Raw genomic sequence first — 54,650 nt, forward strand, 5'->3', positions numbered from 1 at the left:
TCAACCCCTACATCGCCCAGAAGTCACCCCTGTTCGCCGAAGCAGCACAGGCCGGATACCTGCTCCGCACACCGGAGGGCGACATCTGGCAGTGGGATCTGTGGCAGGCGGGCATGGGCCTGGTCGACTTCACCAACCCGGACGCGTGCGCCTGGTACCAGAACAAGCTGAAAGTCCTGCTGGACCAGGGCGTCGACGCGTTCAAAACCGACTTCGGGGAGCGGGTGCCCACCGATGTGGTCTGGCATGACCGCTCGGACCCGCAGCGGATGCACAACTACTACACCCACCTCTACAACCAGGCCGTCTTCCAGGTCCTGGAGACCGAGCGGGGTGCGGGTGAGGCGGTCCTCTTCGCCCGCTCGGCGACCGCCGGGGGGCAGCAGTACCCGGTCCACTGGGGCGGGGACTGCTTCTCCTCCTTCGAGGCGATGGCCGAGTCCCTGCGCGGCGGCCTGTCCCTGTCCCTGTCAGGGTTCGGTTTCTGGAGTCATGACATCGGCGGGTTCGAGGGCACCCCTGATCCGGAGGTCTTCACCCGCTGGCTGGCCTTCGGGCTCCTCTCCTCCCACAGCCGCCTGCACGGCTCCTCCTCCTACCGGGTCCCGTGGAACTTCGGCGACCAGGCCGTGGAGGTAGCGGCCCGGTACACGCGGCTCAAGCACCGCCTGATGCCCTACCTCTACACAGCCGCCGCCCAGGCCCAGACCTCTGGTGTGCCGCTGATGCGGCCGATGCTGCTCGAATTCCCCGACGATCCGGGCTGCCGCACCCTGGACCGCCAGTACATGCTGGGCCCCGACCTGCTGGTCGCCCCGGTCTTCACCCACTCCGGACAGGTCGACTACTACCTGCCGGAGGGGACCTGGACGCATCTGCTGACCGGCCAGCGCGCCACCGGCCCGGCCTGGCGCAGTGAGACCCACACCCTGGAGAGCCTGCCCCTGTACGTCCGCACCGGAGCCGTCCTCACCCTCGGTGCTGATGACCAGCGTCCCGACGGTGACTGGCTCCGGGAACCCACCCTGCTGGTCTACCCCACCGACTCCCCCGCCTACAGCGCGCGGGTGACCATCCCCGACCACACCGGCGCCCCGGCCGCGACCTACCGCATCCACCGCGAAGGCGACACCCTGCATATCTCCACGCAGGACACCGGTCTGCCCTTCCACGTCCGGCTACCCGACGGCACCACCACCACCGGCACCCACCACACCACCCTCCCGCTGACTTGTTGACCTCCGGCGGACGCACACCTACCGTTTCGGCGTTCGGGGACACGGATGGTGTGCGAAATGTCGAACAGTCGTGTGTGGGCGAGCCTTTGAGGTCGGTGAGTGAGGTGTCCATGGGCGCGGTGGCCGATGACCCAGCTGCAGAGTTCCACGCCTTCTTCGAGGAGCACTACGCCGAACTCGCCCGCCTCGCCCGCATGCTGACCGGCGACGTCGACGGTGCGGACGATCTCGCGGCGGACGCGCTCCTCGCACTCTGGCACCGCTGGGACCGGGTGCGTGCGGCCGAATACCCGGTCGCGTACGCGCGGGGGGTGGTCGCCAACACGGCGCGCAGCCGTATCCGCAGCGCGGTGCGTGAGCGACGGCGTATCACGCTTTTCTGGTCCAGTCGGAGCGAGCAGGTGGAGGACCCCGACGTCCCCGCCGTGATCGATGTGCAGGAGGCGTTGCGCAAGCTGCCGTTCCGCAAGCGGGCGTGTGTGGTGCTGCGGCACGCCTTCGATCTCTCCGAGCGGGACACCGCGAACGCTCTCGGGGTCTCGGTCGGTACGGTGAAGAGCCAGACGTCGAAGGGGATGGCCCAGTTGCAGCGGCAGTTGGGCCCGGATGCCGGCCTGGTGCGAATTCCGGCGACAGCCGCGGAACCGGAAGGGAGGACGGCATGACGGACGACGAGCTGCGCGGACGGCTGCGCGGTGCGGCGCGGGCACACCGTCCCGACCGGGAGCGGATGCTCGCGCGGGTCGAGCGGGGTATGGCCGAGAGTGAGAACCCGCCCCTGCCGCCCCGCCCCGCCGCCAAGCCGGTGACCTCCTGGCTGCGGGTGGTGAGCGCGACGGCCGCGGTGGCCGGTGTGTGCGCCGTCGGCGGGTACGCGGTCGCCTCCGCCGCGCGTGACGAGGAGCCGCGCCCGCAGTCCGTCGCGAGGGGCAGCGCTCCGGAGGCCACAGCCGAAGCGCCGTCGGTGACGCCCGGCTCGCAGTCCGTTCCCGTCGGGGATCTGCTCTGGGCTGACGGCTCGGTCGACCCGGGCAGCACCGTGCACTGGGCGCAGAGCAACATCACCGTCAAGGTGAAGAAACCGCTGACCGCTCTGACCGTAGAACTGCGCGTCGCCCAGAACGGGAAGGTCGCGGACACCGGCAACTGGCGCTCGCTGCCCGCCGAGGACTTCGACGTCTCGGCGGGGGAGGCGAGCGGCGTCCTCGTCTACCGGTGGACTCTCAAGGACGGGCTGACCGTGCCGCCCGGCGAGTACGTCTTCGCGGGGCAGTACAACCACGCCGAGGGGCAGCGGGACGCGGGCGACGACTCGTACGCGGTCGAGGCGGCCCCCGCGGTGACGCCGGGCGAGAGGGCCGAATGGCGGGGCGACTTCGCGCGCTCCTCTCCGTAATCTCCGTGCGTCATCTCCGTGCGTCCTGCCCGTGTCGGAGTCATTGACGTGTGCGCGGCCCCGTCTTACGGTCTGTCCGAACAGTCGTTCATTGTTCGTAATTTCGAACAATCTGAGCCGCGTTGAGGGAATCATGACCCGTACCGCCCGCTTTGCCCTGCACCCCGACTTCTCCGTCGGCGAGGTGAACCCCCGGCTCTTCGGCTCGTTCGTCGAGCACCTCGGCCGGTGCGTCTACACCGGCATCCACGAGCCGGGCCATCCCGCGGCCGACGAGTCGGGCCTGCGCACCGATGTGCTCGCCCTGATCCGTGAACTCGGCGTGACCGCCATCCGCTACCCGGGCGGGAACTTCGTCTCGGGTTACAAGTGGGAGGACTCCGTCGGCCCGGCGGAAGAGCGGCCACGGCGTCTGGACCTTGCCTGGAGTTCGACCGAGACGAACCGCTTCGGACTCTCCGAGTACATCGCCTTCGTGCGCAAGATCGGCCCGCAGGCGGAGCCGATGATGGCGGTGAACCTCGGCACGCGCGGCGTCGCCGAAGCCTTGGAGCTCCAGGAGTACGTGAACCACCCGTCTGGCACCGCCCTTTCCGACCTGCGTGCCGCGCACGGCAACGAGGCTCCCTTCGGCATCCGCCTGTGGTGCCTGGGCAACGAGATGGACGGACCGTGGCAGACCGGCCACAAGACGGCCGAGGAGTACGGGCGGCTCGCCGCCGAGACGGCACGGGCGATGCGCCAGATCGACCCGGACGTCGAGCTGGTCGCCTGCGGGTCCTCCTCGCAGGCGATGCAGACCTTCGCCGGGTGGGAGGCGACGGTCCTGGCGGAGACCTACGACCTCGTGGATTACATCTCGCTGCACGCCTACTACGAGGAACTGGACGGCGACCGCGATTCGTTCCTCGCCTCGGCCGCCGACATGGAGTCCTTCATCGAGAACGTCGTCGCGACCTGCGACCACGTGGGAGCGCGTCTGAAGTCGAAGAAGAAGATCAACCTCTCCTTCGACGAGTGGAACGTCTGGTACCAGTCCCGGACGGGGCCGAACGCCGGTGGGTGGCCCAGTGGTTGGCCGGAGGCGCCCCGCCTGCTGGAGGACAACTACACCGTCACCGACGCGGTCGTCTTCGGCTCCCTGCTGATCGCGCTGCTGCGGCACGCCGACCGGGTGACCGTCGCCTGCCTCGCCCAGCTGGTCAACGTCATCGCACCGATCATGACGGAGCCCGGCGGCCCGGCCTGGAAGCAGACCACCTTCTTCCCCTTCGCCCAGGCCTCGCGGCACGGCCGGGGCCGCGTCCTTGACGTACGCGTGGAGTCACCCACGCACGAGACGCGGAAGTACGGTGAAGTGCCGCTGCTGCACGCCACAGCCGTGCACGGAGACGACGGCACCGTCACCGTCTTCGCGGTCAACCGCAGCCAGACCGAGGCGCTGCCCCTCGAAGTGGCCCTGCACGGGCTGGAGGTGTCCTCGGTGCTCCAGCACAGCGCGCTGGCGGACGAGGACCCGGAGGCCCGCAACACCCTCGCGGAGCCGGAGCGGGTCATCCCGCACGAGGCGGCGGACACCGTCCTCAAGGCGGGCGTGCTGAGTGCCGTTCTGGAACCGCTTTCCTGGAACGTGATCCGTCTGGGCTGAGGACCCCGGCCCGGGTCAGCGACGGCACCAGGGGCAGGCGAACCAGTCTTCGTACGGTCCTGTCCCCCGTACCCCATCCCCTGCCCCCTCACGCCCCCGCCCCATCAAAGGAGAAGACCGTGATCAGACGCTCCCCCCACGGACGGCGTCACGTCCTGCGCAAGCGCTGCTCCGTCCCCGCCGCCACCGCGATGGCCGCGGTCCTCGCCTTCACACTGATGCCGGGCAGCGCCTCCGCCGCGTATCCGCCGCCGGGGCTGCTCACCGGCGACATCAGCGTGCACGACCCCTCGATGGTGAAGACGGACAGCGGATACGTCCTCTACTCCACCCACAACGGCCTGGAGGCCCGCACCTCCACCGACCGGACCGCCTTCCGCCGCAGTGGCTCGGCCTTCAACCGGCTGCCCGACTGGTGGACGACGTACTCCTCGGAGAAGGACCCGTGGGCGCCCGACGTCTCCCGCCACGGCGGCAGGTACCTGATGTACTACTCCGTCTCCAGCTTCGGCTCGAACCACTCGGCCATCGGTCTCGCCACCTCCGCTACCGGAGAGCCGGGCTCCTGGAGCGATCAGGGCATCCTGCACTCCACGACCGAATCCAGCCACTACAACGCCATCGACCCGAACCTCTTCGTGGACGACGACGGAAAGTGGTGGCTGTCCTTCGGCTCGTGGTCGTCGGGGATCAAGATGATGAGGCTCGACCCGTCGACCGGCAAGCGGCACGCCCAGGACCGGACCCTGCACAGCCTGGCCTCCCGGCCCACCGGCACCAAGGCAGTCGAGGGCCCGGCGGTCGTCAAGCACGGCCGCTACTACTACCTGTTCGCCTCGTACGACCGGTGCTGCGCGGGCACCAGCTCCACGTACAAGATCAAGGTGGGCCGGGCCGGCAGCCCCACGGGCCCGTACACCGACCGCAACGGTGTGCCGATGATGCGGAACGGCGGCACCGAGGTGCTCGGCACGCACGGCAGGTACATCGGCCCCGGCGGCCAGTCGGTGCTGCACGACGAGGACGGCGACCTGCTCGTCTACCACTACTACGACCGTGAGAGGAACGGCGCGCCCACCCTGGGGGTGAACCTGCTGGACTGGAGCAGCGGCTGGCCCGTCGCCTACTGACCGGACCGCAGGGCCCCCGGGAGCGTGCCGGGGGCCACGTTCGGTCAGAGCTTGCCGGTCCCGGCGCCCCCGGTGACGAGCGACTTCACCTCGGCGGCGTCGTCCGCCGAGTACGCGTACGGGATCTCCGCCACCGTGCCGCCGCTCTCCCCCTCGCCCGAGTCGACGAACTGGTTGTCGCGGGCGGCCAGCGCCCCGGGTCCGGAGGAGCCCTCACCGCGGTGGAAGGGGTCCTCGACGTTCTCGAATGAGTTGCACCCCGCCGGTGGTCCCGGCGCCGAAGCCGATCGGCCCGGCCGCGGGTGCCTCGTCTGCGGTCTTCTGCGGCCCGGTGGTCTCGGCGGTGTTGCTGCTCCAGGCCAGGCTGCCGCCGATCATCGCGGCCACCGCCACGGCCGCCACGCTGATGCGTGCCGCTCTCGGGTTCGACCTGTGCTTGCCGTTCGTGCTGTGCATGGGAGGTTCCTCCGTTCGAAGGGGCGGGGGACTTCTCCTCCCCTCGTGTGGTCTCCGCGGAGCGATCCAAAGGTTGCCCCGTCCGATCCGTTGACCTCCCGACAGCAAACGCTTACCTTTTCGACGTTCGACACCGAAGATGATGTACGAGATACCGGACACTGGCCACGAGACGCTGTGTGCACTTGTGCATTTCCCCGGGTGTGTGCGCTTTCCCGAATACGACTCATCAGTCAAGTCGAGAGGCGAACCATTGCGTGTTTCCAGGCAAGTTGAGCGAAGGACCCTCCTGAAGGCGGCCGGTGCCTCGCTGGCGTCTCTCGGTGTGGCGGCTGCCGGCTGCGGTGGCGGAAGCGGTTCCTCCAGCGGCGGTGCCGTCACCATCCGGTACGCGTGGTGGGGAGCCGACGACCGGGCGAAGAGGATCAACGAGACGATCGACCTCTTCGAGAAGAAGCACCCCAAGATCAAGGTGAAGACCGACTTCCAGCCCTACGAGGACTTCTGGAAGAAGTTCAACACCCAGGCGGCGGGCGGGAATCCGCCGGACGTGATCCAGAACGCCGTGACCTTCCTGCGCAAGTACGGCGGGCGCAACGTGCTGATGGACCTGAAGCCCCAGGTGCAGTCAGGGGAGTTGAGCACGGAGGGCTTCCGGTCCGGTCTGGAGAAGTTCGCCGAGATCGACGGCAAGCTGCTCGGGCTCCCGGTGGCCTCCAACTCGATGGCCTACATCATCGACGAGAAGGTCTACGAAAAGGCGGGCGTCACACCCGAGTTCGGCTGGACCTGGGACGACTGGCTGGCCGGCATGGAGCGGATCAGGAGCCGGACGGGTGTCGCGGGCGAAACGGGACCGCACTCGATCATGTACTACTACGACCTGGTCCTCCGCCAGAAGGGCAAGGCCTTCTTCACCGAGGACGGGCTCGGCTTCAGCAAGAGTGATCTCGAAACCGAGTGGGCCGAGGCGGTGAAGCGCATCAAATCCGGCCTCTACACCGACCCGAAGAAGGTCGAGCAGATCAAGCCCAAGTCAGCTACCGCCGCCGGTCTTTCTGCCGGAGAGTTCACCTGGGACAACTTCACCGTCCGCTACGACTCGGAGGGCAAGAGCAGCTATGGCATCGCTCCCATCCCGACCACCGACGGCAGCAAGACCGGTCAGTACCTCGGTTCGCTGATGCTCAGCGGCACCGCCAGGACCAAGCATCCCAAGGAGGTCGCCACCTTCATCAACTTCATGGTCCACGACCCGGAGGTGGGCCGCATCATGGGCTACGACCGGGGAGTCCTGGCGACCACCAAGCAGTTCGAGGCCTTCGAGCCGACGGACAAGGTCAGCAAGCAGATCTCCGAGTACGAGAAGCAGATAGCCGAAAAGGGCGTGCTGGAGACCATCACGCCGCACCCCGCGGGCGCCGACGTCATCGAGGCTGCCTTCCTGCGCGTCGCCACCGAGGTGAGCCTGGACAAGGCATCGCCGGGGGAGGCGGTCGAGAAGTTCTTCTCGGAGGCCGAGACCGCCTTCACCGCGAACTCCTGATGGAGGGCACGGCAGCGACGGACGCCGGACATCAGCGGGGTCCCCGGCTATCCAAGGACGCCAGGCCCGGAGGCCGCCCGCCGGGCAGCGCCCAGGCGCGGAGCAGCGCCCACGCGCGGCGTCGCGGACGCCGCGAGAACCTCTCCGGCTACCTCTTCATGTCGCCCTGGATCGCCGGGTTCCTGCTGCTGACCGCCGGTCCCATGGCCGCCTCGTTCTACTTCGCCTTCACCGACTACAACCTCTTCGACACCCCGCAGTGGGTCGGCCTGAAGAACTTCAGCGACATGTTCGCCGACGCCCGCTGGCAGAAATCGGTGGAGGTGACGAGCAAGTACGTCGTCATCGGCACCCCGCTGAAACTGATCGCCGCGCTCGGCGTCGCCATGCTGCTCGCCCAGAGCCGCCGCGGCCAGGCCTTCTACCGTGCGGCGTTCTACGCTCCCTCGCTGATCGGTGCGAGCGTCTCCGTCGCCATCGTCTGGCGGGCGCTCTTCACCGATGACGCCGTCGTCGACCGTACGCAGCAGCTCTTCGGCATGAACGTCGGCGGCTGGGTCGGCGACCCTGACTGGACCCTGTACGCCCTGGTCGCGCTCACCGTCTGGCAGTTCGGCGCTCCGATGGTCATCTTCCTGGCCGGGCTGAAGCAGGTCCCGCGGGAGCTCTACGAGGCCGCCGAGGTCGACGGCGCCGGACCCTGGCGGCGGTTCTGGAGCATCACGCTGCCGATGATCTCCCCGGTGCTCTTCTTCAACGTCCTGCTGGAGACCATCCACTCCTTCCAGATCTTCGGCTCCGCCTACATCCTCGGCGGGCAGGGAAACCCCTGCGGCCCCGCAGACGCCACGCTCGTCTACACCTGTTACCTCTACCAGCAAGGCTTCGAGAACAGCCGGATGGGCTTCGCCTCCGCCATGGCATGGATGCTGGTGGTGGCCGTCGGTCTGGTGACAGCGGTGCTGTTCTGGTCGCAGAAGCGCTGGGTGCACTACGAGGAGACCGCCCGGTGACACTGTTTCCCCGCAAGCACACCGGCTCCCTTGCCTGGCACCTGGGCGCGCTCGCCGTGCTGGCCGTGGTGCTCTATCCGGTGGTCTGGGTGATCGGCGGCTCGTTCAAGCCCGGCGACGAAATCGTCGGCAGCCTCGAACTCCTGCCGACCGACCCGGTGATGGCCAACTACACCCGGCTCTCCGAGGGCATCGCGGACATCCCCATCTCGACCTTCTTCCTCAACTCGACCGTCCTGGCACTCGGTTCGGTGGGCGGAGTGGTGGTCTCCTGCTCGCTGGCCGCCTATGCCTTCGCCAGGATCAGATTCGCCGGACGCAACCTGATGTTCGGCGTGATGATCGGCACGCTGCTGCTTCCGTACCACGTGGTGATGATTCCGCAGTACGTGCTCTTCCAGAAGCTGGAACTCATCAACACGATGGTTCCGCTGCTGCTCGGCAAGTATCTGGCCGTCGACGCCTTCTTCGTCTTCCTGATGGTGCAGTTCATGCGGAACCTGCCGAAGGAACTGGACGAGGCGGCACGCCTGGACGGCTGCGGCCATCTGCGCATCTACTGGTCCATCGTGCTGCCGCTGTGCAGGCCCGCCCTGATCACCAGCGCGATCTTCACCTTCATCCACGCCTGGAACGACTTCATGGGGCCGCTGCTGTATCTCAACGAGCCCGAGAAGTACACGGTGTCGCTGGGTCTGAAGATGTTCGTCGACCAGGGCGCGGTCGCCGACTACGGCGGCATGATCGCCATGTCGCTGGTCGCCCTGCTGCCCGTGCTGGCGTTCTTCCTGGCCTTCCAGCGCTATCTCATCGACGGCATGGCCACCTCCGGACTGAAGGGCTGAGCGCGCGATGGCGGACCCCAAGGCGCAGGCACCGCCCCGGTTCCCGGGCTTCTACGAGCGGTTCGGGGTGTTCGCGGAGTCGCTGCTCGTCGGGATGTGGGTGGTGCTGGCCTCACTTCCGCTGGTCACCTATCCGGCGGCGTTCGCGGCGGGCGCCCGCCACCTGCGACGCCATCTTGACAACGAGCAGGCGGGCTGGCGGGAGTTCGCTGCCGATGTGCGCACGGCGGGGCGGCGGGGCTGGCTCGTGGGTCTGGCCGGGTGGGCGGCGGTCTGGCTGCTGTGGCTCGACCTCTCCGCCGTGCGGGCCGGACTGCCCGGCGGGCAAGCCGTCGCCGCCGTCGGCGTGCTCGCGTTCCTCGGCTGTGCGGTCGCCGGTGCGCGCGCCGCGGCCGTCTGGCACCCGGGGGCGTCCTGGCGGGCGCTGCTGGGAGCGGCCGGGCGCCGTACCGTCCTCGATCCCGCCGGGTCACTGCTGATCGTGTGCGGCGGCGCGGTGACGGTGGCCTCCGCGTGGTTCGCGGCGCCGCTCGCGATCCCGGTGACCGGTGCGGTGACGGCTGCCGCCGTAGCCGTCGAGAAACGGTACGCGCACCGGTGACCCGCCGTCGGCGTGCCGCTCGCGTCCTTCCCGGCTCCTCCGCCGGGGCCGGCGTCCGGTTGGGCGGGCCAGGGGAGGCCAACTAGGCTGCGCTCATGAAATTCGGCCTGCTCGGTACCGGCCCCTGGGCCGAAATGACCCATGCTCCCGCACTGCAAGCGCACCCCGACGTCCAGCTGACCGGTGTATGGGGCCGCCGCCCCGAAGCAGCGGTATCTCTCGCGGAACGCTTCGGCGCCCGCGCGTACGAGGACGTCGACCTGCTCCTGGCCGACTGCGACGCCGTCGCCATCGCCCTGCCTCCGGACGTACAGGCACCGCTGGCCGTCCGCGCCGCCGAGGCCGGCTGCCACCTCCTGCTGGACAAGCCCGTCGCCACCACTCCCGCCGCCGCCGCCCAGGCGGCCGACGCGGCGGCCCGGAACGGCGTGGCTTCCGTCGTCTTCTTCACCCTGCACTTCAGTGAGCCGACGGCCTCCTGGATCCGCGAACAGGCAAACGTCGAGGGCTGGCTGCTGGGCCGGGCCGACTGGCTCTCGCCGGTCTTCGGCGGCAGCGACTCGCCGTTCGCCGACTCGCCGTGGCGTCGCGAGAAGGGCGCGCTGTGGGACGTCGGGCCGCACGCGCTGTCCGTGCTGACGCCTGTGCTGGGCGAGGTCACCGGCGTGCGCGCCGCCCGCGGCCCCGGCGACACCGTCCACCTCGCGCTGCGCCACGAGAGCGGCGCCTCCAGCACGGTCACGGTCAGCCACACGGTGCCGCCCGCCATGGCCGACGTCACCGCGGAGCTGCGCGGCAGCACGGGCGTGGCCACCCTCCCGGTGCGCGACGAGCCCGCCTCGGACGCCTTCGCCCGCGCCGTGGACGCACTGCTGGAGTCGGCCCGTACGGGCACCGCGCACGCCTGCGACATACGGTATGCGGCCCGTGTCACCGATGTGCTCGCACTCGCGGAGGAGGGGCTGAAGAGCGACTGAGCTCCCGCCCCGGCCGTCCGGTACCGGCAGGATCCCCCGGTCAGTACCGGACGGTGATCCGCCGGGCCGGTCCGTCCACCCTCACGGTGCCCCCGTACGGCACCACCTGCTGGGGATCGGTGTGCCCGAGATCCACGTCGAAGACGGCAACGGCCTCCGGAGCGTACTCGGCCAGCGCCCGCAGCACCGCAGCCCGCTGCGCCTCCCGGTAGGCGCGGCGTTGCCGGCCACCGCGCCGGTCGAACACCGAGGTCGTCTTCGCCCGCCCCATCAGCAGCGCGGGGAACTGGCCCAGCAGACCGCGTTCGCCCATGCTCCGCAGCGTGCGGTAGACCTCCGTTGCCGTGGGCATCTCCTCTGAGGTCTCCAGGAAGAGCACCCGCCCCGCGTACTCCTCCACCGGCCTGACCTCCCGGTCGGCCATCAGCATCCAGGCCAGCACCTCCAGGTTGCCGCCCCAGCTGAGCCCCTCCACCACCCGGTCGGGCCGGTGCCACCGCCAGCCGTCGCAGGGCTCCATCACGGGTTCCCGCGTGAAGGTCTCGGGATCGTCCCAGGGCAGTTCCGCGTCGCCATACGCGCGGGACTCGGCCAGTTCGTAGCTCCCCCAGTCGAAGAGCGCCGCGCGCAGCGAATCCGCCGTGACCGGGTGCATCGCTCCGGGGCGGCCGAGTTCGGCCATCACCGAGATGCCGTGGTAGCCGACGAGGCCGGCGGTGGTGCTGAGCCAGGCGAGCAGATTCGTGCAGTCGCTGTACCCGAAGAACGGCTTCGGATGCGCGCGTACCAGTGCTCCGTCCAGCTCCGGCAGCACGGCGATCTGGTCGTCGCCGCCGATGCTCGCGATCACCGCCTTCACCGACGGGTCGGTGAAGGCCGCATGCAGGTCTGCGGCCCGCTCGCGTGGCGTCGTCCGCAGCCGCCGGGTGCCCGGGTACTCCACCACCTCCAGGCCGAACTCCTCGCGCAGCCGCCGGAGCCCCAGCTCATAGGGCATCGGCAGCAGCTCGGGGAGTCCGCCGGAGGGAGAGACGACGGCGACGCGATCCCCGGGCCGTGGCTTCGGCGGGTACACAGGCGCGGCTGGCAGCATGCACGGAGCTTAGGCCGTCTCGCCCTGCAATCGCGTGTGCCCTTTCCGCTCGTGCGGCCTTCGTTGCTCAGCGGGACAGCGCGTCGCGTACGGCGTCGTCCGTGCGGGCGACTACGGCGGTGCCGTCGTCCGCCGTGATGACCGGGCGCTGGATCAGCTTCGGGTGGGTGGCCAGCGCCGTGATCCAGCGGGGCCGCTCGGCTGCCTCGCGGGGCCAGTCACGCAGGCCCAGCGCCTTCGCGTCCGCTTCTTCGGCCCGCACCAAGTCCCATGGCTCCAGCCCGAGCCGCTCCAGCACCTCCCGCAGTTCGGCCTCCGTCGGCACGTCATCGAGATAGCGGCGGACCGTGTACTCCGCCCCCGCCTCGTCCAGCAGCCGGACGGCTGAGCGGCATTTCGAGCACGCCGGGTTGATCCAGATCTCCATGCCCCCACGGTAGCGACCCCCCGGCCGGAGGGCCGCCCTCGCGGCCTACGACCGGGCGGGCAGCTGCTCCGGGAGACCGAAGAGCTCGAAGAGACGCAGGTCGAAGAAGGCCGCGACATGGGAGACCCGCGCCTCGTCGAGCGTGAGCACCATCAGGTTGAAGGGCCGGAAGACGCCGTCCTCCCCGCGCATGTACATCCCGAACGCGGGCTGGCCGTTCATCCCGGTGGGGATCAGCCGCAGGTCGCCAGGGCCGGCGGGGCACTGGGTGTCGATGAGCGTGCCGATGTCCACCGGGCCCTGGTACCAACCGGTGAAGGGAGGCATCTCCCAGACGGCGTCCTCGGTGAAGAGCTTCACTATCGCGCTCATGTCCTTGACCTCGAAGGCCGCGACATAGCGGTCCAGCAGCTCGCGCTGCTCGGCGCTGGTGGGCTCGGTCACCGAAGTCTCGCTGGGGGCCGCCTTGTCCAGCTGGGCCCGGGCGCGCTGGAGCGCGCTGTTGACGGACGCCGTCGTCGTACCGAGCAGGTCGGCCGCCTCGGCGGCCTTCCACTTCAGCACCTCGCACAGGATCAGCACCGCGCGCTGCCGGGGCGGCAGATGCTGAAGGGCGGCGACGAAGGCCAGCCGGATCGTCTCCCGCGAGCTGACGATCGCGGCGGGGTCGGCCGCTTCGGCACCCACCATGGCGTCAGCGATCGGCTCCAGCCAGGGCACCTCCTGGCCCTCGACCAGGGCGTCGGACGGATCGGCGCTGGGCCCCCCGAGGCCGGTGGGCAGCGGGCGCTTGCTCCGGCTCTCCAGCGCGTCCAGGCAGGTGTTGGTCGCGATCCGGTGCAGCCAGGTGCGCATGGACGAACGGCCCTCGAACTTGTCGTACGCCCGCCAGGCGCGCAGGTAGGTCTCCTGCACCAGGTCTTCCGCGTCATGGACCGAACCCAGCATGCGGTAGCAGTGCGCGAGCAGCTCACGCCGGAACGGGTCGGCCAGTTTCGGGAAGTCCTCGCTCACCTGGTTTTCCGACATGGTCTTGCCCTCTCGTCAGCTGAGCCGTTGCGATGGTTCTCATCCTGGCACCCAGGACTGACAACGGCGCCTCACCGCTGCCCGGGCGGACGCCCGGGCCACCCGCAGCGCGGTGGGCGGCCCCCAGGATCCACCCGGCACGGGCGCGGAATCAGGCAAACGCGGATACTCGCCGTTTTCGCTCCGCGACCGCCCGGCCTCCCTCTGTGACCGCGCCGCCGGGCGCCGCCTGCTCTCCACTTTCCGTGCCGGAGCACGGAGTCGCAAGGGCCGCCGTCACGGTCGCCGTGGCGGCATCAGGAGCAGCGCGAGCAGCGTGGCCACCATCAGGAGCCCGCCTGCCACGGCCGCCGCCGCACGGTAGCCGGCCGCCAGCGCCTCGTCGGCCCCGCCGCCGTGACCGCCGGTGACGCTCGCGGAGACGGTCACCAGGACCGCCAGGCCGATCGAGCCGCCGATCTGCCGGGAGCTGTTGATCAGCCCGGTGGCCATGCCCGCCTCCCGGGGATCGACGTCGGCCGTGGCCGCCGTGCCCAGCGGCACGATGGACATGCCCACACCGATTGAGGTCAGCAGCGAAGGCCCGAGGATCGCGGTGGCGAAACCGCCGTCGGCGGTGAGCACCAGGGCGAACCAGCCGAACCCTGCCGCCCCCAACGCTCCGGCGCTCACCAGCACGCGGCGGGCGCCGAGCCGGGCGAGGCTCCGCGTCGCCGTCACCGAACCGACGACGATCCCGCAGCAGAAGGGCAGGAACGCGAGGCCCGTGGCGGCGGGCCCGTATTCCAGGACCTGCTGGAGATAGAGCGAGACAAAGTAGAAGACGGCGAACTGCGCCGAGGCGAGCAGCAGCATGAACACATTGGCTGCCACCACGGGGCGCCTGGTCAGCAGCCGCATCCGCAGCAGGGGCTCGGCCGTCCGCAGCTCGACGCCGACGAACAGCGTGAGCAGCAGTGCGGCGAGAGCCAGCGTCGCCACGGTCGTCGAGGAGCCCCAGGAAAGGGTCTCGGTGCGCACCACCGCGAGCACCAGCGCGGAGGTGCCCGCTGTCACCAGCAGTGCGCCGCCCAGGTCCAGTCGTGGCGCGGGGCCGTCCCGCCGGTCGCCCGTGATCTTTCGGGCCGCCAGCAGTGTGACCAGCGTGATCGGTACGTTGATCAGCATCACCGAGCGCCAGCCCGCCGACTCGGTCAGCAGGCCGCCGATCAGCACCCCGGCCGCGCCACCGGCCGCCGCGGCCGCGCCCCACAGGCCCAGCGCCCGCGAACGCGCCGGCCCGGCCGGGTAGTTGACGGTGATCAGGGCGAGTGCGACCGGGGCCAGCGCCGCCGCGCCCGCGCCCTGCACCGCTCGGGCGGTGATCAGCTGCCAGGGCTCCTGCGCCAGCGCTCCGGTCGCGCTCGCCGCACCGAACAGCACCAGCCCGGCCAGCAGGGTACGGCGGCGGCCCGCCAGATCGCCGATCCGGCCGCCCAGCATCATCAGCCCGCCGAAGGCGAGGGCGTACGCGTTGACCACCCAGGGCAGCCCGGTGGCGGTGAAGCCGAGGTGGTGACGGATGTCGGGCAGGGCGACGTTCAGGACGGACATGTCCAGCGCCACCGTGAACTGCACGGTGAGAATGACCGCGAGCAGCAGCCGCCCCCGGTCCGGGGCTCCTTGGGGCGGGATCCCTTCGGGCGGGACCCCGGTGCGGGCCGTGGTCGCGGTCATCCCCGGGTCTCCTGCGGGTCCACCTGTTCGGTCCTGGTGCCCGCGGCGCGGGTGAGGGAGAGCAGATCCGTCGGCATGCCGATCTCCAGCCGGTGCCACCGGCCCGCCGGGATCACGAACAGCTCGCCCGCTTGGATTCGTACGGTCTCGGCCGCCGACGTGTCGTCCGCGCTCAGGTGGACGGTTACCGCGCCGGTCAGCGCCGCCAGCAGCTCGTCGGATGCGGAGTGCAGTTCCCACAGGTCGGAGTGGATCTCGGCGTTGTCGCGGATATGGGCGACGGCGAAGGTCCAGCCGTCCAGGCCGACGGCGGCGGCGAAGTCGCGGGCCGTGGGCCGTACGGTGCCGTCGTCGTGGAGCTGGGTCATCGAGGAGTAGAGCGCGAAGGGGGCGGGGGAGGGCGAGGAGGGGCGCACGCCAGGCATGTCTGCGTTCCTTTCGGACGGACGGTCACACACGTCTCGGTCAGGGGGTCTCACAGGTTTGCCCTGTGGACCACATCGCAACTCGAAGTTGCGATAGCCTGAGATCTGAGAGTGCCACGGCGCAGTCGAATAACGCAACTAGGAGTTGCAATGGAGCTCGGATCCACCCCAGCGGATCGCCCCCGACCGGTCGGGCGCGGCCCCAAGATGCACGCTGCCGTCCTGGCGGCGACGGTGGCCGAACTGGCCGAGGGGGGCTATGCCGCGCTCACGGTCGAGCGGGTCGCCCAGCGCGCCGGTGTGCACAAGACGACGGTCTACCGGCGCTGGAAGGACCGCGCGGCCCTCGTCGTCGACGCGCTGGCGGAGCACATCGCGACGGACATTCCGATGCCCGACACCGGCTCGATCGGCGGCGATCTGCGCGAGATGGCGCGGTCACTGGTCGGCTGGCTGGTCAGCCCCACGGGGCGGGCGGTCGAGGCGGCGCTGATCTCGGACGCGGTTCGGCTGCCGGAGATCGCCGAGGCCCGCGCCCGGATCTTCGGCGACCGGTTCCGCCGTGCCGAACCCGTCGTCGCCCGCGCCGTCGCACGGGGCGAACTGCCCGTGGGCACCGATCCGTCCGCGGTGGTGAGCGCGCTGGCCGCGCCGATCCACTTCCGGCTGCTGGTGAGCGGCGGGCCGCTCGACGACACCGTCGCCGAACAGGCGGCCCGCATCACCCTCGCCGCCGCCCGCGCCGGAGTACTGGACACCCCGGCACGGGTGGCCGGGCCAGTGGACAAGGGGTAAGCGGGTAAGCGGGTAGACGCAAGACCGGGGCCCGGCGCCCATGGTGCGGGCGCCGGGCCCCGGTCAGGGCACAGCTGCGTGCTCAGCGTTCAGCGCTACCGTTCAGCGCTGGCGCTCCGTGCGGTGGGACTGGTCAGTCCTGTGCCGCGCGGCGCTTGCGGGCCACCAGCAGCAGCGCACCGCCGGCCGCGACGACGGCGGCCGCGATCCCCGCGATCATGGGAGTGCTGCTGGAGGAGCCCGTCTCGGCCAGGTCGGCCGGGGCGGGGCTGCTCGAACCGGCAGGCTTGGCGGCGGCGGGAGCGGAGCTGCTCGGCGCCTCGGCCGACGGCGACTCAGCGGGCATGCTGGTCGACGGCGCCGCGGTGGGCTCGCTGGGCGACTCAGCAGGCTCGCTGGGCGAGGGCGACTCGGCGGGCGGGCTGGTGGGCGGAGTCGGCTCGGGGGACTCCTCCTCGCAGACCGGCGCGGTCTTGGTCTCGTCCACGTTGTGCTGGTCGCCGTCGTTGGCCTTCACGACGAGCTTGACCGGGAGCTTCTCGTCGTGCGCCGGGAGCTTGAGCTCCTTCTTGAACCCACCGCCGAACGACTCGGAGAGCAGTTCCTTGCCGTCCGCGGTGATGGTCACCGTGTTGGTGGGCTTCTCGCTGTAGCTCGTCAGGTTGACGGAGACCGTGGAGCAGTCGACCGACCACGTCGGCGTGTGGGCCGAAGCGGGGGCGGCGAACATCCCGGTGCCGATCAGCGCGGCGATCCCTGCTGTGGCGAGGGTGGCAGTGTGGCGCCGTCTGTGGTGAATTGCAGACAATGTGACCTCCGAGTCGAGGACTCTTTCATGGGGGTGTTGCGAGCACAGAACCTACTCCCGTGCCCGCCAGAGGTGACATGCGGCCCCACCTCTCCAACAATCGGGCGCATAGGTCCAGTTCAGACTTGTCGTCCCCGGGCGCAGCCGACACCGCCGCGCGCAGGAGGCCGTCACGCGCACGGAGCACGACCGGCCCCGGCGACGGGTGCCGCCGGGGCCGTTGAGTGAATCCTTGCGATCAGGTCTCTACTGCTCGCCGCTCCCGTACGGACGGGTGATGGCTTCCATGCCGTGGCCGGCCGGATCCATGAAGTAGACGCCGCGTCCGCCGTCGTTGTGGTTGATCTCGCCGGGCCGCTTGCCGTGCGGATCGGCGTAGTACGTGATCCCCCCGTCCTGGATCCGCTGGAAGATTTTGTCGAACTCTTCTTCGGTGACCAGGAACGCGTAGTGCTGCATGGTGATCGACTCCGCGGGGATCGTGGCGAAGTCGAGGGTGACGCCGTTGCTCAGTTCGAGGGGGATGAACGGGCCCCACTCGGGGCCTGCCTCCAGTCCCAGGATGTGCGCCAGGAAGTCGGCGGACTCCCGCTTGTCCCGGGAGTGGACGATGGTGTGGTTCAGCTCGATCGACACTGTGGATTGCCTCCGTAAGGCAGTCTCACGGGCACCTCCATGCCTCACCCGGCCGGTGACCGGCACGCGATGCCGTACCAATGATCTTAAACCGGGCTGATCGCCCTGTCATCCGCGCGTCCTCGCGAAGCGCAGGCGAGGTCGTTACCGGCTGACTATGCGCACCGACGGAGTGTGACGTGTCACAGACAATGTGGCGGCGCTGTGGCAACTTCAACTGGATTATTCAGCAGGGGAGTTCGAGGGGAGCCCGGGGTGAGTTCCATATGAGCGCTGCCGAAGCCGAGACGCTGGACGAGATGGTCGACACGCTGCGGTATCCCCTGTCGGAACCGGACGGCCCCGAGGCCCTCGCGGTGGTCTCGCGCGCCCGGCGCGAACTGGCCGACGTCGGCTGCACGGTGCTGCGGGACTTCATCCGCCCCCCGCTGCGCGACGTCCTGCGCCAGGAGTGCTCGGCGCTCGCGCCCCGGGCCCACTTCGACGTCGAGACGGTCAATGTCTACAACATGGCCGTGGACGCCTCACTGCCCGAGGACCACCCGGGCAGGCAGTCGTACCAAAGGGGCAACGCGTTCGTCCCGCGCGACCGCATCCCCGCGGACTCCCTGATCAGCCGCCTCTACTCGCACGAGGGGTTCCGGGCCTTCGTCGCCCGGTGCTTCGAACTGCCGCGGCTCTGCGAGCTGGCGGACCCGCTCTCCGGACTGGTGCTCAATGTCGTCGCCCCCGGCAAGGAGCACCCGTGGCACTTCGACACCAACGAGTTCACCGTCAGCATGCTGACCCAGGACGCGCAGTACGGCGGTGTCTTCGAGTACTGCCCCGGCATCCGGACCGCGCGGGACGAGCACTTCGACGACGTGCGGGACGTACTCGGCGGCCGGGCCGACCCGTTGATCCGGCGGCTCCCGCTGCGGCCGGGCGATCTGCAGCTGTTCAAGGGCCGCTACTCACTGCACCGGGTGAGTCCCGTACGGGGCGAGGTCGCGCGCCACTCGGCGATCTTCGCCTACAGCGAGCGCCCGGGCGTCGTCGGCAGTGTGGCGCGGACCAGGCAGCTCTTCGGCCGGGTACTGCCCGAGCACCTGGCGGCCGAAGGCCGCGCCGTGCGGGGGGACCAGCTTCTCGACTAAGGGCTGTCCCGTGATCCCTGGTGGATCAGCGCGCGGCGTCAGATGCGGTGCTTCGCAAGGCGGAGGGGCGTCCTCATACTGGGCGTATCCGGGCGTTCCGGCAACGCAGCGAGGTGCCGTAACTGTCGTCCTCCGCCCGCCAGGGATTACGGGACAGCCCTTAGGCACCGCCAGCCAGGCCCCGCCGCCCCGCCAACCACCGGCCCCACGGAGGAGTCACCCCGTGCGTTTCGACGCGACCGGAAAAGTCTCGCTCGACCACATCTACACACGCCCCGACCCCCGCGCGTACTTCTCGGTGCTGCGCACGCTCGACTACGGGGTACCGCAGCAGGCCAAGCCCTACTTCGCGAAGCTCATCCAGGAGTACCGGGAGACCCGTCAGGTCGCGGCACCGAAGGTGCTGGACATCGGCTGCTCGTACGGCGTCAACGCCGCCCTGCTGAAGTACGACGTGACGATGGACGAGCTGTACGCCCGCTACGGCGACGCGGGCGCGGACGACGGCGCGGACGACGGCGCGGACGCCGACCCGCTCGCACGCGAGGCGCTGCTCGCGCGCGACCGGGAGCTGGCCCGCTTGCGGCGGCCCGCGCACCGTACCCGCTTCACCGGCCTCGACCCCTCCGGCGCCGCGCTGTCCTACGCGCTGGAGGCGGGCTTCCTCGACGACGCGGTACACGCCGATCTGGAGCAGCACGACCCCACACCCCGGCAGCGGACCCAGCTCGCCGGGACGGACCTGGTGATCTCGACGGGCTGCCTCGGCTATGTCACCGAGCGGACGCTGCTGCGCGTCGTACGGGCGCAGGACGGCAACCGTCCGTGGATGGCGCACTTCGTGCTGCGGATGTTCCCGTTCCACACCGTGGAGCGCGCCCTTGCCGGATTCGGGTACCGCACCGTGCGGGTTGAAGAGGTGTTCAAGCAGCGGCGGTTCGCCTCCGGGGCCGAACAGCGTCTCGTGCTGGACACGATGTCGGCGGCAGGGGTGGATGCGAGGGGCCTGGAGACGGAAGGCTGGCTCTACGCACAGCTCCATCTCTCCCGACCATCCGAAGAGCCCGACAGTCCAGCCCACCGCGGGGACACCACACCTCCCCACGAAGTGAATCGAGAACGGAATTGACCGACCGTCACGCGACCGCCGCCACCGGCAGCGCCGCCGCCACCGACCCCGCGCCGCCACCGCGGACGTTCGCGCATGAGGACACCCTGCCGCGCGTGCCGCTGCCCACCCTGGAGGAGAGCTGCGAACGCTTCCTCACCTGGTGCGCCCCGCTGCTGACGCCCGAGGAGCGGTCCGCCACCGAGGCGGAGGTGGCCGCCTTCCTCCGCCCCGGCGGCCCCGGCCGGGCGCTGCACGCGGCACTGGAGGAGTACGACGCCACGGAGGGCGTGCACAGCTGGCTCGACACCTTCTGGCCGTACCGCTACCTCGGCCGCCGGGACCGGATCGCGCTCAACGCCAACTTCTTCTTCCTCTTCCAGGACAACGGCCAGGCGCAGCTGGAGCGGGCGGCCGGGCTGATCGCCGGAGCCGTCCACTACAAGCGGCAGCTGGACCAGGAGATCATCCCGCCGGTTGCACAGCGCGGGCAGCCCCTGTCGATGGAGCAGAACAAGTACCTGTTCTCGACGACCCGGATTCCCGGAGCGCCGCTGGACACCGTCCGCACCCCCTACACCGGCGCATGGCCGGGTCCCTCGGACGCCCGCCACATCGTGGTGTTCTTCCGGGGCGGCATGTTCCGGATGGACGTGCTGGGCGCGGACGGCGTGCCGCACAGCCTGGAGGATCTCGACGCCGGGCTGCGCGCCGTCATCAAGTCCGGTGCGGAGCCCGCGGGCGCGGACTTCCCGGTGGGCCACCTCACCACCATGGCCCGCGCGCAGTGGGCGGAGACCCGCGACTCCCTGCTCGACTGCCAACCCCGCAACGCGGACGCGCTGGATGATGTCGAGACCGCGCTGTTCTGCCTCTGTCTGGAGGACTTCACACCGGCGAGCACCCAGGAGGCGTGCGACAACCTGCTGTACGGGGACCGCGGCAACCGCTGGTTCGACAAGGCCCTGTCCTTCGTCGTCTTCGGCGACGGCCGTGCGGGCATCAACGTGGAGCACTGCGGGCTGGACGGCACCACCATCCTCAGCTTCGTCGACGCCGTCCTCGGCAGCCCGGCCGAGGAGCAGTCCCGGCTGTCGGGGGCCCGCGCCCAGGGGCTGCCCGCCGTGGAGCCCCTGGTGTTCGAGCTCGATGACGCCCTGCGCGCCCAGGTGCGCTCGGCCGCCGAGGCGTTCGCGCAGTACGGGGCGGACACCGCGACCACCACCGTGTCGTTCGACGACTTCGGCGCCAACGCGGCCAAGGCGCTGGGCGTCTCGCCGGACGCCTTCGTCCAGCTCGCCTACCAGCTCGCACACCAGCGCGCCAAGGGCCGTCTGGGCGCCACGTACGAGTCGATCGCCACCCGCCAGTGGCGGCGCGGACGCACCGAGGCGATGCGGGTGATCACCCCGGAGATCCAGCGGTTCGTGGCCGCGATGGAGGATCCGGCGGCGGACGCGGACACCCGGCGCGCCGCCTTCCGGGCGGCGGCCGGGAAGCATGTGGCGCGTGCGAAGGAGTGCCAGGCCGGGCAGGCACCCGAGCAGCACCTGTGGGAGCTGGAGTTGATCCAGCGGCGGCGCGGGGCGGAGCTGGGAGTGACCGAGCAGCCCGCGCTCTACCGGACGCCGGGGTGGCTGACGATGCGGGACGACTATCTGAGCACCAGCTCAGCACCCTCCGCTCATATCCGGTACTTCGGCTTCGGATCGACGAGCAGCCGCTGTATCGGCGTCGCCTATGTGCTGCTGCCCGAGCAGTTCAACCTCTGCCTCAGTACGCCGATGCCGGTGGCCGACCGGATGCACGACTTCGCCGACCGCCTGCGGGAGGCGATCGGTGAGCTCCGCGAACTGCTGGCCGCCGAGCAGACGGCGGGCTGAGCGAGCGAGCGGAGCTGATTCGATCCGAGCCGGGCCGAATCGAGTCGACCCGACCCGACCCGGCGCTGAGCCTGGGCCGCCACCCCGTACCGGAGTGGCGGCCCAGGCGTCAGCCTCAGCCGGCCTTCGCCGGGTCCTCGCACTTCTTCCACGCGAAGTGGTAGGTGGTGCCTACCGCTCCGTCGGTCGAGTCCATGGTCATGAAGCTCGTCGTCTCTTCCGTGTTCGACGTGCCCGCGTTGACCCGCAACTCGGTGTTGATGTTGAAGTTCCGCAGTTCGCCGCAGGGCGCCCAGACCAGCGAGGCCCACTCGGTCTCGTCCGTCGCCTGCCAGTTGTCGTTGTACGGGCCGTCGTACGTGTGCGTGTAGTCCGTCGTCTCCGGCGAACCCTGGAAGTAGTACGACGCCTTCTGCATGCTGGAGGCGCCGTCCTCCAGGTACGCGTACCCCCGGTAGTCCACGCTGGCGATTGCGTAGGTGAAGCCCTGGGGCACGTGCATGACCAGGTTGAGCTGGCAGTTCTTCCGGAAGTCGATGGGGCTGGAGCCGACGCCCACCTGCGCCAGGTAGTCGGAGTAGGTGACCGTGAAGGCCTTGTTGTCCGGGGAGACGGCGATGGCGGCCGTCCCCTGCGGGCAACCGGACCCGTTGACGGTGGCGACCGTGATCACGATCTCGTCATCGGGTACCTCGTCGAAGTACGGGGGTGAAGCCTGCTGGCTCTGGACGGACAGCGTCGAGGCGAACAGCGCCGCGGCGGCGCCGCTTGCGAGAAGAACACCGGGCATGGTTCTCCCATCGGATGTCGGATGCCTGGGGGAGGGTGGTCAGCATTCCTTCCAGGCGAGCTGGAAGAGGGTGCTCACGCTGCCGTCCGTCGAGTCCATCGTCATGAAGCTTGTGGAGTCCTGGGTGTTCGACGTACCTCCGTTCACCCGCAGTTCGGAGTTGATGTTGAAGTTCTTGTTCTCGCCGCAGGGAGCCCATACCAGCGCGCTGTAGTCGGTGCTGTCGCTGGTCCGCCAGTTGTCGCTGTACGGGCCCGCGAATTCGTGGCTCTGCTTCGAGGTTTCCGGTGAGCCCTGGAAGTAGTAACTCGCCTGCTGCGTACCGCTCGCCCCGTCCTGCAGGTGGGCGAACCCTCGGTAGTCCACCCGGGCGACCGCGTAGGTGAAGCCCTGCGGCACGTGGACGTCCAGGTTGAGCTGGCAGTTCTTCCTCAGGTCGGTGGGGTCGGCACCCGCGCCCACCTGGGCGAGATAGTCGCTGTACGTCACCGTGAACGCGGTGTTGTCGCCCGCGACGGCGACCGCGGCCGTACCCTGCGGGCAGCCTGAGCCGTTCACCGTCCGTACTCCGATCTCGATTCTTGTCGACGGCACCTCGGTGGCTGTCGGCGCGCTTTGCACGGCGAATGTCGAGGCGAACAACGCCGCGACCGCGCCGCCTGCGAGAAGAGCACCTGGCATGGTTTCTCCTTCCGAGCGTGAGTGGGCGACGCGCGGCGTCCAGCGGAATGCCCATGCCGCCCACGGGGGAGATTGATGGTTCACCTCTGCGCAGTCGGGGAGGCGCAGAGATCATGGCGATCGCACGTTGCTGTGCGAATTCCGGGAGCGTCTGCAGTGCACGCAGTCGAGCTGGTGTGGCAGTCCCTCACGGTGTCCCGGGCCAGGGTTTCGCCCGTACCTGTGAGGAGGGGATTGCACTCCCGACGGCTGTGACCATAGCGCTGGAATTACCCCCCTGCCAGAATTCCGACCGTTTCCGGGAGTGGGTGTTCAGGCCATATATTGAAGTGCTCCCGCAAAGTCGAATTTCCGTCGAAGGCGCAGGCCCGGAGGTCCGTGTCCTCTTTGAGCGGCATTGCGGAGAACGGCGCGAACACCGGGCGCGGCGGGGCGCTGACGTGCGAAGGGAGGCGCACCGGGGGTGCGCAGGACATTGCCGCGCGCTGTCTTGTGCGCGCGTAGAAACGCCCGGTGCCATGCCCACCGCATGTGCCCTGGTCCCACCCCAAGGCGACCCCGCTCGGACGGGACGCGTGAAGCCGGGCGAACGCGGTACCCGGCAGCCGTACCCGTGCTCAAAAGGAGGATCCCGTGTCGATCGCAACCGTGAACCCGGCCACCGGCGAGACGCTCCAGACCTTCGCGGCCCTCACCAAGGAGGAGATCGAGGAGCGGATCCTCGCGGCGGACGCCGCCTACCGTGGCTACCGTACGACATCCTTCGCACACCGGCAGGAACGGATGCGCCAGGCGGCCAGGCTGCTGGAGGAGGACTTGGAGGCCGTCGCCCGCATGATGACCCTGGAGATGGGCAAGACCCTGGTCGCGGCGCGGGCGGAGGCCGCCAAGTGCGTCAAGGCCATGCGCTGGTACGCCGAGCACGCCGAGGAACTGCTCGCGGACGAGCACCCCTCTCTGGCCGACGTGAAGGACTCCGGCGGTGCCCGCGTCCTCGTGCGCTACCGGCCGCTGGGCCCGGTACTCGCGGTCATGCCGTGGAACTTCCCGCTGTGGCAGGTGGTCCGCTTCGCCGCCCCGGCGCTGATGGCGGGGAACGTCGGACTGCTGAAGCACGCCTCGAACGTGCCGCAGACCGCGGTGTACCTGGAGGACCTCTTCCGGCGGGCAGGCTTCGCCGACGGCTGCTTCCAGACGCTGCTGATCGGCACGGGAGCGGTCGAGGAGGTCCTGCGGGACCCGCGGGTCGTCGCCGCGACGCTTACCGGCAGCGAGCCCGCGGGCCGCTCCGTCGCCTCGGTGGCCGGCGACGAGATCAAGAAGACCGTGCTCGAACTGGGTGGCAGCGACCCCTATCTGGTGCTGCCCTCCGCCGACGTCGAACGGGCCGCCAAGGTCGGAGTGACCGCAAGGGTGCAGAACAACGGCCAGTCCTGCATCGCGGCCAAGCGCTTCATCGTGCACGCGAAGGTCTACGACGACTTCGTGGAGCAGTTCGTCCGCGGCATGTCCCGGCTGGCGGTGGGCGACCCCATGGACGAGGCCACCGACGTGGGCCCGCTGTCGAGCGAGCGGGGCAGGGAGAGCCTGGAAGAGCTGGTGGAGGACGCCCGCGAGCGGGGCGCGTCCGTCCTGTGCGGCGGGCGCCGTCCGGCGGGGCGGACCGCGGGCTGGTACTACGAGCCGACCGTGCTGGCGGACATCTCCGCACGGATGCGCATCGACCAGGAGGAGGCGTTCGGCCCGGTGGCCACCCTCTACCGGGCCTCGGACCTGGACGAGGCGCTGCGGCTGGCGAACGACACCCCCTTCGGGCTCAGCTCCAACGTGTGGACCCGGGACGCCGACGAGCAGGAGCGCTGCGTCAGGGACCTGGAGGCCGGCGGCATCTACTTCAACGGAATGACGGCCTCGCATCCCGGCTTCCCCTTCGGCGGAGTGAAGCGCTCCGGATACGGGCGGGAACTGGCCGCGCACGGGCTGCACGAGTTCTGCAACGTGACGACCGTATGGCACGGCGAACCCGTCATGTACTGACCGCTGCTCACCACTGCCCACCGCTGCGCTCACCACAGCCGCTCACCGTTGCTGCTCACCGTCGTGACGGACGTTGCCCACACTGCCGAGGGGACGCACGGCGGGCCCTTCCAGGACGGCCCCGTCCACGTCGAACCGAGAGCCGTGGCAGGGACATTCCCAGGTTTTCTCGCCGGGGTTGAAGGCGACCAGGCATCCGAGATGCGTGCAGCGCGCGGATACCGTGTGCGTGGCGCCGTCCTCGTCCCGGTAGACCGCGCAGTGCCGGCCGCCCATCCGGACGACCGCACCCGTACCGGGCGCGATCTCCTCGGTTGAGTCCGCGTGCGACGGGCTGTGCAGCCGGTCGCCCACCAGATGCCGCGCCACGGTCGCCTGGTGAGCGAGCAGCGCCGGCCACTCCCGCATGGTGGAGCGCGGCCGCCACGGATCGTACAGATCCGTCCACGGCGGCCTCTCGTCCCGGTTGATCAGTGCGGCCAGCAGCTTCCCCGCCAGCACTCCTCCCGTCATGCCCCAGCCGCCGAAGCCGGTGGCCACATAGGTGTGCCGGGCCTTCGGATGCAGGAGACCTATGCACGGGACCGTGTCGGTCGGGTCGTTGTCCTGCGCGGCCCAGCGGTGCGAGATCCCGGCCCCAGGGAAGCGCTCGGCAGTCCAGGCGACGAGCCGCTGGAAGCGTTCCCCGGCGTCCGCGGTGCCCGGCAGGAAGGACTCACCCGTCACGATCAGCAGCCGGGTGCCGTCCGTGTGGCCGGGTGCGGTCCGGACGGAGCGCTTGTTCTCCTCCGCGGTGATGTACATACCGCCCGGGTCCCGGTCCACCGGAATCGGGGCGGCCACCACCAGTTCACGGTGCGGAGCGAGCTTGGCGAAGAGCAGCGAGCGGTCGAAGACCGGGTAGTGGGTGGCCACCACCACGTCCCGTGCGACGACCAGCGCACCCGTCTCCGTCGTCAGCACACACGGGGCGCTCCCCCTGCCCTCCTTCAGGCCGACGACCCGCGTCCGCTCCCGGATCACCCCGCCGTTCGCCACCAGCGCCGAGGCCAGGGCCAGCAGGAACTTACGCGGATGGAACTGCGCCTGGTCCTCCACACGCACCGCTCCCGCGACGGGGAACGGCAGTCCCGTACGGGTGACGAACGAGGCGGGCAGCCCGGCGTTCCGCGCCGCCTCCGCCTCCGCCCGGATCTTCGCCACCCCGGCCGGGTCCTCGACGTAGGTGAACGCCGGGGCACGCTCCAGATCGCAGTCGATGCCCAGGCGGGCGGCGGTGGCGACCACCTCGTCCACCGCCTCCTGCTGCGACTGCGCGTAGAGCCGCGCGCCGGCCTCGCCCCGCGTACGGCGCAGCCTGTCGTAGACCGAGGAGTGCAGCGCGGTGACCTTGGCCGTCGTGTAGCCCGTCACGCCCGCCGCGACGCGGTCCGCTTCCAGCACCACGACGCTCCGCCCGGACTGGGCGAGTTCCCACGCGGTGTACAGACCGGCGATGCCACCGCCGACCACGGCGACGTCGGCCTCTTGATCGGCGGTGAGCGGGGGGTGGGAGGTGGCGGGCGTGGTGGCCATCCAGTACGACTCCTGGGCCCCCGGCAGCGGTGTGCCCGGCCGGTCCGACTCGTTGCTCGGGTTCCTCTGGTTCCTCTGGTTCGTCATGGTGGGCCGGGTTCCCCCGCCGCGCGGGTTCTGCACCAGGACCTTCTGCGTGTCCCGCGCAGTCGACGGGCCGATTCCGGTTTCGGGGGTGAGCCGGGAGGTACCCGTGCCGCGTAAGGCTTGCGCACCACTGGTGACCTCGCCGGGCGCCCGGGCGTCCACCTGGCCCTCCCGACGTGCGGGCTGTCCGCGCCGGGAGGACCGTGTGGGGCAGGACGACCGCGCAGGCGGACGCGGAGAGGAGTCACCGCACAATGGCGAACGGCAGGGGCGACGACGTCTACCAGCCCGACGAGGCGGAAGTGCAGGACGACGCGGGCGTACTGGAGCCGGAGGACACCCTCGTGGACCGCGGTGTGAGCAGTTCGCTCGACGAGGGGTACTCGCCTCCGGAGAAGCCGCTCGCCGTCGAGAACTACGGCACCACGGCGGCGGAGCAGCACGAGGGGGAGCCCCTTGAGGATCGGCTCTCCCGGGAGACGCTCGACGTCGGGGAAACCGCCTACCGCTCCGGCGTCCCCGGCGGCGCGGAGGGGGAAGACGAGTGGGCCACCGAAGACCTGATCGACGCGGGCGCGGTCGACGAGAACGTCGTGGACGACGAGATGATCGACGAGACGACGGACATCGACGGCATGACCGCACGCGACGAGCCGACCGACGAGGAGATCCTCGACGCCGATATGAAGGGGCAGCGGGCCGGACGCCTGGTGGCGCCCGACGAGGGCGCACACGCGGACGAGGAGAAGGACGCGGTCGCCGAGGACGTCGGCATCGCCGGCTCCGCCGCCTCCGCCGAGGAGGCGGGCATGCACATCGTCTCCGAACCTCCCGAACCTCCCGAACCTCCCGAGCCCTACACCCCCGACGACCGCGACCAGCCCTGACCAGCCTCGGGGGCCGCCCCGGAGGGTCTTCTCCTCAGGAGTCGAAGTCGTACTCCAGCACGTATGAGGCGGCGTCGAGAGTCATCTCGTTCATCTCCACGGCACGGCCCGCACCTTCGAACGCGGTGCGGCAGATGTGGATGACCGGCGTGCCGGGGGAGAGCGCCAGTTGCTGGGCCTCGTCGGCGGTCGGCGGGAGCGCACCTCTTCGCGGAAGTGCACGGGACTGATCCCGGTCACGGCTTCCTGGTGAGGCTGACGGCCTCTGACGACTTCGTACGCCTGGAAGTGCACGACAGCCGTGGTCGTTGTGATGGCGGACGGCCCGAAGTGCGGCGCCCGGCAGAGTCGGACACCTCCGGGCGCGGTCTGCTGATCGTAGAGCTGCTCGCGGACAGCCGGGGCGTCGAGGCGCGCAGACCACTCGGGAAGGTGGTGTGGTCACGCTGCAAGATGCCCCCGGTCCAACGTGGGCCTGCGTAGGCGCGGCCGCCCGAGCGCGACCGGATGGTTCAGCGGTCATCCGGCAGTGCCTCGATGTCCGACCGGGGCTTTGCGCCCGGACGCAGCGTCTGCGAAGCGCGCAAGCGCACCGTCTCAGCTGATGTCGGCGCCGTACACATGGTCGACCGTCATCGTCAGCAGCACCCTGCGGTCGGACACCATCACCGACCGGTACTCGTCCCAGTCCGGGTGCTCTCCGGCGGCGAGGCGGTAGTAGTCCACCAGTGCCTCGATCTCGGGGCCGTGGGGGTCGGTGCCCGGCCCGGTGAGGGTCACCGGGCCCTCGGCGGTGGCCCATGCCCAGCCGTCGGGGCGGGTGACCTCCAGCGCGGCTCGTGGATCCCGACGCAGATTCGCCACCTTGGCCGACCCTTCGACCGTCGAAACGTAGAGGACACCGGTCTCCTGGACGTAGCAGGGCATGACGGGGGAGAGCTGGGGGCGGCCGTCCGACTTGAGGGTCGCAAGGACACCGAGTCGGCTCTCCGCGAGCAGCGTGCGGGGGTTGAACTGGAGGGCGGGCATACGTGGGTCACCTCGCGTGGGGATGTCGGCGGTTTCCGGCGCTGCCGGGCCGACGGCCGGTCATGGGCGTGTTCCCGAGGGCTTGCGGAACTGTTCGATCATCGCCGCGTAGCTGTCGCCGCCATGCCCGTCGGCCACCGCCCGGTCGGCCAGGGCCTTGACGTACCGGGGAAGTTCGGCGCTGACGCCGAGGGACTCGCTCTCGTGAACGAGGTGTTCCATCGCGGCCACGTGGGTGTCGAGGGTGGAGTCGTCGCCCGGGTACGTGCCGTCGTCGACCTGGCGCGCGTAGCCGGGCAGCCACTCCGTCACCGCCGCGATTCCCCTCACGGCGAGCGGGGTGTATGCCGAGGCGTCCACCTCCGCGGCGCCGAGCAGCGCGGCGCCCTGGAAGAAGGCGTTCAGCATGCCCCACATCAGGGACGTCACGGCGACTTCGTGCAGCGCCGACAGGCGGTGGTCGGCACCCAGGTACATGCCGGTGCCGAGGCTCTCCAACGCCGGCGAGTGCGCGTCGAAGGCCGCGCGCGGACCGCTGTAGGCGAGGACGGCGTCCGCCGTCCCGACGCTCGCGGGACTGGCCATGATCCCACCGTCCAGGTAGGTGCCGCCGCGCCGCGCCACCCACTCGGTGGCCGCACCGGCCTGCGCCGAGGTACCCGAGGTCAGATTCACCAGGACCCGGCCTTCCAGGACGCCGCCCAGCGGATCGAGGAGAGCGTGCACCGCGTCGTAGTCCGAGACGCAGACGACGATGAGCGGGCCGGCCACGACGGCGTCGGCAGCCGAGTCGGCGAGCTTCGCGCCCTGGGCGACGAGCGGTTCGGCCTTCGCCGCCGTACGGTTCCATACGGTCGTGGGGTGCCCGGCGCGCAGGAACGCTCCGGCCAGCGCCTGGCCCATCAGGCCCAGGCCGATGACCGTCACGGGAGGTACGGGAGGCTGCTCGGCATCGCGGTCCTGCATGGTGTGCTCCCTCGGAGTCGGAGTGTTCGTCATGGCAGAATCCTCAACGTTCATACCGGTATGAAGGTCAAGGGAGCGGGCGTGCTGATCGGGGAACTGAGCAGGCGGACCGGAATCCACACGCACCAACTGCGCTACTACGAGGCCCAGGGCCTGCTGGAGCCAGGCCGCGGCGTCAACGGCTACCGCGAGTACACCGACGACGCCGTACGGACCGTCGCTCAGATCAGGAAGCTGCTCGAAGCCGGACTGTCCACGCAGGAGATCCAGTTCCTCCAGCCGTGTGTCACCGGCGCCGCTCCCGATCTGGAGCCCTGCCCCGAACTCCTGGACACGCTGCGCGCACGCCTGCGCGGGCTCGACGAGCAGATCGACACCCTCGTCCGCTCCCGCCAGGTCCTCCACGACTACCTCGACGTCACGGAACGGCGCATGTCACGGCCCGCACCGGAACCCGCCCCGGAGTTCAGCTGACGCGGGCGGCGATGGCTCGCGCACACGCCAGGGCCTCGGTGTGCGTCGTGTCCACCTCCAGGTCGTAGAACACCCCCTCGTGCACCACATCCGTCTGCGACGCGGCCATCCCCTGGGTGCGATCTCCTCGTGCGACCTCACGGCCTGCGGCGACCGCACTCTCACATCTGACGCCGACCCACAGCACGTCGAGTCCGCCCAGAGCCTTCCGCCACCGCCGCTGGGAATCCGCTCCACCGAGGAAGACGTCATCGATGATGACACCGGCGCCCGCACGGGCCATCGCCACGACGCCGTCCCTCCAGGCCGCCTCCAGTGCCCGGAAGTCCGCCCCGACGCTCACCTCGCCATCCGCCCCGAACACGATCCCCTCGTCGGATGCCTGCATCTTCAGGGGCATGGCGTCGACGAACGAGTCGCACCCGAACGCCAGCCACGGATCAGGCAGTACGGCCTGCAGACACCGCACGATCCCGGACTTCCCCGAGCTGGAACCACCGTTGAGAATGATCATCTGAGCCTTCGCCACGCTTCCTCCTCTTCCTCTGCTCACCCGTCCAGCATGATCCAGACAACAGGCACCAGACCACGGGCCCGGCAGGGCTTTGACGGCCAAAGCCCGATGCGCTGCGATCAGTTCCGGTAGCAGGTGGCGATGGCGGCGGCGCGGTTGCGCAGGGAGTCGCGCAACCACTGCGGGGCCAGGGCCTCCGCGCTCGTGGCGAGCTGCCACAGCGCCCATTCGGCGTGCCTCGCATCCTGGAAGGTCACCTCCAGCCGCAGCCAGCCGTCTGCGTCGGCTTCCTCGGCGCGGACGGCCAGCGCGGTGCCCACCAGCTCCTCCCGCCGCGCCGGGTTCACCCGTACCAGCACGGCGACTTGGTCGCCGCCGGTCCGGAACTGCGTGCTGCGTTCCTGCCAGGCCCGGTCCAGATCGACCCGGTCTGGTCGCTGTGCTGGTTCGGCGAGTTCCTCGGCGGCCAAGATCCGGGACAGCCGGTAGGTGCGGTCCGCGCCAGACCTCGTGGCCAGCAAGTAGCCCTGCTCGCGCACGGTGACCAGACCGATCGGGTCCACCGTGCGCCACTTCGGGGACTGGTCCACGGCCGCGTAGCGGATGCGCAGCTTGTGCCCGGCGAACACCGCGCGCCGGACCTGGGCCACGATGGTGTCGGGCACCTCCTCAGCAGCCAGCCGACGCGAGAGGAGGTCGTTCTCCGGGTCGATGAGCAGTCGCTGAGCCGCCCCGGCCGCGGTGGCCCGATAGTTCTCGGGCAGCGCGTCAACCACCTTGCGCATGGCCGAAGCCAGCGCCGAGCCGAGGCCGAACGCCTGCGCGCCGCGCCGCGATCCGGCGACCAGCAGAGCGAGTGCCTCGTCGTGGTTCAGTCCGGTGAGCTCGGTCTGGAAACCGGGCAGCAACGCGAAACCGCCGTGCCGACCGCGTTCGGCGTAGACCGGGACGCCGGCTGCGGACAGCGCATCGATGTCGCGCAGCACCGTGCGGGTGGACACCTCCAGCTCGCGGGCGAGCGTGGGCGCGGACAGCCGGCCGTGCCGCCGCAACAGCAGGACCAGCGATACCAACCGGTCGGCGCGCATGCGAAAAACCTACAGCAATACACGACATGAGATGTCGCGATTCGTTGGGAGGCTTACCAGCAGCACAAAGCCCCATCGCACACGAGAGGTGACCCGCATGGCACACGCCATCGTCAATCCGGACGCATTGCACGACCCCACCCCGTTCGGCTACAGCCACACCGCCACCGTCCCCGCAGGTACGGAGCTGGTGCTTGTCGCGGGTCAGTACGGATCGGGCCCGGACGGCGCGGTCGTCTCGACCGACTTCACCGAGCAGGTGAAGCAGACGTTCCACAACATCGGCGTCGCTCTCGCCGCCCACGGGCTCGACCTCAGCCACGTCGTCCAGCTCAGGACGTACGTGGTGAACCATGACGTCAGCAAGCTCGGGCCGATCGCCGGAGCCGTGCAGGAGGGCTGGGGTACGCGACCGCCCACGCAAACCCTCATCGGCGTCGCGAGCCTGGCTGCACCTGACGTGCTGTTCGAGGTCGAGGCCCTCGCCGCCCGGCCCTGACTCACCGCAGCCCATGCAAGGTGAACGGGCGCAGGCTCGCTCTCGGCCGAAGCCCACTCCGCCCGCCGCATAGAGCCTGGACAAGCCAGTGAGGGCGGCTGCCCCATGGTGGGGGCAGCCGCCCTCGCTGGCGTTTGCTGACGTCAAGTCAGCGCAGGTCGCAGCCTGTTCCCCGGGCTTCAGCCCAGGTTCGCCCGACGCTGTCTCCTAGTGTCGAAGTAGTGCATGAACATCGCTCTGAGCTGCATAGATGCGTACCTGCGGAGAGGCCGGTGCACAACGGTGCACACTGGGGGCTGCTCGCGAAGTGAGTGGCCGCCTTCAGCTTGTTGATCAGCTGCTCAACGGTGTTCCGCGCCTTGTAAAGATCGGCGTCGTGGCTGACGGGTCTACCGCCCCGGCTGCCCTTCTTCTGCCGGTTGGCAGCTTGGTCCTTCTTCTCCGGGATGACCGCCTTGACACGGCGTTTGCGCAGGTGGGCGCGATTGCCATGCGACGAGTACGCTTTGTCTCCGGCGACTGCGCCAGGCCGGGTGCGGGGACGGCCGACGAGCCCGCGCACCGATGCTGACCAGGGACAGGTCCACCTCACCGCGCTTCGCGGCTTCCGCAATCAGGCCCTCCAGCAGGGCCTCGAAAACACTGGCGTTACGCCACTGCCGGAAGCGGTTGTGGACGGTCGACCAGGCGCCGAACTGCGTCGGCATCTCCCGCCACTGCCCGCCCGTCCTGAACCGCCAGATCACACCCTCGAACTGTTGCCGCGGCCGCTCGGGGCAGGGGCCGTACTCACCAACCGGCAGGTACGGCTTGATGAACTCCCACTTCGAATCCGTCAGTTGTGCTCGCGTCACCCAAGAACGTCTACCGGTCCGAGGCGTGTCGCGAAGGCAAATCTCGCAGATTGATCACGACGTGATGCGCGCCCTGGCATTCCAGCACCGGTTTTCGGCTGGAGTTTTCCCGAGCTGAGCCGGGCACATGGCGGTCCGGAGTCCATTGTGGCCCATACGGTCCAGAACTTGTATCGTGCGGGTATGCCTCGACCTCGTGAGTTCGATGAAAATCGTGTGCTTCTCGCTATCCGTGACGAGTTCTGGGACAAGGGCTACGCGGCGACATCGATGGACGACCTGCTGCGCGTGAGCGGGCTGGGCAAAGGCAGCCTCTACGGTGCGTTCGGGGATAAGCGCAGCCTGTTCCTGCGGGTGCTGCGCGACTACGACGACGCGAACCTGCTGGTGCTGCGCGAGCGTCTGGTTTCCGCGGCGCGGGGGATTGACGTGGTGCGCGAGTTCGTACTCGGCCTGACCGGCGATCCGACCGGGGCAGTTGCGCGTCGGGGTTGCCTGCTGGCCAACAGCAACGCCGAGCTTGCCGCCAGCACTCCGGACGTCGCGGCTGAGGCTCGCCGCAGCTACGACGCGATCGCCACCGTCCTCACCGCGGCGCTGGAGCGCGCCCGGAGCGAAGGCGCCCTCGACCCCGGCATCGACCCTTCTGAGACCGCCCGTGCGGCCCTCGTCGCGCAACTCGGCCTCATCGCTCTCGGGCGCACCGGCATGGACATCGGAGCACTCACCGTGATGGCCCAGTCCGCCCTGGCACGATTGCTGCCCACTCCGGCGCAGTAGCAGCAACGCACCGGCCGACCTGTACCGCCAACGGCCTGCAACCGGCTCCGAACCCTGGGGCGCGCCCTGGAGCTGTGCGCTGCGGCTCCTGCGGAGGGCCGCGCTCCGCAGGCCGTGCTCCAGCGCGCTGCCAGTCGTCGGGCGACTCGAATCGCGACCCGGCAGGCCCATACCGCCGCGGCGGTCGGCGCTGCCGGTGGTGTGGCCCCGCAGTGTCCGACCAGAGGTCCCGGGTGCGGGGCGACTGCCCGCAGTCCATCTCCGGGGCCGCGCCGGGAAGGGCCGATGCCGAAGCAATCTTGACTGTGCGGTCCACATCAGGGAAGGTTATTGACGCAACAGTCCATAACTTGAAGGAGGGCGGCATGGCCGTCTTGGAAGACAAGGTTGCCGTGGTCACCGGAGCCAGCACCGGCATCGGGTTGGCGACCGCGCGCGCATTCCGCGACGAGGGCGCCACGGTGTTCATCACCGGTCGCCGCAAAGACGTGCTCGACGCCGCGGTTGCCGAACTCGGACCCGGCGTGACCGGCGTGGTCTGCGATGCTTCGGTGCCCTCAGAGCTCGATGCGTTCTACAGCACCGTGCGCGACCAGGCCGGACGCATAGACGTGCTGGTCGCCAATGCCGGCGTCGGCACCGCGGCGCCGTTCGGTGAGGTGACGGAAGATCTGATCGACTCGGTGTTCGCCACCAACGTCAAGGGAACGATCTTCACTCTCCAGCAGGCGCTGCCGCTGCTCAGCACAAACGCTTCGGTAATCCTGACGGGTTCGACCGCTGCGACACGGCCCAACCTGGGACTTGAGGTCTACGCGGCGTCGAAGGCCGCAGTCCGCACGCTCGCCCGCGGCTGGGCTCTCAGCGCGCGCACACACGGCTTCCGGGTCAACGTCGTATCCCCGGGCGGTACGCGCACCTCTGGTCTGCTTGAGCTGGTCACACCAGAGATGCTCAAACAGGCCGAAGGCGCTGTTCCCCTCGGCAGGCTTGCCGAGCCCGAGGAGATCGCCGCCGTGACGACGTTCCTCGCCTCGGACGCGTCGAGCTACGTGAACGGTGCCGAGTTCTTCGCCGACGGTGGATACGCGCAGGCATGAGCGCTCTCGTAAGCGCCGATTCAGGTGTGTCTCACGCACGGTCCGGGGCTGGAGCGGTGGCTCGGAGGAGGCGTGTCTCGCTAACCTGACGGCGGGTGGACACCCACGTGCATGACGATGGCGCGCATAGTGCCCAGCGCACGGTTGGCCGGAAGCTGAAGGCGTGGCGAGGTATCGCTACCCGGTACGACAAGACACACGCGAGCTACCTCTCCGGCCTCTACCTTCGCGCCTCGATGATCTGGCTCAAGGACCTCGCCCGAGCCCCTCTGTTGATCGCAACCGAATACGCGCCCTAGCACTGTTCTGCCGCTGACCGTGATCGTGGAAGAGGTGCTGGAGCGGCTAGTTGTTCTGTCCCGGGAGGTTGTGGACGGGTGAGGCAGGTCTCGGCTCAAGGATCTTGAACAGGTGAGGGCCTTTCGAGTTCGGTGTGGATTGCGACATCTACACCAACCGAAAGGCCCTCGTACCCCACCGTAATGCACCCCTGACCGAGACCGGACGGCTGCGTCTGGCCCGCTGCGTGGTCGAGGACGGCTGGCCCCTGCGCCGGGCCGCCGAACGCTTCCAGGTCTCGCCGACCACGGCCCAGCGATGGGCGAGCCGCTACCGGGCCCTCGGCGAGGCCGGGATGACCGACCGCTCCTCCCGGCCCCATCCGAGCCCGTGCCGGACACCGACGCGCACCGAACGCCGGATCATCAAGGTCCGCCTCCTACGCCGGTGGGGCCCGGCCCGGACCACGACGTCTACCGTGACCGGGGCCGGGCACGCGGCATCGAGCCTGCCATCGCCCCGCCCGCCGTATGGAAATCCCGGATGCGGTTGTTCACATGGATGACGTGGAGAACGGGGCGGGGCACGCCGGGTAGCCGGTCGCACGGCCCGATGTCATCCATGCCGCCTTCACGGGCCCCGTGCGTCTCGGTGATCGGCGTAGCGATGGCGCTTGCCCGGACCCGCTGAAGATCTCCGAAGCAGGAAGGCGGCCGCCCGCTGCTGTTACCGCCTACGTCCACGAGTCATTGACCGGCGACGCCTGCGATGCTCTCAGCCGGGTCGGCTACCGGTAGCAGAGGTGCAGGCAGAATGATTCGGTCGTCACCCGGTACGTGTCGTTGAGTTGGCTGCGTTGCGGCGACACCTACGCCCGTCTCGTAGCCGGATCCGCATCCAGAGCGAGCGCTTTCTCGCCACCATCGATACGGCTCGCCCCTCACGAGGGCTGCGGTCCGGGCGAGCCGAGCACGAGAACGTTGAGGGCCGCCGCCCTGGGAATCAGGACGGCGGCCCTCAACAGCAAAGCTGACGCAGCATCAGCGGTTCGGGCTCTCGGTGCACATCCGGTGCACACGAGGGTGGAAACGGGCCGGGAACAACGGGAAGCGTTGAACGCTGTTCCCGCAGGTCACAGCAGGTTTCCTGGAGGCCCGCACAGGTAGCCGCGACCCCGATCTAGATGTCGAAGTACAGCTCGAACTCGTGCGGGTGGGGGCGGAGCTGCATGGGGGCGATTTCGTTGGTGCGCTTGTAGTCGATCCAGGTTTCGATCAGGTCGGCGGTGAAGACGCCGCCCGCCTGGAGGTACTCGTTGTCCGCCTCGAGGGCCTCGAGGACCGCCGGGAGCGAGGTGGGGACCTGGGGGACGCCCGCGTGCTCCTCGGGGGCCAGTTCGTAGAGGTCCTTGTCGATCGGCTCGGCCGGCTCGATCTTGTTCTTGACGCCGTCCAGGCCCGCCATCAGCAGTGCGGAGAAGGCGAGGTACGGGTTGGAGGACGGGTCGGGGGCGCGGAACTCGACGCGCTTGGCCTTCGGGTTGGCGCCCGTGATCGGGATCCGCATCGCGGCCGAGCGGTTGCGCTGCGAGTAGACCAGGTTGACCGGGGCTTCGAAGCCGGGCACCAGGCGGTGGTACGAGTTGACCGTCGGGTTGGTGAAGGCCAGCAGCGACGGGGCGTGCTTGAGGATGCCGCCGATGTAGTAGCGGGCCATGTCGGAGAGGCCCGCGTAGCCCTGCTCGTCGTAGAAGAGCGGCTCACCGCCGGTCCACAGCGACTGGTGCACGTGCATGCCCGAGCCGTTGTCGCCGAAGATCGGCTTCGGCATGAAGGTCGCGGTCTTGCCGTTGCGCCAGACGACGTTCTTGACGATGTACTTGAACAGCATCAGGTCGTCGGCGGCGGCGAGCAGCGTGTTGAACTTGTAGTTGATCTCCGCCTGGCCCGCGGTGCCGACCTCGTGGTGCTGGCGCTCGACCTGGAAACCGTTCCTGTCCAGTTCCAGGGAGATCTCCGCACGCAGGTCGGCGAAGTGGTCGACGGGCGGCACCGGGAAGTAGCCGCCCTTGTAGCGGACCTTGTAGCCGCGGTTGCCGCCGTCCTCGACGGTGCCGGTGTTCCAGGCGCCAGCCTCGGAGTCGATGTGGTAGTAGCCCGCGTTGGCCTTGGTCTCGAAACGTACGTCGTCGAAGACGTAGAACTCGGCTTCGGGGCCGAAGAACGCGGTGTCGGCGATGCCGGAGGAGGCGAGGTACGCCTCGGCCTTCTTCGCCACGTTCCGCGGGTCACGGCTGTACTGCTCGCCCGTGATCGGGTCGTGGATGAAGAAGTTGATGTTGAGCGTCTTGTCCTTGCGGAACGCGTCGACGCGGGCGGTCGACAGGTCCGCGGACAGTGCCATGTCGGATTCGTGGATCGCCTGGAAGCCGCGGATCGACGAGCCGTCGAACATCAGGTCCTCGGCCGGGTCGAACGTCTCGGCGGGCACGGTGAAGTGCTGCATCATGCCCGGCAGGTCACAGAACCGGACATCGACGAACTTCACGTCGTTGTCCGTGATGTACGTCTTTGCCTCGTCGGCGTTCTGGAACATCCAACTCCTCCTATGCCCCGCCGCGAGGGGACGGGCTTTGCTGCCTCGGAGCGCATACCCTTGCGGGGTCGCGCTGATGCTCGACCATAGGCAGAGGGCATTTCTCGGGCATGACCCATTTGTTTCGCTGATGTTAACCGGCTGGAGGCCGGAAGCGGCGGCAGCAGCGCGGCGGACGGCCACTGACGGCAACTGGCCGCGACTGGCTGCAATCGGCAGGGTGTGGGGCCGAGGTCATCGGGCCTCGCGATACCGTTGAGGCGTGGACAACAGGGATGCGATCGGATCCTGGCTCTCCGGCCCCCGCGCGGCGGCCGAGAGTATGGGAGTGGATTTCGGTTATCGCGGCGAACGGCTGGGCCTGCCACAGGAGGGGTCCGGGTCGGTCGCACCACTCGGGCGCCGCATCGGGGCCATCTTCCTGGACTGGGGGCTCTCGTTCCTCATCGCCTACGGACTGCTGTCCGGCCGTGACGTCACCTCCGCCGACACCTGGACTCTCGCCGTCTTTCTGGTGATGACCCTGCTGACGGTGGGCACGGTGGGCTGTACTCCGGGCAAGCGTCTGTTCGGTCTGCGGGTGATCGCGCTCGACGGGTTCGCCCGGCTCACGGCCAGGCGGACGCTCATCCGCACCGTGCTGCTCGGCCTGGCCATTCCCGCGATCATCTGGGACCGGGACGGCCGTGGCCTGCATGATCGTCTCGCGGGTGCGGTGCAGGTCAGGATCTGACTCAGGAGCTGACCGGGAGAAGAAGTCGGCACCGGGAGAAGCAGGCGAGAGAGGGGCGGCGGGTGGTTGCGTCTGGACCGTGGTCCAGACGCAACCACCCGCCGCCCCTCGTTCAGCGGCCGCCCTGACCCTTCGGGAGTCGCATGCCCTTGGGCATGGGGCCCTTCGGGATCGGCATGTTCTTCATCAGGTCGCCCATCGCGCGCAGCCGGTCGTTGACCGTGGTGACCTGGCTGCCCGGCAGTACGCGCGGCAGCTTCAGGATCGTCGTACGGAGCTTCTTCAGCTCCACCTGGCCCTCGTCGTTGCCCACCACGATGTCGTGCACGGGGACGTCCGCCACGACCCGGGCCATCCGCTTCTTCTCGGCGGCCAGCAGGGAGCGCACCCGGTTCGGGTTGCCCTCGGCGACCAGTACGATCCCCGCCCGGCCCACGGCCCGGTGCACCACGTCCTGGCTGCGGTTGATCGCCACGGCCGGAGTGACCGTCCACTGCTTGCCGATCTTGTCGAGCACGGCGGCGGCCGCGCCCGGCTGCCCCTCCATCTGCCCGAATGCCGCCTTCTCGGCACGGCGCCCGAAGACGATCGCCGTCGTGAGGAAGGCCAGCAGGAACCCCAGGATGCCCAGGTAGACCGGGTGCTCGATCCAGAAGCCCAGCGCGAGGAAGACACCGAAGGTGACAAGCCCCACGCCGGCCAGAATCCAGCCGATCATCCGGTCTGCACGCCGGGTCATCTTGTACGTCAGGGCGATCTGCTTGAGCCGCCCTGGATTCTCGGATGTTTCCTTCCTCGCCATGCGAGGAAGTTTACGTGTCTCACGGACGGGCGGTCGTCCCGGTCGGCCGTACGGCCTGCGGCGGCGGTGACCGGTGCCGCAGGCCGTACGATCGGCGCGGCACGGCCAGTACGGTGCGTGCCGCCGCCGTCACTCATGGGTGCGACCGCGGGGCTGAACTCACGGTGGCGGTTTCACGCCACTTTCGCGGCCCGTGCCTCCATCGCCTGCTTGTACAGGCGTCCGGCGCGGTACGACGAGCGGACCAGCGGGCCGGACATGACGCCGGTGAAGCCGATCTCCTCGGCCTCCTGCTGGAGCTCCACGAACTCCTCCGGCTTGGCCCAGCGCTCCACGGGGTGGTGGCGGGGCGAGGGGCGGAGGTACTGGGTGATCGTGATCAGTTCGCAGCCCGCGGAGTGGAGATCGCGCAGCGCCTGGCTGATCTCCTCGCGGGTCTCGCCCAGGCCGAGGATCAGGTTGGACTTGGTGACCAGGCCGTCCTCGCGTGCCCTCGTGATGACCTCGAGGGACCGCTCGTAGGTGAACGCCGGGCGGATCCGCTTGAAGATGCGCGGAACCGTCTCGACGTTGTGCGCCAGCACCTCCGGGCGCGAGGAGAAGACCTCTGCCAGCTGCTCGGGGACGGCGTTGAAGTCGGGGATGAGCAGCTCGACGCCGGTGCCGGGCATCATCTCGTGGATCTGCCGCACCGTCTCGGCGTAGAGCCAGGAGCCGCCGTCCTCGAGGTCGTCACGGGCCACGCCGGTGATCGTGGCGTACCGCAGCTCCATCTGCCGGACGGATTCGGCAACCCGGCGCGGTTCGTCCAAGTCCAGATCGGCGGGCTTGCCGGTGTCGATCTGGCAGAAGTCGCAGCGACGGGTGCACTGCTCACCGCCGATGAGGAAGGTGGCCTCGCGGTCCTCCCAGCATTCGAAGATGTTGGGACAGCCCGCCTCCTGGCAGACCGTGTGCAGTCCCTCGCGCTTCACCAGGCTCTGCAGCTTGTTGTACTCGGGGCCCATTTTCGCCCGAGTCTTGATCCACTCTGGTTTGCGCTCGATGGGGGTCTGGCTGTTCCGGACCTCCAGACGGAGCATCTTGCGACCGTCGGGTGCGACAGCGGACACGTCCGGCTCCCTACGTACTTTCGATTCCTCGGTGCGTATCAGCGTACGCCTGTGCTTGTGCGGGTCACACGGCGCGGGGCAGTGGGACTGCCGAGTCCAGCACCGCACGCAGGTGTTTCTCCACTACGGGAATCACCTCGGCGACCGATACATTCCGGCCCAGCTCGCCGGCCAGGGAGGCGACTCCCGCATCCCGGATGCCACAGGGCACGATGCGGTCGAACCAGGTGTTGTCCGGATTGCAGTTCAGCGCGAAACCGTGCATGGTCACGCCCTTGGCGACCCGGATGCCGATCGCCGCGATCTTGCGGTCCTCGCCGCGCTGCCCCGCGTTGGAGGGCGCGTACTCGGGGCCGCTCAGCCGGGGATCGAACTCCTCGTCGGCGAGACGCGGATCGAAATCCAGTGAGAGCCCGCCCAGGCCCTGTGCCTGCCGCTGCCCCTGTGCCTGCTCCAGCGGGTCGCCGAGGACCCATACTCCGCTGCGGCCCTCCAGACGGGAGGTCTCCAGACCGAAGTCCGCGCAGACGGCGATCAGCGCTTCCTCCAGCCTCCGCACGTGGGCGACCACGTCGACCGGGCGCGGCAGCTTCAGGATCGGATAGCCGACGAGCTGGCCCGGACCGTGCCAGGTGATCTTCCCGCCGCGGTCGACGTCCACCACCGGAGTGCCGTCGAGCGGACGCTCGCTCTCCTGCGTGCGCCGCCCGGCCGTGTATACCGGCGGGTGTTCCAGCAGCAGACAGGTGTCCGGGATCTCGTCGGCGAAGCGGGCCGCGTGTACGCGGCGCTGTTCCTGCCACGCCTCGCGGTACTCGACGGCCTCGTCGGCGAAGCCGAGGTGGACGAAGCGCAGTTCGCCAGGACCGCTCCGCAGGGGATCACCCATGCCTGCTCCTCACTCGTGCCGCCTGTGCCGCCCGCCGCATCCGCGGCCGCAGCGTGCCCGTCCGTTCACGCGTACAGGAGCCACTGTACGGGCGACATCCGGTGTATCCGCAGGCGGCGCCCACTCACACGTACGGATGAATACGCGGCAGACACGGCGAGCGGCGTGCGCCGGGGCCGTTACATTCGCGCCGATCCATCTGGGCGCCCCGGCGTCTGCCGCAAGCAGTGAGGGCAGGAGACCGTAAAGCTGATGACGACGGAACGACCTGGGGACACAACCCAGCAGCGCACTCCAAACCGCCAGCTCGCAGCACTCATCGCCGAAGCCGGATTCTCGAACGCCGGCCTGGCCCGCCGGGTGGATCAGCTCGGCCTGGAACACGGCCTGGACCTGAGGTACGACAAGACATCCGTTACGCGTTGGCTGCGCGGGCAGCAGCCCAGAGGTACCACTCCCGCGCTGATCGCCGAGGTCTTCACCCGGCGGCTCGGGCGGCGGCTGTCCGCCCAGGACCTGGGCCTGGACGCGTGCGCCCCGGTCTACGCCGGGCTGGAGTTCGCGGCGACACCGGCGGAGGCGGTGGACATCGTGAGCGGGCTGTGGCGCAAGGACTCGGGCAGCCACGCGGAACTGCGCAAGATCGCCTTCACCCCGGCGGGCCTCGTGGTGCCCAGCCGCGACTGGCTCATCGGGCGGGCCGACGAACGGGTCGCGCGCGGGCCCGAACCCGCCGCCGAGACCGCAGCACGTGCGGACGGCGTACGGATGCCGCAGCCGGGCCGCCCGGCCCGGCCGGGAGGCCCCGTCGGAGGTCCGGGCGGCCCGGGCGGTCCGGCAGGCGGGGGAGGGGCGGTGCGGGTCCCCGCGCAGGCGCGGGTGGCCTCGATGGCCGCACCGGCGACCACGGCCGCACCCGTGGTGCACCGCCCGCCCGGCGCCCCGGGCGGCCCCGTACGCATGCCGCCGCTGCCCACACCCGTACTGGAGCGGATCGAGCGCGGTCCGGGCCAGAGGGTCACCAGCGGGGACATCGCCGCGCTCCGCTCGGTCGGCGAGCTCTTCCGCGCGCTCGACCACGCCTACGGCGGCGGTCACGCACGTCAGGCGCTGGTGCGGTATATGGAGCATGAGGCCGAACCCATGCTGCGCGGGGTCTACGGCGAGCAGTCCGGCCGCAAGCTCTTCTCGGCGGTCGCGGACCTGACCCGGCTGGCGGGCTGGACCTCCTTCGACATCGCCGCGCACGGCCTGGCCCAGCGCTACTTCGTCCAGTCGCTGCGGCTGGCTCAGGCGGCGGGCGATCGCGCCTACGGCAGCTATGTGCTGGTCACGATGAGCAGGCAGGCGGTCTATCTCGGGCACGGCCGGGAGGCGGTGCAGCTGGCCCGGGTGGCACAGCAGGGCGTCGGCGCCGTCGCACCGCCGACCGTGCAGGCCCTGCTGCACTCGGCCGAGGCGCGCGGGCACGGCGTACTCGGGGAGGTGCGCGCCTGTACGACCTCGCTGGCGCGCGCCGAGCGGGCGCTGGAGGCAGCCCGGCCGGGTGAGGAGGTGCCCGCGTGGGCGCGCTTCTTCGACGAGGCGCAGTTGGCGGACGAGTTCGGGCACTGCCACCGGGACCTCCAGCAGTACCGGGCGTGCGCCCAGCACGCCGAGCGGTCGCTCCAGCTGCGCGGGGCCGGTTACGCGCGCAGCCGCCTCTTCTGCCGGGTGGTGCTGGCGACAGCGCGGCTGGGACTGGGAGAGGTGGAGCAGGCGTGCGCGCTGGCGGCGGAGGCCGCACAGCAGGCGTCGGAGATGCGCTCGGCGCGTGCCCACGAGTACGTCCGCGACTTCGAGCGGCGCCTTGAGCCCTACCGTGATGCGGCGCCGGTGCGGGGCTATCGGGAGCGGGTGGCCGCGCTGGGCTGAGGCGGCCGCGACTCGGCGGTCAGCGAGGGCCCCGGGCGGCGGTCAGGGGCCACCCGGAGCCGCCGGAGCCGCCGGTGTCAGCAGACGCAGAACTCGTTGCCCTCAGGATCCCGCAGCATTGCCGCGAAGTGGTCCTGGCCCGGCTCGGCCAGGACGTCGGCACACTCGGCACCCGCCGCCTCCAGCCGGGCGACCTCAGCCTCGACGCGCGCTCTGCGGGTCTCCAGCGGGACCTCGCGGCCACCGCTCACCCGCAGATCGAGATGCAGGCGATTCTTTACCGTCTTGCCCTCCGGCACCTGCTGGAACCAGACGCGCGGACCCCTGCCGTCCGGATCGACAAGGGAGTCCGCACAGTCGCCCTCGCCCAGCTCCTCCTCGGGCACCCCGATACTCAGCCAGTACGCGCGCCAGCTGGGGAAGCCGGCGGGCGGGGCCTCCGGCTCATAGCCCAGTGCTCGGGACCAGAAGGCAACCAGCGGGCCCGGGTCCGCGCAGTCGATCGTCAGCTGGAAGGTCGTCGGCATGGGATTCCTCCATCAGGCAGGTGTGGCGGTGGGCGCTCTGCAGCGCACCCACCGCCTCCGATCCTGCCCGGCGGCACTGACATCCCGGCGCCGCCGGGGCCGTACCGGCGCTACTTCCGGAGCACGCCCTCACGCGCGCTGGGAATCATGGAGCGGACCAGGCGGCATGTGGTCAGCGAGGGCGGCCGTATGTCGATACGCGCCGCGGTGCCGCGAATCCGCCGATTGGTGGCGCGCTCCGCGGTGTAGACGCCGGAGTCGAGCAGCGCGATGGCGAGGCGCATCGCCTTCAGCTGCCTGTTGTGGGTTTCATACCACTCGCGGGGCTGACCGGCAGGCAGCTTCGCCTTCCGGAGGGGCTTCCTCACGGGCTTCGTCACGGGGCGGACAGTGGCCATCAGCGACCTCCTGGGCGTTGGTGAACCAGCTCTCATTTCTTCTTCCAGAATACCGCCCAGCACTGACAAAAGGCCCTGGTGGAAGGGGAATTCAGGGTCCGTTCAGCAGCTCCCGCAGATGGAGGCAGGCCGCGTGCTCGGTGTCGAAGCAGCCGGTCACCTCCGCACTGCCGCGCTCGTACACACCGGTCTCCCAGCCGCCCGCCCGGCCCCGTCTGAGGAAGAGGAAGTCCACAGGCGGGGGCGCTGGTTCGTGCGTCCCCTCGATCCAGTAGTGGTCGTCGGCCACGCCCGCCTCGCGCAGCGCGAGGCGGAGCCCGGCGCGGTCCATGCGGTCACCGCCCCCGCGTCATGCCGGCCCTCGCCTCATCCCGCCCGGACCCGGGCCAGATAGCCGTGCGCGACCAGCCACTTCACGTTCAGCCGCTCACCCGCGGCGGGCCGGTCGGACGGCGGCAGCAGCGCCGGGTCGAGGAGGATCTGCTGCCCGCCGCCGTCCTGCTCGAACCATGGGGCGATGCTCCCCTGCCAGACGGTGAGCGGACGGCTCACCCGGTACACGTGGTAGTCGCAGGGGAACGCGGGCTCCCTGGTGTTCAGGCTCTGCGGCGGGAGGGCGCGCTCGCCGTAAGCGGCCCCCTCCGGTGCCAGGAAACGGCCGTACTCGGAGCCGAAGCGGTCCAGCTTCTCGCCCTTCTCCAGGCGCGCGGCCCACTTGTCCAGCGAGCCGTTCACCGTGCCGAAGCCGTCGTTGGGCGGGTACTTCCAGCTGCCCGTCTCGGGCGCACCCTGCCAGTACTTCTCCAGGAAGGCTTCGGACGACAGCTTGCCGGTGCGTTCGTAACCGGCAAGCAGGGAGGCGTACGGGCGCTGCCACGGCGAAGCCAGATGCCGGGGACCGAGCCGTGCGTCCCGCTCGAACTCGCCGGTGCACGGGGCGGTCCTCGCCGCACGGGCCTGCCCTGCGCCGACTGCCCCTGCGGTGACAGCCGCAGTGCCGGTGGCGGTGGTGGTGGCGGTGGCCTGACCGGGCAGCCCGGAGAACAGCACGACGACGGTGCCCGCCGCCGCCAAGGTGACGCGGATTCGGTTCACGGACGATTCCTCACACTCGGAACACGGAAGACCGGCAGATCCGCAGACCGGCAGATCCGCAGACCGGCAGATCAGCCGATTGGCAAGCGAACCGTATGTGCGGAATGGTCAACTCCGGGTGTACTGCTGTCGTTTGTCACCCGTACGAGGACTCACGCGACCGCAGGCAGCGCCTCGCCCTCCTTCGCCGCCGGGTGGACGCCGAAATCACGCAGCACCTCGGCCGCCGCCCGGCGGGCGGACGCCAGGGCGCCCTGGGTGCTGGAGGTGTCCCGGTGGTCTCCGCAGACGTACAGCCCGCACAGCACGCGCACCGGGCGCCGCCCGTCGTGCGGTGCGGGCATGGCGGGTACGGCCTGGGGGTCGTGGTGGCTGCCGAGCAGTTGCCAGTGCTCCGTCGGCGTCCGGTAGAGGTCGGCGAGCTGGTCCCGAGCCGCCTTGTCGAGTACGCCCACCGGGTCGGCCGCGGCCCGGCCGAGGACGACGGAGGTGATCAGCGTGCGGTCCGGCCGCGCACGGGAGGGGTCGACGGCCGAGGCGACCCAGGTGTGCGAGACCGGCCCCGAGCGGTCGGCGTCGACAAGGAGCGTGGGTGTGTTCATCGGCGGTTCGGCCGCCGCGTGGTGAAGGACGGTCACCGGGTGGAAATCCGGCACCCGCAGGCCGGGAAGGAGCACGGCGGCGTCCCGCGCCCCGGTGGCGATCAGGACGGCGCGGCAGCGAAGAGTGCCGTACCCGTCCGTGCCGACCGCGTTGGCCGCCACGGAGACCGCCCGTACGCCTCGGCGCACCGTGCCGTCCGGGACGCCTGCCGCCAGGAGTTCCGGCAGCGTGGACGCACCGCCCGCGGGCAGGCACAGCCCCGCGCGGACGAAGCCGCGCAGCGCCAGGTCGGCGACCCGGCTGGAGGTCGACAGATCAGGGTCCGACAGCAGTGCGGCGAGCAGCGGTCCTATCAGCCCGTCCGCCGCGCGTGCCGGGAAGCCGCGCAGGGACAGCGCCTCGGCGGTGGGCGTTTCGGCACGAGCGTGCAGTCTGTCGGCCGGTGTGTTGGCGAGCCGGGCCAGATTCGCGCGCAACCGGGCCAGTTCCAGCGCGTCGGTCACGGCCATGCGCCCGCGCGCGCCGGTGAACGCACGCGCCGCACTGAACGCCCCCCGCGCCCCCGGCCCTCTGCCCGGATGGGACCCCTCGGGGCGTTCCGGCCCGCCGGGGCGCCCGTGGAGCCCGGGGCGTACGGGCCGCACCGCGTAGACCTGCCGCCCGGCGGTCTGCCGCAGTTCGCCGACGCGCAGCCAGCGGTCGCCGGTGCGCAGCAACGCGCCCGGCGTGAAGGGGCGCAGCGCGAGCGCGGAGCCCAGGCCCAGCCCCGGAAGCGCGGCGAGCTCGGGCCAGTCGGCGCCGAGAAGCCCGGGACTGCGGTCCAGCCGGTAGCCGTCCACCTGGTCGGTGGCCATTCTGCCGCCGACCCGCTGCGCGGCCTCCAGCACGGTGACCCGCAGGCCCGCTCGCATGAGGTGGTGCGCTGCGGCCAGTCCGGCCAGCCCGGCGCCGACGATGACGACATCGGCGTCATCGGCGTCCGTACGGCCTGTGCGTGCGCTGCTGATGAGCACGTGCCCTCCCCGTGGTCGGCGCGCGGCAGTAGGGCTTCTCCAGCGGGGACTTGGGCGCCTCACGACGCGACGTCCCGCTGACCTGATGCCCGGGCCGGCGCGAGAATTACCCGAGTTCGGGTCGACCCTATGCAGTCGGAGCGTTGCCGTCAGTAGTGCGCGAGTCAAGCGCCGTCGCACGGCAGCGCACAGGAGCGCGCGGCAGGGCGCATGAGAGGGCGTACGGCAGATATGTGACCGCCGGAACGCGACTGCCGTACGCGTCCTGCGCACCGCGTCGACGCCCGTCCGCGCGGTGCGCGGTGCGCGGGACGGGCCGTCTGTGAGCCCGCCCCGTCGGTCCAGCCGTGCGGCCGGCGCGGTCACTCCAGCGCAGCCCTGATCGCCTCGTCGATGCTGGGGAAGGCGAAGCGGAAACCGGAGTCGAGCAGTTTGCCGGGCAGCACCCGCTGGCTGCCCAGGACGTCCTCGGCGAACTCGCCGAGCGCGATCCGCAGGGCGAAGGGCGGAACCGGGAACGGCGTCGGCCGCCGGAGCACCCGCCCCATGGCGGCGGTCACTTCGCGGTTGGTGACCGGCTCGGGGGCCGTCAGGTTCACCGGCCCGTGGAGATCCGGGGTGTCCAGGAGGTGCCGCAGAGCCGCGATGTGGTCGTGCAGTGCGATGTGGCTCCAGTACTGGCGGCCGTTGCCCAGCCGTCCGCCCAGCCCGGCCCGGAAGAGAGGGAAGAGCCTTCCCCAGGCGCCGCCCTTGCGCGCCACGACGAGCCCGGTGCGCGCGAAGACCGTCCGTACGCCCGCCTCCGTCGCGGGCTCGGAGGCCGCCTCCCAGTCCTGGACCAGGTCCGCGAGGAAGCCGGTGCCGGGCGGGGCGCTCTCGTCCACGGCGCGGTCGCCCGTATCCCCGTAGTAGCCGACGGCCGAGCCGAGCAGCAGGGTTCGGGGCGGGGTGTCCAGTGAGGTGAGGGCCTTGGCGAGGGCGCCGGTGCTCAGGACCCGGCTGTCGCGCAACTCCTGCTTGTAGGCGGCCGTCCAGCGCCGGTCCCCGATGCCCGCGCCCGCGAGATGGACGACGGCCTCGCAGCCGACGAGCCCTGAGGTGTCGACGTACTGCCGCTTGGGGTGCCACTCCACCTCGTCGCCCGCACGCGCCGCGCGCCGTACGAGGCGGACCACCTCGTGACCGTCGTTACGGAGCGAGCTGACGAGAGCCGTGCCGATGAGACCGGTGGAACCGGTGACTGCGATGCGCATACCGCACATCCTGGTGGACGAGCGGGCGAGAGGCGAGGCAGAGTGACGCGCATGGCTCCCACGTTCACTCTTCGCGGCGCTGAGCTCGCCGACGGCACCGCGCTCGCCGAGCTGGACCGGCGCACCTGGTCACCGCTGCACGCCGTCTCACCGCGGCCGCAGCCGCCGTACGCGCCCTTCTTCGACTCCGGCCACCGGCCCTCGCACATCATCGTCGCCGAACTGGCCGCCTCCGGCCAGGCCGGTGGGTCCGGTGGGGCTGGTGGAACCGGTGCGGACGGTGCGGACGGTGCGGACGGTGCGGGCATCGTGGGATACATCCGGGTCGTGCACCCGACCCCGCTGCCCAGCAACGCGCACGTCCGCCAGATACAGGGGCTGGCCGTGGACGGCGCGGCGCGCGGCCTCGGCATCGCGCGGGCCCTGCTGGAGGCGGCGTGCGCGCGGGCGGCTGAGCAGTACGCGTTGCGGATGACCCTGCGGGTGCTCGGGCACAACAAGGCCGCCCGCAGGCTCTACGAGTCTGCGGGCTTCGAGGTGGAGGGCGTGCTGCCGGGGGAGTTCCTGCTGGAGGGGGAGTACGTGGACGATGTCCTGATGGGCCGTCGGCTCACCCGGCGCTGACGCTGCCGCTGCTGCCGCTACCGCCCGAATCGGTCCCATAGCTTCGGGAGCCGCTCCGCCAGCGCCGCGTCGTCCTCCAGGTTGAGCGGGGTGCCGGCCGGTTCGCCGCTGGGCTCGGGCAGCGCCGGATCCGGCAGTACGGTGCCGGTCAGCTGCTCGTACGCCTCGTCCGCCGCGAAGCCCAGATCCTCGGCCTCGCCGTCCAGCTCCCGGTCGAAATCCCCCAGCAGGCCGGCGAGCGAGTCGGCGTCATGCGCCGCACCCTCGAACACCTCCCGCCCCTGGCCGATGAGCCAGCAGCGGAAGGCGTCGAAGACATCGTCGCTGGCGCCGTCCAGCAGAATCCAGGCCGCGGCCCACAGGTCCCACTGGTAGGCCCGCTGGTAGCGGGACTCGAAATGTCGTGCGAATACGCCGACCGCCTCCGGGTCGAGCCGGGTGAGCCGCTCGACCAGTACATCGGCCTGCTCTTCGGGGTCGCCCTCGGCGGCCTCGCGGGCGCTGTCCACATGCTCCCAGAACTCCGTCTCGTCCATCACGGGACCAGCATCGGCCCTTCGATACCCCGTCGCACGCGGAGCGCGGCAGATGCGGCTGTGTCGTTATCGGAACGCGTCCCAACGGTGCGCGACGCTGCCCGCACGAGGGCCGGGGAAACGCGTTCAAAAACCCGGACGTGGGGTGTCGGGTATCGCTGGCACTGTCGCTGCCGTGTCCGGAACCGGCCACGAGAACAGCCAGGGCCACGAGGACGGCCAGGGCCACGAGGACGATGAGGAGCGGTGCATGGAACAGGGCAAGGGCGCGCTGGAAGGCAGGGTCGCGCTGGTCGCGGGGGCGACGCGGGGCTCGGGACGGGCGATGGCGGTGGAGTTGGGCCGGGCCGGGGCGACGGTGTACGCGACCGGCCGCACCACTCGCGCGCACACCAGCGAGGTCGGCAGGGCGGCGGAGACAATCGAGGAGACGGCGGAGCTGATCGAGGAGGCGGGCGGCACCGGCATCGCCGTACCGACGGACCATCTGGTCCCGGAGCAGGTGCGGGCCCTCACCGAGCGGATCGACCGGGAGCAGGGGCGGCTGGACATCCTGGTCAACGACATCTGGGGCGGTGATCACCTGGTCGGCTGGAGCGACAAGATGTGGGAACACGATCTGGCCGACGGCCTGCGCATCCTGCGGCTCGGGGTCGAGACGCACATCATCACCAGCCATTACGCCCTCCCGCTGCTGACCCGGCGGCCGGGCGGTCTGCTGGTGGAGGTGACCGACGGGACCGAGGAGTACAACCGCAACTACCGCCAGCCGTTCTACTACGACCTCGCCAAGTACGCGCCGCTGCGGATGGCACACGGGCTCGCGGGCGAGCTGGCGGAGTACGGGGCCACGGCGGTCTGTCTGACGCCCGGCTGGCTGCGCTCCGAGGCGATGCTCGACACGCACTTCAAGGTGACCGAGGCGGACTGGCGGAAGGGCTGCGAGCAGGATCCGCACTTCGCGATCTCCGAGTCGCCCGTGTACGTCGGCCGTGCGCTGGCCGCGCTGGCAGCGGATCCGGAACGGGAGCGTTTCCGGGGACGCTCGCTCTCCAGCGGCGGGCTGGCCCAGGAGTACGGCTTCACCGACACCGACGGCTCGCGTCCCGACGCCTGGCGGTATCTCATCGAGGTGGTGCAGGCGGGTAAGCCCGCGGACGTCACGGGCTACCGCTGACCCGTCACCGCATCAGCCTCCTGCCTCACCGGCAGCCGTCGTGGCGGCCGGTGAGGCGGGTGCCGTCCGCCGTACGCCCGGACTGCTCGCCGTACAGCGCGGCCATGCGTGCGGCGGCCTCCCGGAACCGGCCGCGCAGCCCGGCGGGCCGGAGGACCTCGCACTCCGGGCCGAGCCCCAGCAGCTGGCTGAAGGCGACGTCCAGGCTCTCCACGGCCAGGGTGACGGTGATCCGCCTCTGCTGATCGCGGGTGCCCCGCTCCAGTGCCTCGTCCGCGGCCGTACGGTCGGTGACGTACCGCAGCTGCCGCGCACCGGACTCCGAGAGCCGCAGCGTCACCTCGTCCCGCAGGATCGAGCGGGCGAAGTCGGCGGCCCGTTCGGCCCAGAAGCCCGGCAGGTCGAAGTTCACGTCCCGCACGAAGCGGCTCCCCGGATCTAGCTCGGCCCCTGCCCGCTCGGCCCCCGCCCCCGTCCCCGCAGCCCACGCCCGCTCCCGGCCCGCCTGGCGGACATCGGTGACGCGGTCCACCCGGTACACCCGGAAGCCCCCCGGCGCACGCGCCACGAGGTACCAGACGCCCGCCTTCAGCACCAGCCCGTACGGCTCCAGCTCCCGCTCCACCTCGCCGTCGCGGCGCCGGTAGCGGACCGCGATACGGCGGTCGTCCCGGACGGCTTCGGCGACGGAGAGCAGCAGCGGTGGTGTCTCCGGCTCCTGCCACCACCCCGGTGCGTCCAGATGGAACCGCTGTGCGGCGGTCTCCTCGGCGTCCGCCAGCTCCGGTATGAGGGCGGCCGAGACCTTCAGCCGGGCCGCGGACCCCGCGTCCGCCAGTCCCATCCCGCGCAGCGCGGCGGGCACCCCGGACAGGAAGAGCGCCTCGGCCTCCGTACGGCCCAGTCCTGTCAGCCGGGTGCGGTATCCCCCGATCAGCCGGTAGCCGCCGGTGCGGCCCCGGTCGGCGTAGACCGGGACGCCCGCCTCGGAGAGGGCCAGCATGTCCCGGGCGACCGTCCTCTCCGACACCTCCAGCTGCCCGGCCAGTTCGGCCGCGGTCATCGATCGCCGTGCCTGGAGCAGCAGCACCATCCTGATCAGCCGTGCAGCGCGCATGGGTCCCAGTCTGCCGTCCCGCACGGGCCGAGGCCGCCGGGTTTCCTGTCCGGCGCGTATTCACGCGAGTACGGGCAACACGGCGCGAACGGAGCCGCCCGGAGCGCGTGCGTGCGGCCTCGCTGTTAACGTGCGGACAATTGCGGTGAAAATAACCAAGGATGAAAAATGCCTCAAAAAGCCCGCGAGCGCTGGGGGTCCCGGACCGGATTCCTCCTTGCCGCGATCGGATCGGCCATCGGCCTCGGCAACATCTGGCGCTTCCCGGCGGAGGCGTACAAGAACGGCGGCGGGGCCTTCCTGCTGCCGTATCTCATCGCTCTGCTGACGGCCGGGCTGCCGTTGCTCATCCTCGAGTACACGGTGGGCCGCAAGTACCGGCGGTCACCTCCCGCGGCCTTCCGCCAACTGGCGAAGCCCGTACAGGTCATCGGCTGGTGGCAGGTGGCGATCTGCTTCGTCATCGCCACCTACTACTCGGTGATCCTCGCCTGGGCGGTGCGCTACGTCGGCTTCTCCGTCGGGGAGCAGTGGGGTGACAACCCCGAGGAGTTCCTCTTCGGCGACTTCCTTCAGGCGGCCGAGACGCCGGGCGATGTGAGCGGTTACGTCGCCGGGGTGTTCTGGCCCCTGCTGGCGGTATGGCTCGTCGTGCTCGTCGTCCTCGCCTTCGGTGTCCGGCGCGGCATCGAGCGGGCGAACATGCTGTTCATCCCGTTGCTGGTCATCTTCTTCGCTGTGCTGGTGATCCGCGCACTCACGCTGGACGGCGCCGCCGGCGGGCTGGACGCGCTCTTCTCTCCCGACTGGTCGGCGCTGGGCGAGGGCAGTGTGTGGGTGGCCGCCTACGGGCAGATCTTCTTTTCGCTGTCCATCGGCTTCGGCATCATGGTCACCTACGCGTCGTATCTGGGGCGCCGCGCCGACCTCAGCGGCTCCGCGCTGGTCGCGGGCTTCGCGAACAGCTCCTTCGAGATCCTGGCCGGCATCGGCGTGTTCGCCACGCTCGGCTTCATGGCCCAGGCCGAAGGGGTGCCGGTCGACGAAGTCGCGACCGAGGGACTGGGGCTGGCCTTCGTCGCCTTCCCGACGGTCATCTCCAGCATGCCGACAGGCTGGCTGTTCGGACTGCTGTTCTTCGTGTCGCTGGCCATCGCCGGTTTCACCTCGCTGGTGAGTATCGTGCAGGTCGTCGTCGCCTCGGTGCAGGACCGCACCGGGATGAGCCGGGTGCCCGCGGTCCTCTCGGTCGGCGGACTGATCGCCGTCGTGTCCCTGCTGCTGTTCTCCTCCGACAACGGCGTCTGGTTCCTCGACGCCTCCGACCACTTCATCAACCAGTACGGCATCGCCCTGGCCGCCCTGGTCTTCGTGGTCGTCGTCGCCTGGTGGCTGCGGGCCCTCCCGCAGCTCCAGGAGCATGCGAACGCGACCTCGGCGGTGCGGCTCGGCAAGTGGTGGCTGTTCTTCCTCGGGCTGGTCACCCCGCTGGGGCTGGGCTGGATGATGGTGGACAGCCTGCGCTCCGAGTTCGACGAGAACTACGGCGGATTCACGGACGACTTCCTGCTCAAGTACGGCTGGGGCGTCGCCATCGGAGCGCTGGTCGTCGGCATCCTCCTCTCGCTGATCCCGTGGAGGCACACCGACGAACTGCCGCTCTCGGAGCCCGGCCGCGGCTCCGGCCCGCCGACCGGTGGCCCAGGGACCAGCGGGACCGGGACCAGCGGCACAGGGACTGCCGGCACAGGGACTGCCGGGACAACCAAGAACGGGACAACCAGGGAGAGGGGCCGCTGATGTCCGCCGCCGCCGTCACCATGATGTGCATCGCCATCGTCATCGTCTGGGGCGGGCTTGTCGCCGCGATCCTCCGACTGCGCAAGCACCCCGACGTGCCGGACGACGACGCGTCGGGGGAACCGGTCTGACCGGCGCACGCACGCCCCCGCCCCGGCGGGTGCCGGGACGGGGGCGTGCGGGTGGTGCGTACGCGGTGGGCCGTCAGGCCAGGCCGTAGTGCTCCGCGGCCTGGCGCACCGTCTCCTGCTTCACCTCGCCGCGGCGGGCGAGCCGGGAGAGCGCGGCGACGACGATCGACTGCGCGTCGACCCCGAAGTACCGCCGGGCCGCCTCGCGCGAGTCGGAGAGCCCGAAGCCGTCGGTGCCCAGCGAGGACCAGTCCTGCTCGACCCACTGGCTGATCTGGTCCGGCACAGCCCGCATCCAGTCACTCACCGCGAGGACGGGGCCGGGAGCGCCCGCCAGCGCGCGCGTGACATACGGGGTCCGCTCCTCGCCTCTGAGCTGTGCGGCGTCGCAGGCGAGCGCGTCACGGCGCAGCTCACTCCAGGACGGGGCGGACCACACGTCGGCGGTCACCCCCCACTCGTCCGCGAGGAGCTGCTGCGCCTCCAGAATCCAGTGGACCGCCGTGCCGGAGGCCAGCAGCTGGACGCGGGGAGCCTCGGTGCCCTCCCCGGCGGCGGAGCCACCGGCGGGTGCCGTCCCCTCGCGGAAGCGGTAGAGGCCGCGGAGGATGCCCTCCTCGACGCCCTCCGGCATCGCGGGCTGCACCTTCGTCTCGTTGTAGACCGTGAGGTAGTAGAAGACGTCCTCGTGCAGCGCCGGGTCCGGGCCGTACATCCGGCGCAGACCATCCCGGACGATCACCCCGATCTCGTAGGCGAACGCCGGGTCGTAGCTGAGCGCCGCC

The 54,650-nt window shown here is 70.2% G+C and carries 54 protein-coding genes and 4 pseudogenes (1 of these 58 running past the window's edge); 28 read left to right on the forward strand and 30 right to left on the reverse strand.

Features of this window, described 5'->3' with window-relative positions; all coding sequences use genetic code 11:
- The 5 genes from yicI to LHJ74_RS25460 form a co-directional block, all read left to right on the forward strand.
- On the forward strand, nt 1-1,238 hold a 1,238-nt coding region (gene yicI / locus LHJ74_RS25440), incomplete at its 5' end, for an alpha-xylosidase (RefSeq protein ID WP_260220568.1).
- A 110-nt stretch (nt 1,239-1,348) separates the two neighbouring features.
- Nucleotides 1,349-1,903: a SigE family RNA polymerase sigma factor gene (locus LHJ74_RS25445; RefSeq protein WP_260220768.1), complete on the forward strand. Its 555-nt coding sequence runs from the start codon at nt 1,349-1,351 to the stop codon at nt 1,901-1,903.
- Entirely contained in the window at nt 1,900-2,634 is a 735-nt protein-coding gene (locus tag LHJ74_RS25450) for a hypothetical protein (protein WP_260220570.1), read from the forward strand. Before LHJ74_RS25445 ends, LHJ74_RS25450 begins: the two co-directional genes overlap by 4 nt.
- 133 nt (nt 2,635-2,767) lie before the next feature.
- A complete protein-coding gene (arfA, locus tag LHJ74_RS25455; protein ID WP_260220571.1) occupies nt 2,768-4,282 on the forward strand; it encodes an arabinosylfuranosidase ArfA in 1,515 nt (504 codons plus the stop codon).
- A 191-nt stretch (nt 4,283-4,473) separates the two neighbouring features.
- Nucleotides 4,474-5,412 (forward strand): arabinan endo-1,5-alpha-L-arabinosidase, encoded by a 939-nt coding sequence (locus tag LHJ74_RS25460; protein ID WP_260220769.1) that lies wholly within the window; start codon nt 4,474-4,476, stop codon nt 5,410-5,412.
- 213 nt (nt 5,413-5,625) lie between these two features.
- On the opposite strand, the gene LHJ74_RS25465 is transcribed toward LHJ74_RS25460, so the two are convergent.
- On the reverse strand, nt 5,626-5,868 hold the full coding sequence (locus LHJ74_RS25465) for a hypothetical protein (RefSeq protein WP_260220572.1): 243 nt from the start codon (nt 5,866-5,868) through the stop codon (nt 5,626-5,628).
- Nucleotides 5,869-6,121: 253 nt separating this feature from the next.
- Between LHJ74_RS25465 and LHJ74_RS25470 the strand changes: the two genes are divergently transcribed.
- From LHJ74_RS25470 to LHJ74_RS25490, 5 genes are all read left to right on the forward strand, one after another.
- On the forward strand, nt 6,122-7,414 hold the full coding sequence (locus LHJ74_RS25470; RefSeq protein ID WP_260220573.1) for an ABC transporter substrate-binding protein: 1,293 nt from the start codon (nt 6,122-6,124) through the stop codon (nt 7,412-7,414).
- On the forward strand, nt 7,414-8,427 hold the full coding sequence (locus LHJ74_RS25475; RefSeq protein WP_260220574.1) for a carbohydrate ABC transporter permease: 1,014 nt from the start codon (nt 7,414-7,416) through the stop codon (nt 8,425-8,427). The genes LHJ74_RS25470 and LHJ74_RS25475 overlap by 1 nt, the downstream gene beginning before the upstream one ends.
- Nucleotides 8,382-9,272 (forward strand): carbohydrate ABC transporter permease, encoded by an 891-nt coding sequence (locus LHJ74_RS25480; RefSeq protein ID WP_260220770.1) that lies wholly within the window; start codon nt 8,382-8,384, stop codon nt 9,270-9,272. The genes LHJ74_RS25475 and LHJ74_RS25480 overlap by 46 nt, the downstream gene beginning before the upstream one ends.
- Nucleotides 9,273-9,279: 7 nt before the next feature.
- The gene (locus tag LHJ74_RS25485; RefSeq protein WP_260220575.1) at nt 9,280-9,873 is read left to right on the forward strand and encodes a hypothetical protein; all 594 of its coding nucleotides are present in this window, start codon (nt 9,280-9,282) and stop codon (nt 9,871-9,873) included.
- 95 nt (nt 9,874-9,968) lie between these two features.
- Nucleotides 9,969-10,850 (forward strand): Gfo/Idh/MocA family protein, encoded by an 882-nt coding sequence (locus LHJ74_RS25490; protein WP_260220576.1) that lies wholly within the window; start codon nt 9,969-9,971, stop codon nt 10,848-10,850.
- Between the two features lie 40 nt (nt 10,851-10,890).
- On the opposite strand, the gene LHJ74_RS25495 is transcribed toward LHJ74_RS25490, so the two are convergent.
- From LHJ74_RS25495 to LHJ74_RS25515, 5 genes are all read right to left on the reverse strand, one after another.
- Complete coding sequence (locus LHJ74_RS25495) at nt 10,891-11,943, reverse strand: S66 family peptidase (RefSeq protein ID WP_260220577.1); 1,053 nt, start codon at nt 11,941-11,943, stop codon at nt 10,891-10,893.
- A gap of 67 nt (nt 11,944-12,010) precedes the next feature.
- On the reverse strand, nt 12,011-12,370 hold the full coding sequence (locus LHJ74_RS25500; RefSeq protein WP_260220578.1) for an ArsC/Spx/MgsR family protein: 360 nt from the start codon (nt 12,368-12,370) through the stop codon (nt 12,011-12,013).
- A 45-nt stretch (nt 12,371-12,415) separates the two neighbouring features.
- Entirely contained in the window at nt 12,416-13,399 is a 984-nt protein-coding gene (locus LHJ74_RS25505; RefSeq protein ID WP_260220579.1) for a sigma-70 family RNA polymerase sigma factor, read from the reverse strand.
- Between the two features lie 276 nt (nt 13,400-13,675).
- Nucleotides 13,676-15,115 (reverse strand): MFS transporter, encoded by a 1,440-nt coding sequence (locus LHJ74_RS25510; protein WP_260220580.1) that lies wholly within the window; start codon nt 15,113-15,115, stop codon nt 13,676-13,678.
- Nucleotides 15,112-15,540, reverse strand: coding sequence for a cupin domain-containing protein (locus LHJ74_RS25515; protein ID WP_260220581.1), 429 nt, complete (start codon nt 15,538-15,540; stop codon nt 15,112-15,114). Before LHJ74_RS25515 ends, LHJ74_RS25510 begins: the two co-directional genes overlap by 4 nt.
- A 150-nt stretch (nt 15,541-15,690) precedes the next feature.
- Between LHJ74_RS25515 and LHJ74_RS25520 the strand changes: the two genes are divergently transcribed.
- A complete protein-coding gene (locus LHJ74_RS25520) occupies nt 15,691-16,335 on the forward strand; it encodes a TetR/AcrR family transcriptional regulator (protein WP_260220583.1) in 645 nt (214 codons plus the stop codon).
- 133 nt (nt 16,336-16,468) lie between these two features.
- On the opposite strand, the gene LHJ74_RS25525 is transcribed toward LHJ74_RS25520, so the two are convergent.
- A complete protein-coding gene (locus LHJ74_RS25525) occupies nt 16,469-17,143 on the reverse strand; it encodes an LAETG motif-containing sortase-dependent surface protein (protein ID WP_311203351.1) in 675 nt (224 codons plus the stop codon).
- Between the two features lie 246 nt (nt 17,144-17,389).
- Nucleotides 17,390-17,779 (reverse strand): VOC family protein, encoded by a 390-nt coding sequence (locus tag LHJ74_RS25530; RefSeq protein ID WP_260220584.1) that lies wholly within the window; start codon nt 17,777-17,779, stop codon nt 17,390-17,392.
- A 266-nt stretch (nt 17,780-18,045) separates the two neighbouring features.
- On the opposite strand from LHJ74_RS25530, the gene LHJ74_RS25535 reads away from it, so the two are divergent.
- The 3 genes from LHJ74_RS25535 to LHJ74_RS25545 all read left to right on the forward strand — a co-directional run bounded on the left by LHJ74_RS25535 (nt 18,046) and on the right by LHJ74_RS25545 (nt 21,906).
- Nucleotides 18,046-18,915 carry a HalD/BesD family halogenase gene (locus tag LHJ74_RS25535; RefSeq protein WP_260220585.1) on the forward strand — a complete coding sequence of 290 codons (870 nt, stop codon included), beginning with the start codon at nt 18,046-18,048 and terminating at the stop codon, nt 18,913-18,915.
- A gap of 223 nt (nt 18,916-19,138) precedes the next feature.
- Nucleotides 19,139-20,044, forward strand: a complete 906-nt coding sequence (locus tag LHJ74_RS25540; protein WP_260220586.1) for a class I SAM-dependent methyltransferase — start codon at nt 19,139-19,141, stop codon at nt 20,042-20,044.
- Nucleotides 20,045-20,139: 95 nt separating this feature from the next.
- Complete coding sequence (locus LHJ74_RS25545) at nt 20,140-21,906, forward strand: choline/carnitine O-acyltransferase (protein WP_260220772.1); 1,767 nt, start codon at nt 20,140-20,142, stop codon at nt 21,904-21,906.
- Nucleotides 21,907-22,021: 115 nt separating this feature from the next.
- Here the strand turns inward: LHJ74_RS25545 and LHJ74_RS25550 are convergent, their stop codons facing one another.
- The gene (locus LHJ74_RS25550) at nt 22,022-22,696 is read right to left on the reverse strand and encodes a DUF4360 domain-containing protein (protein WP_260220587.1); all 675 of its coding nucleotides are present in this window, start codon (nt 22,694-22,696) and stop codon (nt 22,022-22,024) included.
- Between the two features lie 39 nt (nt 22,697-22,735).
- A complete protein-coding gene (locus LHJ74_RS25555; RefSeq protein WP_260220588.1) occupies nt 22,736-23,377 on the reverse strand; it encodes a DUF4360 domain-containing protein in 642 nt (213 codons plus the stop codon).
- Nucleotides 23,378-24,010: 633 nt separating this feature from the next.
- Between LHJ74_RS25555 and LHJ74_RS25560 the strand changes: the two genes are divergently transcribed.
- Nucleotides 24,011-25,414: an NADP-dependent succinic semialdehyde dehydrogenase gene (locus LHJ74_RS25560; RefSeq protein WP_260220589.1), complete on the forward strand. Its 1,404-nt coding sequence runs from the start codon at nt 24,011-24,013 to the stop codon at nt 25,412-25,414.
- A 42-nt stretch (nt 25,415-25,456) separates the two neighbouring features.
- Here the strand turns inward: LHJ74_RS25560 and LHJ74_RS25565 are convergent, their stop codons facing one another.
- Nucleotides 25,457-26,989, reverse strand: a complete 1,533-nt coding sequence (locus LHJ74_RS25565; protein ID WP_260220773.1) for an FAD-dependent oxidoreductase — start codon at nt 26,987-26,989, stop codon at nt 25,457-25,459.
- 341 nt (nt 26,990-27,330) lie between these two features.
- Here LHJ74_RS25565 and LHJ74_RS25570 point away from each other — a divergent pair, with 341 nt between their 5' ends.
- Nucleotides 27,331-27,963, forward strand: a complete 633-nt coding sequence (locus LHJ74_RS25570; protein ID WP_260220590.1) for a DUF5709 domain-containing protein — start codon at nt 27,331-27,333, stop codon at nt 27,961-27,963.
- A gap of 34 nt (nt 27,964-27,997) precedes the next feature.
- Here the strand turns inward: LHJ74_RS25570 and LHJ74_RS25575 are convergent.
- The 3 genes and pseudogenes from LHJ74_RS25575 to LHJ74_RS25590 all read right to left on the reverse strand — a co-directional run.
- Nucleotides 27,998-28,197: pseudogene (locus tag LHJ74_RS25575) on the reverse strand (UTRA domain-containing protein); the annotation flags it as partial.
- A gap of 363 nt (nt 28,198-28,560) precedes the next feature.
- Nucleotides 28,561-28,992: a PPOX class F420-dependent oxidoreductase gene (locus tag LHJ74_RS25585; RefSeq protein WP_260220591.1), complete on the reverse strand. Its 432-nt coding sequence runs from the start codon at nt 28,990-28,992 to the stop codon at nt 28,561-28,563.
- Between the two features lie 60 nt (nt 28,993-29,052).
- Complete coding sequence (locus tag LHJ74_RS25590) at nt 29,053-29,958, reverse strand: NAD(P)-dependent oxidoreductase (protein WP_260220774.1); 906 nt, start codon at nt 29,956-29,958, stop codon at nt 29,053-29,055.
- A gap of 60 nt (nt 29,959-30,018) precedes the next feature.
- Here LHJ74_RS25590 and LHJ74_RS25595 point away from each other — a divergent pair, with 60 nt between their 5' ends.
- A complete protein-coding gene (locus LHJ74_RS25595; RefSeq protein WP_375546839.1) occupies nt 30,019-30,432 on the forward strand; it encodes a MerR family transcriptional regulator in 414 nt (137 codons plus the stop codon).
- On the opposite strand, the gene cpt is transcribed toward LHJ74_RS25595, so the two are convergent.
- The gene (gene cpt, locus LHJ74_RS25600) at nt 30,425-30,946 is read right to left on the reverse strand and encodes a chloramphenicol phosphotransferase CPT (protein ID WP_260220776.1); all 522 of its coding nucleotides are present in this window, start codon (nt 30,944-30,946) and stop codon (nt 30,425-30,427) included. The genes LHJ74_RS25595 and cpt overlap by 8 nt on opposite strands.
- 119 nt (nt 30,947-31,065) lie before the next feature.
- The gene (locus LHJ74_RS25605; RefSeq protein ID WP_260220592.1) at nt 31,066-32,034 is read right to left on the reverse strand and encodes a helix-turn-helix transcriptional regulator; all 969 of its coding nucleotides are present in this window, start codon (nt 32,032-32,034) and stop codon (nt 31,066-31,068) included.
- Nucleotides 32,035-32,131: 97 nt separating this feature from the next.
- Between LHJ74_RS25605 and LHJ74_RS25610 the strand changes: the two genes are divergently transcribed.
- A complete protein-coding gene (locus tag LHJ74_RS25610; protein ID WP_260220593.1) occupies nt 32,132-32,533 on the forward strand; it encodes a RidA family protein in 402 nt (133 codons plus the stop codon).
- A gap of 148 nt (nt 32,534-32,681) precedes the next feature.
- On the opposite strand, the pseudogene LHJ74_RS25615 reads toward LHJ74_RS25610, so the two are convergent.
- Nucleotides 32,682-33,387 (reverse strand): annotated as a pseudogene (locus LHJ74_RS25615) (transposase).
- A 216-nt stretch (nt 33,388-33,603) separates the two neighbouring features.
- On the opposite strand from LHJ74_RS25615, the gene LHJ74_RS25620 reads away from it, so the two are divergent.
- From LHJ74_RS25620 to LHJ74_RS25630, 4 genes and pseudogenes are all read left to right on the forward strand, one after another.
- Nucleotides 33,604-34,167, forward strand: a complete 564-nt coding sequence (locus tag LHJ74_RS25620; protein WP_260220594.1) for a TetR/AcrR family transcriptional regulator — start codon at nt 33,604-33,606, stop codon at nt 34,165-34,167.
- Nucleotides 34,168-34,532: 365 nt separating this feature from the next.
- Entirely contained in the window at nt 34,533-35,267 is a 735-nt protein-coding gene (locus LHJ74_RS25625) for an SDR family NAD(P)-dependent oxidoreductase (protein WP_260220595.1), read from the forward strand.
- A gap of 110 nt (nt 35,268-35,377) precedes the next feature.
- Nucleotides 35,378-35,566, forward strand: a pseudogene (locus LHJ74_RS34500) (hypothetical protein); the annotation flags it as partial.
- A 146-nt stretch (nt 35,567-35,712) separates the two neighbouring features.
- A pseudogene (locus tag LHJ74_RS25630) lies at nt 35,713-36,009 on the forward strand (leucine zipper domain-containing protein); the annotation flags it as partial.
- 716 nt (nt 36,010-36,725) lie between these two features.
- Here LHJ74_RS25630 and glnA read toward each other — a convergent pair.
- Nucleotides 36,726-38,141 carry a type I glutamate--ammonia ligase gene (glnA, locus tag LHJ74_RS25635; RefSeq protein WP_260220596.1) on the reverse strand — a complete coding sequence of 472 codons (1,416 nt, stop codon included), beginning with the start codon at nt 38,139-38,141 and terminating at the stop codon, nt 36,726-36,728.
- 262 nt (nt 38,142-38,403) lie between these two features.
- Here glnA and LHJ74_RS25640 point away from each other — a divergent pair, with 262 nt between their 5' ends.
- Nucleotides 38,404-38,874, forward strand: a complete 471-nt coding sequence (locus LHJ74_RS25640; RefSeq protein ID WP_260220597.1) for an RDD family protein — start codon at nt 38,404-38,406, stop codon at nt 38,872-38,874.
- A 112-nt stretch (nt 38,875-38,986) separates the two neighbouring features.
- Here LHJ74_RS25640 and LHJ74_RS25645 read toward each other — a convergent pair whose 3' ends face one another.
- The 3 genes from LHJ74_RS25645 to lipB form a co-directional block, all read right to left on the reverse strand.
- On the reverse strand, nt 38,987-39,676 hold the full coding sequence (locus LHJ74_RS25645; RefSeq protein WP_260220598.1) for a DUF4191 domain-containing protein: 690 nt from the start codon (nt 39,674-39,676) through the stop codon (nt 38,987-38,989).
- Nucleotides 39,677-39,849: 173 nt separating this feature from the next.
- A complete protein-coding gene (gene lipA, locus LHJ74_RS25650) occupies nt 39,850-40,788 on the reverse strand; it encodes a lipoyl synthase (protein WP_260220599.1) in 939 nt (312 codons plus the stop codon).
- 64 nt (nt 40,789-40,852) lie between these two features.
- Nucleotides 40,853-41,677: a lipoyl(octanoyl) transferase LipB gene (gene lipB, locus LHJ74_RS25655; protein ID WP_260220600.1), complete on the reverse strand. Its 825-nt coding sequence runs from the start codon at nt 41,675-41,677 to the stop codon at nt 40,853-40,855.
- Nucleotides 41,678-41,929: 252 nt separating this feature from the next.
- Between lipB and LHJ74_RS25660 the strand changes: the two genes are divergently transcribed.
- Nucleotides 41,930-43,591, forward strand: coding sequence for an NsdA family TPR-like regulatory protein (locus tag LHJ74_RS25660; RefSeq protein WP_260220601.1), 1,662 nt, complete (start codon nt 41,930-41,932; stop codon nt 43,589-43,591).
- Between the two features lie 77 nt (nt 43,592-43,668).
- Here the strand turns inward: LHJ74_RS25660 and LHJ74_RS25665 are convergent, their stop codons facing one another.
- The 6 genes from LHJ74_RS25665 to LHJ74_RS25690 form a co-directional block, all read right to left on the reverse strand.
- Nucleotides 43,669-44,118, reverse strand: coding sequence for a VOC family protein (locus LHJ74_RS25665; RefSeq protein WP_260220602.1), 450 nt, complete (start codon nt 44,116-44,118; stop codon nt 43,669-43,671).
- Nucleotides 44,119-44,228: 110 nt separating this feature from the next.
- On the reverse strand, nt 44,229-44,516 hold the full coding sequence (locus tag LHJ74_RS25670) for a hypothetical protein (RefSeq protein WP_260220603.1): 288 nt from the start codon (nt 44,514-44,516) through the stop codon (nt 44,229-44,231).
- Between the two features lie 91 nt (nt 44,517-44,607).
- The gene (locus LHJ74_RS25675) at nt 44,608-44,847 is read right to left on the reverse strand and encodes a hypothetical protein (protein ID WP_260220604.1); all 240 of its coding nucleotides are present in this window, start codon (nt 44,845-44,847) and stop codon (nt 44,608-44,610) included.
- Nucleotides 44,848-44,882: 35 nt separating this feature from the next.
- Complete coding sequence (locus LHJ74_RS25680) at nt 44,883-45,611, reverse strand: TNT domain-containing protein (protein WP_260220605.1); 729 nt, start codon at nt 45,609-45,611, stop codon at nt 44,883-44,885.
- A gap of 152 nt (nt 45,612-45,763) precedes the next feature.
- A complete protein-coding gene (locus LHJ74_RS25685; RefSeq protein WP_260220606.1) occupies nt 45,764-47,227 on the reverse strand; it encodes an FAD-dependent oxidoreductase in 1,464 nt (487 codons plus the stop codon).
- Nucleotides 47,228-47,589: 362 nt separating this feature from the next.
- Nucleotides 47,590-48,489: a TIGR01777 family oxidoreductase gene (locus tag LHJ74_RS25690; protein WP_260220607.1), complete on the reverse strand. Its 900-nt coding sequence runs from the start codon at nt 48,487-48,489 to the stop codon at nt 47,590-47,592.
- 42 nt (nt 48,490-48,531) lie between these two features.
- On the opposite strand from LHJ74_RS25690, the gene LHJ74_RS25695 reads away from it, so the two are divergent.
- Nucleotides 48,532-49,104 (forward strand): GNAT family N-acetyltransferase, encoded by a 573-nt coding sequence (locus tag LHJ74_RS25695; RefSeq protein ID WP_260220608.1) that lies wholly within the window; start codon nt 48,532-48,534, stop codon nt 49,102-49,104.
- A 17-nt stretch (nt 49,105-49,121) separates the two neighbouring features.
- Here the strand turns inward: LHJ74_RS25695 and LHJ74_RS25700 are convergent, their stop codons facing one another.
- Entirely contained in the window at nt 49,122-49,640 is a 519-nt protein-coding gene (locus LHJ74_RS25700) for a DUF4240 domain-containing protein (RefSeq protein ID WP_260220777.1), read from the reverse strand.
- A 250-nt stretch (nt 49,641-49,890) separates the two neighbouring features.
- Between LHJ74_RS25700 and LHJ74_RS25705 the strand changes: the two genes are divergently transcribed.
- The gene (locus tag LHJ74_RS25705) at nt 49,891-50,817 is read left to right on the forward strand and encodes an SDR family oxidoreductase (RefSeq protein WP_260220778.1); all 927 of its coding nucleotides are present in this window, start codon (nt 49,891-49,893) and stop codon (nt 50,815-50,817) included.
- A gap of 25 nt (nt 50,818-50,842) precedes the next feature.
- On the opposite strand, the gene LHJ74_RS25710 is transcribed toward LHJ74_RS25705, so the two are convergent.
- Nucleotides 50,843-51,934, reverse strand: a complete 1,092-nt coding sequence (locus LHJ74_RS25710) for a helix-turn-helix transcriptional regulator (RefSeq protein ID WP_260220609.1) — start codon at nt 51,932-51,934, stop codon at nt 50,843-50,845.
- 168 nt (nt 51,935-52,102) lie between these two features.
- Here LHJ74_RS25710 and LHJ74_RS25715 point away from each other — a divergent pair, with 168 nt between their 5' ends.
- Together LHJ74_RS25715 and LHJ74_RS25720 are read left to right on the forward strand one after the other, a co-directional pair.
- Nucleotides 52,103-53,734 (forward strand): sodium-dependent transporter, encoded by a 1,632-nt coding sequence (locus tag LHJ74_RS25715; RefSeq protein ID WP_260220610.1) that lies wholly within the window; start codon nt 52,103-52,105, stop codon nt 53,732-53,734.
- On the forward strand, nt 53,734-53,865 hold the full coding sequence (locus LHJ74_RS25720; protein WP_260220611.1) for a methionine/alanine import family NSS transporter small subunit: 132 nt from the start codon (nt 53,734-53,736) through the stop codon (nt 53,863-53,865). Before LHJ74_RS25715 ends, LHJ74_RS25720 begins: the two co-directional genes overlap by 1 nt.
- Before the next feature lie 73 nt (nt 53,866-53,938).
- Here the strand turns inward: LHJ74_RS25720 and aceE are convergent, their stop codons facing one another.
- Nucleotides 53,939-54,650, reverse strand: the 3' portion of a protein-coding gene (gene aceE, locus LHJ74_RS25725) for a pyruvate dehydrogenase (acetyl-transferring), homodimeric type (protein ID WP_260220612.1). The gene runs 2,012 nt beyond the window's last position; 712 of the gene's 2,724 nt are visible here — the last part of the coding sequence; the start codon falls outside the window, past its right edge; it ends in the stop codon at nt 53,939-53,941.

The organism is Streptomyces gossypii (genome assembly GCF_025165795.1).
GTDB classification, from domain to species: domain Bacteria; phylum Actinomycetota; class Actinomycetes; order Streptomycetales; family Streptomycetaceae; genus Streptomyces; species Streptomyces gossypii.

Bases quoted from the DNA above. Each gene is read 5' to 3' on its own strand.
- LHJ74_RS25445 (WP_260220768.1), top strand. From the start codon at position 1,349: ATGGGCGCGGTGGCCGATGACCCAGCTGCAGAGTTCCACGCCTTCTTC.
- LHJ74_RS25450 (WP_260220570.1), top strand. From the start codon at position 1,900: ATGACGGACGACGAGCTGCGCGGACGGCTGCGCGGTGCGGCGCGGGCA.
- arfA (WP_260220571.1), top strand. From the start codon at position 2,768: ATGACCCGTACCGCCCGCTTTGCCCTGCACCCCGACTTCTCCGTCGGC.
- LHJ74_RS25460 (WP_260220769.1), top strand. From the start codon at position 4,474: ATGGCCGCGGTCCTCGCCTTCACACTGATGCCGGGCAGCGCCTCCGCC.
- LHJ74_RS25465 (WP_260220572.1), bottom strand. From the start codon at position 5,868: ATGCACAGCACGAACGGCAAGCACAGGTCGAACCCGAGAGCGGCACGC.
- LHJ74_RS25475 (WP_260220574.1), top strand. From the start codon at position 7,414: ATGGAGGGCACGGCAGCGACGGACGCCGGACATCAGCGGGGTCCCCGG.
- LHJ74_RS25485 (WP_260220575.1), top strand. From the start codon at position 9,280: ATGGCGGACCCCAAGGCGCAGGCACCGCCCCGGTTCCCGGGCTTCTAC.
- LHJ74_RS25490 (WP_260220576.1), top strand. From the start codon at position 9,969: ATGAAATTCGGCCTGCTCGGTACCGGCCCCTGGGCCGAAATGACCCAT.
- LHJ74_RS25495 (WP_260220577.1), bottom strand. From the start codon at position 11,943: ATGCTGCCAGCCGCGCCTGTGTACCCGCCGAAGCCACGGCCCGGGGAT.
- LHJ74_RS25500 (WP_260220578.1), bottom strand. From the start codon at position 12,370: ATGGAGATCTGGATCAACCCGGCGTGCTCGAAATGCCGCTCAGCCGTC.
- LHJ74_RS25505 (WP_260220579.1), bottom strand. From the start codon at position 13,399: ATGTCGGAAAACCAGGTGAGCGAGGACTTCCCGAAACTGGCCGACCCG.
- LHJ74_RS25510 (WP_260220580.1), bottom strand. From the start codon at position 15,115: ATGACCGCGACCACGGCCCGCACCGGGGTCCCGCCCGAAGGGATCCCG.
- LHJ74_RS25515 (WP_260220581.1), bottom strand. From the start codon at position 15,540: ATGCCTGGCGTGCGCCCCTCCTCGCCCTCCCCCGCCCCCTTCGCGCTC.
- LHJ74_RS25520 (WP_260220583.1), top strand. From the start codon at position 15,691: ATGGAGCTCGGATCCACCCCAGCGGATCGCCCCCGACCGGTCGGGCGC.
- LHJ74_RS25535 (WP_260220585.1), top strand. From the start codon at position 18,046: ATGAGCGCTGCCGAAGCCGAGACGCTGGACGAGATGGTCGACACGCTG.
- LHJ74_RS25550 (WP_260220587.1), bottom strand. From the start codon at position 22,696: ATGCCCGGTGTTCTTCTCGCAAGCGGCGCCGCCGCGGCGCTGTTCGCC.
- LHJ74_RS25555 (WP_260220588.1), bottom strand. From the start codon at position 23,377: ATGCCAGGTGCTCTTCTCGCAGGCGGCGCGGTCGCGGCGTTGTTCGCC.
- LHJ74_RS25565 (WP_260220773.1), bottom strand. From the start codon at position 26,989: ATGGCCACCACGCCCGCCACCTCCCACCCCCCGCTCACCGCCGATCAA.
- LHJ74_RS25570 (WP_260220590.1), top strand. From the start codon at position 27,331: ATGGCGAACGGCAGGGGCGACGACGTCTACCAGCCCGACGAGGCGGAA.
- LHJ74_RS25585 (WP_260220591.1), bottom strand. From the start codon at position 28,992: ATGCCCGCCCTCCAGTTCAACCCCCGCACGCTGCTCGCGGAGAGCCGA.
- LHJ74_RS25590 (WP_260220774.1), bottom strand. From the start codon at position 29,958: ATGCAGGACCGCGATGCCGAGCAGCCTCCCGTACCTCCCGTGACGGTC.
- LHJ74_RS25595 (WP_375546839.1), top strand. From the start codon at position 30,019: ATGAAGGTCAAGGGAGCGGGCGTGCTGATCGGGGAACTGAGCAGGCGG.
- cpt (WP_260220776.1), bottom strand. From the start codon at position 30,946: ATGATCATTCTCAACGGTGGTTCCAGCTCGGGGAAGTCCGGGATCGTG.
- LHJ74_RS25605 (WP_260220592.1), bottom strand. From the start codon at position 32,034: ATGCGCGCCGACCGGTTGGTATCGCTGGTCCTGCTGTTGCGGCGGCAC.
- LHJ74_RS25610 (WP_260220593.1), top strand. From the start codon at position 32,132: ATGGCACACGCCATCGTCAATCCGGACGCATTGCACGACCCCACCCCG.
- LHJ74_RS25625 (WP_260220595.1), top strand. From the start codon at position 34,533: ATGGCCGTCTTGGAAGACAAGGTTGCCGTGGTCACCGGAGCCAGCACC.
- glnA (WP_260220596.1), bottom strand. From the start codon at position 38,141: ATGTTCCAGAACGCCGACGAGGCAAAGACGTACATCACGGACAACGAC.
- LHJ74_RS25645 (WP_260220598.1), bottom strand. From the start codon at position 39,676: ATGGCGAGGAAGGAAACATCCGAGAATCCAGGGCGGCTCAAGCAGATC.
- lipB (WP_260220600.1), bottom strand. From the start codon at position 41,677: ATGGGTGATCCCCTGCGGAGCGGTCCTGGCGAACTGCGCTTCGTCCAC.
- LHJ74_RS25660 (WP_260220601.1), top strand. From the start codon at position 41,930: ATGACGACGGAACGACCTGGGGACACAACCCAGCAGCGCACTCCAAAC.
- LHJ74_RS25665 (WP_260220602.1), bottom strand. From the start codon at position 44,118: ATGCCGACGACCTTCCAGCTGACGATCGACTGCGCGGACCCGGGCCCG.
- LHJ74_RS25670 (WP_260220603.1), bottom strand. From the start codon at position 44,516: ATGGCCACTGTCCGCCCCGTGACGAAGCCCGTGAGGAAGCCCCTCCGG.
- LHJ74_RS25675 (WP_260220604.1), bottom strand. From the start codon at position 44,847: ATGGACCGCGCCGGGCTCCGCCTCGCGCTGCGCGAGGCGGGCGTGGCC.
- LHJ74_RS25690 (WP_260220607.1), bottom strand. From the start codon at position 48,489: ATGTGCGGTATGCGCATCGCAGTCACCGGTTCCACCGGTCTCATCGGC.
- LHJ74_RS25695 (WP_260220608.1), top strand. From the start codon at position 48,532: ATGGCTCCCACGTTCACTCTTCGCGGCGCTGAGCTCGCCGACGGCACC.
- LHJ74_RS25700 (WP_260220777.1), bottom strand. From the start codon at position 49,640: ATGGACGAGACGGAGTTCTGGGAGCATGTGGACAGCGCCCGCGAGGCC.
- LHJ74_RS25705 (WP_260220778.1), top strand. From the start codon at position 49,891: ATGGAACAGGGCAAGGGCGCGCTGGAAGGCAGGGTCGCGCTGGTCGCG.
- LHJ74_RS25710 (WP_260220609.1), bottom strand. From the start codon at position 51,934: ATGCGCGCTGCACGGCTGATCAGGATGGTGCTGCTGCTCCAGGCACGG.
- LHJ74_RS25715 (WP_260220610.1), top strand. From the start codon at position 52,103: ATGCCTCAAAAAGCCCGCGAGCGCTGGGGGTCCCGGACCGGATTCCTC.
- LHJ74_RS25720 (WP_260220611.1), top strand. From the start codon at position 53,734: ATGTCCGCCGCCGCCGTCACCATGATGTGCATCGCCATCGTCATCGTC.